At 71.4% G+C, this 57671-nt stretch carries 48 protein-coding genes and 1 pseudogene (1 of these 49 running past the window's edge); 33 read left to right on the top strand and 16 right to left on the bottom strand.

Translation table 11 applies throughout. The annotated features are described in order from the left end of the window. A protein-coding gene (locus AB0K03_RS30625; RefSeq protein ID WP_364691871.1) for an NAD(P)/FAD-dependent oxidoreductase crosses the window boundary here: on the bottom strand, positions 1 to 1047 show its 5' portion. 585 nt of this gene lie to the left of the window's left edge; 1047 of the gene's 1632 nt are visible here — the first part of the coding sequence; it begins with the start codon at positions 1045 to 1047; its stop codon lies off the left edge, out of view. 257 nt (positions 1048 to 1304) lie between these two features. Here AB0K03_RS30625 and AB0K03_RS30620 point away from each other — a divergent pair. Next, positions 1305 to 3332: pseudogene (locus AB0K03_RS30620) on the top strand (MMPL family transporter); the annotation flags it as partial. Here AB0K03_RS30620 and AB0K03_RS30615 read toward each other — a convergent pair. Then, positions 3331 to 4284 (bottom strand): YhjD/YihY/BrkB family envelope integrity protein, encoded by a 954-nt coding sequence (locus tag AB0K03_RS30615; RefSeq protein ID WP_364691868.1) that lies wholly within the window; start codon positions 4282 to 4284, stop codon positions 3331 to 3333. The pseudogene AB0K03_RS30620 and the gene AB0K03_RS30615 sit on opposite strands and share 2 nt — an antisense overlap. A 69-nt stretch (positions 4285 to 4353) precedes the next feature. Here AB0K03_RS30615 and AB0K03_RS30610 point away from each other — a divergent pair, with 69 nt between their 5' ends. From AB0K03_RS30610 to ispG, 5 genes are all read left to right on the top strand, one after another. Beyond that, positions 4354 to 4821 carry a hypothetical protein gene (locus AB0K03_RS30610; RefSeq protein WP_364691865.1) on the top strand — a complete coding sequence of 156 codons (468 nt, stop codon included), beginning with the start codon at positions 4354 to 4356 and terminating at the stop codon, positions 4819 to 4821. Between the two features lie 77 nt (positions 4822 to 4898). Then, entirely contained in the window at positions 4899 to 5489 is a 591-nt protein-coding gene (locus tag AB0K03_RS30605; protein WP_364691862.1) for a Uma2 family endonuclease, read from the top strand. A gap of 29 nt (positions 5490 to 5518) precedes the next feature. After that, the gene (dxr, locus tag AB0K03_RS30600; protein WP_364691859.1) at positions 5519 to 6730 is read left to right on the top strand and encodes a 1-deoxy-D-xylulose-5-phosphate reductoisomerase; all 1212 of its coding nucleotides are present in this window, start codon (positions 5519 to 5521) and stop codon (positions 6728 to 6730) included. Beyond that, positions 6730 to 7980, top strand: coding sequence for a site-2 protease family protein (locus tag AB0K03_RS30595; protein WP_364691856.1), 1251 nt, complete (start codon positions 6730 to 6732; stop codon positions 7978 to 7980). Before dxr ends, AB0K03_RS30595 begins: the two co-directional genes overlap by 1 nt. 7 nt (positions 7981 to 7987) lie before the next feature. Continuing rightward, positions 7988 to 9160: a flavodoxin-dependent (E)-4-hydroxy-3-methylbut-2-enyl-diphosphate synthase gene (gene ispG, locus AB0K03_RS30590; RefSeq protein ID WP_364691853.1), complete on the top strand. Its 1173-nt coding sequence runs from the start codon at positions 7988 to 7990 to the stop codon at positions 9158 to 9160. 349 nt (positions 9161 to 9509) lie between these two features. Here the strand turns inward: ispG and AB0K03_RS30585 are convergent, their stop codons facing one another. Beyond that, positions 9510 to 10625, bottom strand: coding sequence for a glycerophosphodiester phosphodiesterase family protein (locus AB0K03_RS30585; protein WP_364691850.1), 1116 nt, complete (start codon positions 10623 to 10625; stop codon positions 9510 to 9512). A 206-nt stretch (positions 10626 to 10831) separates the two neighbouring features. After that, on the bottom strand, positions 10832 to 11431 hold the full coding sequence (locus AB0K03_RS30580) for a PadR family transcriptional regulator (protein ID WP_364691842.1): 600 nt from the start codon (positions 11429 to 11431) through the stop codon (positions 10832 to 10834). Between the two features lie 125 nt (positions 11432 to 11556). Between AB0K03_RS30580 and AB0K03_RS30575 the strand changes: the two genes are divergently transcribed. Beyond that, the gene (locus tag AB0K03_RS30575) at positions 11557 to 12396 is read left to right on the top strand and encodes a GNAT family N-acetyltransferase (RefSeq protein ID WP_364691839.1); all 840 of its coding nucleotides are present in this window, start codon (positions 11557 to 11559) and stop codon (positions 12394 to 12396) included. A gap of 27 nt (positions 12397 to 12423) precedes the next feature. On the opposite strand, the gene AB0K03_RS30570 is transcribed toward AB0K03_RS30575, so the two are convergent. Then, a complete protein-coding gene (locus AB0K03_RS30570) occupies positions 12424 to 13413 on the bottom strand; it encodes an LLM class F420-dependent oxidoreductase (RefSeq protein ID WP_364691836.1) in 990 nt (329 codons plus the stop codon). A gap of 367 nt (positions 13414 to 13780) precedes the next feature. On the opposite strand from AB0K03_RS30570, the gene AB0K03_RS30565 reads away from it, so the two are divergent. The 3 genes from AB0K03_RS30565 to AB0K03_RS30555 are packed head-to-tail and all read left to right on the top strand — an operon-like array spanning position 13781 to position 17618. After that, entirely contained in the window at positions 13781 to 14887 is a 1107-nt protein-coding gene (locus tag AB0K03_RS30565) for an ATP-binding cassette domain-containing protein (RefSeq protein ID WP_364691833.1), read from the top strand. Beyond that, a complete protein-coding gene (locus AB0K03_RS30560) occupies positions 14884 to 17028 on the top strand; it encodes a YhgE/Pip domain-containing protein (protein WP_364691830.1) in 2145 nt (714 codons plus the stop codon). The genes AB0K03_RS30565 and AB0K03_RS30560 overlap by 4 nt, the downstream gene beginning before the upstream one ends. 5 nt (positions 17029 to 17033) lie before the next feature. Continuing rightward, a complete protein-coding gene (locus tag AB0K03_RS30555; protein ID WP_364691827.1) occupies positions 17034 to 17618 on the top strand; it encodes a TetR family transcriptional regulator in 585 nt (194 codons plus the stop codon). Between the two features lie 465 nt (positions 17619 to 18083). Here AB0K03_RS30555 and AB0K03_RS30550 read toward each other — a convergent pair whose 3' ends face one another. From AB0K03_RS30550 to AB0K03_RS30535, 4 genes are all read right to left on the bottom strand, one after another. After that, positions 18084 to 19151: an ABC transporter permease gene (locus tag AB0K03_RS30550; RefSeq protein WP_364691824.1), complete on the bottom strand. Its 1068-nt coding sequence runs from the start codon at positions 19149 to 19151 to the stop codon at positions 18084 to 18086. Beyond that, entirely contained in the window at positions 19148 to 20032 is an 885-nt protein-coding gene (locus AB0K03_RS30545) for an ATP-binding cassette domain-containing protein (RefSeq protein ID WP_364691821.1), read from the bottom strand. Before AB0K03_RS30545 ends, AB0K03_RS30550 begins: the two co-directional genes overlap by 4 nt. Before the next feature lie 129 nt (positions 20033 to 20161). After that, entirely contained in the window at positions 20162 to 20686 is a 525-nt protein-coding gene (locus tag AB0K03_RS30540; protein ID WP_364691818.1) for an ArsR family transcriptional regulator, read from the bottom strand. A gap of 3 nt (positions 20687 to 20689) precedes the next feature. Beyond that, positions 20690 to 21406 (bottom strand): DUF998 domain-containing protein, encoded by a 717-nt coding sequence (locus tag AB0K03_RS30535; RefSeq protein WP_364691816.1) that lies wholly within the window; start codon positions 21404 to 21406, stop codon positions 20690 to 20692. A 119-nt stretch (positions 21407 to 21525) separates the two neighbouring features. Here AB0K03_RS30535 and AB0K03_RS30530 point away from each other — a divergent pair, with 119 nt between their 5' ends. Then, positions 21526 to 22368: an SDR family NAD(P)-dependent oxidoreductase gene (locus AB0K03_RS30530; protein ID WP_364692051.1), complete on the top strand. Its 843-nt coding sequence runs from the start codon at positions 21526 to 21528 to the stop codon at positions 22366 to 22368. 309 nt (positions 22369 to 22677) lie between these two features. Here the strand turns inward: AB0K03_RS30530 and AB0K03_RS30525 are convergent, their stop codons facing one another. Beyond that, a complete protein-coding gene (locus AB0K03_RS30525) occupies positions 22678 to 23076 on the bottom strand; it encodes a MerR family transcriptional regulator (protein ID WP_364691813.1) in 399 nt (132 codons plus the stop codon). A 1063-nt stretch (positions 23077 to 24139) separates the two neighbouring features. Here AB0K03_RS30525 and AB0K03_RS30520 point away from each other — a divergent pair. The 7 genes from AB0K03_RS30520 (at position 24140) to AB0K03_RS30490 (ending at position 35329) form a co-directional block, all read left to right on the top strand. Further along, on the top strand, positions 24140 to 25669 hold the full coding sequence (locus AB0K03_RS30520) for an amino acid permease (protein WP_364691810.1): 1530 nt from the start codon (positions 24140 to 24142) through the stop codon (positions 25667 to 25669). A 72-nt stretch (positions 25670 to 25741) separates the two neighbouring features. Next, a complete protein-coding gene (locus AB0K03_RS30515; RefSeq protein ID WP_364691807.1) occupies positions 25742 to 27088 on the top strand; it encodes a glutamine synthetase family protein in 1347 nt (448 codons plus the stop codon). A 341-nt stretch (positions 27089 to 27429) separates the two neighbouring features. After that, positions 27430 to 28791: an aldehyde dehydrogenase family protein gene (locus tag AB0K03_RS30510; RefSeq protein WP_364691804.1), complete on the top strand. Its 1362-nt coding sequence runs from the start codon at positions 27430 to 27432 to the stop codon at positions 28789 to 28791. An 11-nt stretch (positions 28792 to 28802) separates the two neighbouring features. Then, a complete protein-coding gene (locus AB0K03_RS30505; RefSeq protein ID WP_364691801.1) occupies positions 28803 to 29567 on the top strand; it encodes a 3-oxoacyl-ACP reductase in 765 nt (254 codons plus the stop codon). Further along, positions 29567 to 30283 carry a gamma-glutamyl-gamma-aminobutyrate hydrolase family protein gene (locus AB0K03_RS30500; protein WP_364691798.1) on the top strand — a complete coding sequence of 239 codons (717 nt, stop codon included), beginning with the start codon at positions 29567 to 29569 and terminating at the stop codon, positions 30281 to 30283. Before AB0K03_RS30505 ends, AB0K03_RS30500 begins: the two co-directional genes overlap by 1 nt. A gap of 451 nt (positions 30284 to 30734) precedes the next feature. After that, a complete protein-coding gene (locus tag AB0K03_RS30495) occupies positions 30735 to 31484 on the top strand; it encodes a gamma-glutamyl-gamma-aminobutyrate hydrolase family protein (protein WP_364691795.1) in 750 nt (249 codons plus the stop codon). Between the two features lie 206 nt (positions 31485 to 31690). Continuing rightward, complete coding sequence (locus tag AB0K03_RS30490; protein ID WP_364691792.1) at positions 31691 to 35329, top strand: SpoIIE family protein phosphatase; 3639 nt, start codon at positions 31691 to 31693, stop codon at positions 35327 to 35329. On the opposite strand, the gene AB0K03_RS30485 is transcribed toward AB0K03_RS30490, so the two are convergent. Next, complete coding sequence (locus AB0K03_RS30485; RefSeq protein ID WP_364691789.1) at positions 35316 to 35633, bottom strand: STAS domain-containing protein; 318 nt, start codon at positions 35631 to 35633, stop codon at positions 35316 to 35318. The two genes, AB0K03_RS30490 and AB0K03_RS30485, sit on opposite strands and share 14 nt — an antisense overlap. Before the next feature lie 177 nt (positions 35634 to 35810). Here AB0K03_RS30485 and map point away from each other — a divergent pair, with 177 nt between their 5' ends. Both map and AB0K03_RS30475 read left to right on the top strand, forming a co-directional pair. Further along, positions 35811 to 36668, top strand: coding sequence for a type I methionyl aminopeptidase (gene map, locus AB0K03_RS30480; protein ID WP_364691786.1), 858 nt, complete (start codon positions 35811 to 35813; stop codon positions 36666 to 36668). Further along, complete coding sequence (locus AB0K03_RS30475) at positions 36665 to 37360, top strand: VIT1/CCC1 transporter family protein (protein ID WP_364691783.1); 696 nt, start codon at positions 36665 to 36667, stop codon at positions 37358 to 37360. The genes map and AB0K03_RS30475 overlap by 4 nt, the downstream gene beginning before the upstream one ends. Here the strand turns inward: AB0K03_RS30475 and AB0K03_RS30470 are convergent. The 3 genes from AB0K03_RS30470 to AB0K03_RS30460 form a co-directional block, all read right to left on the bottom strand. Next, the gene (locus AB0K03_RS30470) at positions 37357 to 38067 is read right to left on the bottom strand and encodes a nucleotidyltransferase domain-containing protein (RefSeq protein ID WP_364691780.1); all 711 of its coding nucleotides are present in this window, start codon (positions 38065 to 38067) and stop codon (positions 37357 to 37359) included. The genes AB0K03_RS30475 and AB0K03_RS30470 overlap by 4 nt on opposite strands. 110 nt (positions 38068 to 38177) lie before the next feature. Continuing rightward, on the bottom strand, positions 38178 to 38600 hold the full coding sequence (locus tag AB0K03_RS30465) for a ferritin-like domain-containing protein (RefSeq protein WP_364691777.1): 423 nt from the start codon (positions 38598 to 38600) through the stop codon (positions 38178 to 38180). Next, positions 38597 to 39064: a hypothetical protein gene (locus tag AB0K03_RS30460; protein WP_364691774.1), complete on the bottom strand. Its 468-nt coding sequence runs from the start codon at positions 39062 to 39064 to the stop codon at positions 38597 to 38599. Before AB0K03_RS30460 ends, AB0K03_RS30465 begins: the two co-directional genes overlap by 4 nt. Positions 39065 to 39284: 220 nt before the next feature. On the opposite strand from AB0K03_RS30460, the gene rimP reads away from it, so the two are divergent. From rimP to truB, 10 genes are all read left to right on the top strand, one after another. After that, positions 39285 to 39965: a ribosome maturation factor RimP gene (rimP, locus tag AB0K03_RS30455; RefSeq protein ID WP_364691771.1), complete on the top strand. Its 681-nt coding sequence runs from the start codon at positions 39285 to 39287 to the stop codon at positions 39963 to 39965. Continuing rightward, entirely contained in the window at positions 39962 to 40978 is a 1017-nt protein-coding gene (nusA, locus tag AB0K03_RS30450) for a transcription termination factor NusA (RefSeq protein ID WP_364691768.1), read from the top strand. The genes rimP and nusA overlap by 4 nt, the downstream gene beginning before the upstream one ends. Before the next feature lie 4 nt (positions 40979 to 40982). Continuing rightward, positions 40983 to 41339 carry a YlxR family protein gene (locus AB0K03_RS30445; RefSeq protein ID WP_364692048.1) on the top strand — a complete coding sequence of 119 codons (357 nt, stop codon included), beginning with the start codon at positions 40983 to 40985 and terminating at the stop codon, positions 41337 to 41339. Positions 41340 to 41446: 107 nt separating this feature from the next. Further along, complete coding sequence (gene infB, locus AB0K03_RS30440) at positions 41447 to 44494, top strand: translation initiation factor IF-2 (RefSeq protein ID WP_364691765.1); 3048 nt, start codon at positions 41447 to 41449, stop codon at positions 44492 to 44494. A 64-nt stretch (positions 44495 to 44558) separates the two neighbouring features. Continuing rightward, positions 44559 to 45584, top strand: a complete 1026-nt coding sequence (locus AB0K03_RS30435) for an SAM-dependent methyltransferase (protein WP_364691762.1) — start codon at positions 44559 to 44561, stop codon at positions 45582 to 45584. 33 nt (positions 45585 to 45617) lie between these two features. After that, positions 45618 to 45911, top strand: coding sequence for a DUF503 domain-containing protein (locus AB0K03_RS30430; protein ID WP_364691759.1), 294 nt, complete (start codon positions 45618 to 45620; stop codon positions 45909 to 45911). Positions 45912 to 46439: 528 nt separating this feature from the next. Further along, positions 46440 to 46904: a 30S ribosome-binding factor RbfA gene (gene rbfA, locus AB0K03_RS30425; RefSeq protein WP_364691757.1), complete on the top strand. Its 465-nt coding sequence runs from the start codon at positions 46440 to 46442 to the stop codon at positions 46902 to 46904. Next, positions 46901 to 47938, top strand: a complete 1038-nt coding sequence (locus AB0K03_RS30420; protein WP_364691754.1) for a bifunctional oligoribonuclease/PAP phosphatase NrnA — start codon at positions 46901 to 46903, stop codon at positions 47936 to 47938. Before rbfA ends, AB0K03_RS30420 begins: the two co-directional genes overlap by 4 nt. Positions 47939 to 48382: 444 nt before the next feature. Next, positions 48383 to 49702, top strand: a complete 1320-nt coding sequence (locus tag AB0K03_RS30415; RefSeq protein ID WP_364691751.1) for an MATE family efflux transporter — start codon at positions 48383 to 48385, stop codon at positions 49700 to 49702. Between the two features lie 24 nt (positions 49703 to 49726). Continuing rightward, positions 49727 to 50608 (top strand): tRNA pseudouridine(55) synthase TruB, encoded by an 882-nt coding sequence (gene truB / locus AB0K03_RS30410; protein ID WP_364691749.1) that lies wholly within the window; start codon positions 49727 to 49729, stop codon positions 50606 to 50608. Here the strand turns inward: truB and AB0K03_RS30405 are convergent. Continuing rightward, positions 50605 to 51012, bottom strand: a complete 408-nt coding sequence (locus AB0K03_RS30405; protein WP_364691746.1) for a response regulator — start codon at positions 51010 to 51012, stop codon at positions 50605 to 50607. The two genes, truB and AB0K03_RS30405, sit on opposite strands and share 4 nt — an antisense overlap. Continuing rightward, the gene (locus AB0K03_RS30400; RefSeq protein ID WP_364691743.1) at positions 51009 to 53627 is read right to left on the bottom strand and encodes a response regulator; all 2619 of its coding nucleotides are present in this window, start codon (positions 53625 to 53627) and stop codon (positions 51009 to 51011) included. Before AB0K03_RS30400 ends, AB0K03_RS30405 begins: the two co-directional genes overlap by 4 nt. A 79-nt stretch (positions 53628 to 53706) precedes the next feature. Here AB0K03_RS30400 and AB0K03_RS30395 point away from each other — a divergent pair, with 79 nt between their 5' ends. The 3 genes from AB0K03_RS30395 to AB0K03_RS30385 all read left to right on the top strand — a co-directional run bounded on the left by AB0K03_RS30395 (position 53707) and on the right by AB0K03_RS30385 (position 57580). Then, positions 53707 to 54639 (top strand): bifunctional riboflavin kinase/FAD synthetase, encoded by a 933-nt coding sequence (locus AB0K03_RS30395; RefSeq protein WP_364691740.1) that lies wholly within the window; start codon positions 53707 to 53709, stop codon positions 54637 to 54639. 159 nt (positions 54640 to 54798) lie between these two features. Next, positions 54799 to 55068 (top strand): 30S ribosomal protein S15, encoded by a 270-nt coding sequence (gene rpsO, locus AB0K03_RS30390; RefSeq protein ID WP_249611526.1) that lies wholly within the window; start codon positions 54799 to 54801, stop codon positions 55066 to 55068. A gap of 193 nt (positions 55069 to 55261) precedes the next feature. Further along, positions 55262 to 57580 carry a polyribonucleotide nucleotidyltransferase gene (locus AB0K03_RS30385; protein WP_364691737.1) on the top strand — a complete coding sequence of 773 codons (2319 nt, stop codon included), beginning with the start codon at positions 55262 to 55264 and terminating at the stop codon, positions 57578 to 57580. Positions 57581 to 57671 lie beyond the last annotated feature (91 nt).

The raw sequence follows: 57671 nt of genomic DNA, 5'->3' as shown, positions 1-57671 counted from the left end.
GAACGGGGACGGGGCGTTCTCGGGGAGGCAGGAGAAGCGCGGGAGGCCGGACAGCGCCAGGTTGAGCTTGAGCGTGGTACCGGGACGCTTCACCGCCGCCATGCGTGCCGTCAGCTCGGCCGGGAGCGCGTCTTGCGGCACGAGGGACAGCAGCTGGTACGGGTCGCAGGCGCCCAGTACCACCCGGGCCTCGACCGTGCGTCCGTCGGCCAGGGCGACGCCGGTGGCCGCCCCCTGGGTGACCGCCACGGCGCTCACCGGCGTACCCGTGAAGATCTGGGCTCCCGCGGCGCGGGCCGCGTCGGCGAAGGTGCGCGAGACGGTGCCCATGCCGCCCGCCGCGATCATCCACGTGCCGTCGGCGCCCGGCAGGCGGCACATGTTGTGCACGAGGAAGTTGTGGCCCGTGCCGGGGTCGTCGGGGCCGGCGTTCAGCCCGGACAGGCCGTCGGTCACCGCGTACATGCTCATCAGCAGTTCGCTCTTGAAACCGAAGCGCTGCAGGTAGTCGGCGACGGAGCCGCGTACGAGATCGACGAAGGTGCTCTGCAGCTGCGGCCGGATGTGCCGGTCGGCGATCTGCTCGACGGAGGCCGGCTCCTGCAGCCAGGCGGGCGCGAGATCGGCGCGCAGCGCGGCGATCTCGACCTGCAGGGCCTCGTCCGCGGCGATGTCGCGGGGCGAGAAGAACCGCTCCATCTGCGCGCGCGTGGCTTCCCGGTCGGTGCCGAACAACAGGTACGGCGAGCCGGGCCCGCCCGGCGTGGGCAGGAAGTAGTGCGGGTCGCGGCGCAGCACGGGGATGTCGACGTCGAGCGTGGCGAGCAGTTCCGGCGGCATGAGGCCGAGCAGGTACGACCCCGTGGACTGGCCGAGCCCCGGCACCTTGGCGAACGGGTGCTCGGTGCGGGTGGCGCCGCCGATCACGTCGGCGGCCTCGAGCACGACGACGTCGAGGCCGGCGCGGGCGAGCAGCACGGCGGAGACCAGGCCGTTGTGGCCCGAGCCGATGATCACGACGTCGGCGCGCGGCGGCAGAGCGTTCATGAGGGCCGACTCTAGCGCGCCGATCGGCGGACAGTTCCGCCCAAATCGGCGCCGGCTCGGCGCTGCCCGGCCCAAGCCGCCGCACCGGACGGCCGACCGGCCCGCCGGGTGCCGCGCGCCGGGCCGGGCGGTCGGCGACGCCGCCGCGTGCCGGGCGCCTCGTGTCGGGTAAGACAGCGGTACGGACCCGGCTACCGTGGCGGACGTCATAGTCGGCGTCATCGAGGACCGCTCACGCCCTACCGTGAGCGGCATCTATGCGTAGCGGCTGGGTACGGGAGGCGGACGGGATGTTCGGCTGGTGGGGCAGGGCGGTCGTCCACGTGCGCTGGTGGGTGGTGGCGGCCGCCCTGGCGCTGGTCGTGGCCGGCGCGACATGGGGCGCCGGCGTCTTCGGCGCGCTCACCGGCGGTGGGTACGACGACCCGGACAGCGAGTCCAACCGCGCCGCCGCGGCGATCGCCCAGCATTTCGGCCAGCGCAACCCCGACCTGGTCGTGCTCTGGTCCAGTGACACCGCAACGGTCACGGACGAGTCCTTCCGTGGTCCCGTCTCCGCCGCGATCGGCCGGATCCGCGCGCAGGCCGACGTCGAGAAGGTCGCCGCCTACACCGACCCCGACGCCTCTCCGGCCCTGGTCAGCAACGACAAGCACGCCACGTACGCGGCCGTCTATCTCAAGGCGGGCGGCGAGGACGGCAAGGCTGCCGCGTACCACCGGTTGGAGCCGGAACTCGCCGCCCCCGGGCTGAAGACCGAGGTCGGCGGTCTGGTCGCGTTCACGGACCAGGCCAACACGCAGACCAAGAAAGACATCACGCGCGCCGAGATCTTCTCGCTGCCGGTGCTGTTCGTGCTGCTCGTCCTGATCTTCCGGGGCCTGATCGCCGCCTTGTCGCCCCTGCTCGTCGGCGGCATCGCGATCCTCGGCGCTTTCGTGGCGATCCGGGCGCTGACCTACCTCACCGACATCTCGGTCTTCGCGATCAACGTCATCACCCTGCTCGGCCTCGGCATGGCGGTGGACTACTCGCTGTTCGTCGTCAGCCGCTTCCGCGAGGAGCTGGCCCGGGGCAACGACGTGCCCACCGCCATCCGCACCACGGTGGCGACGGCCGGCCGTACGGTCATGGTCTCGGGCCTGACGATCGTCCTCGCGCTCTCCAGCCTGCTGATCTTCCCGCAACCCTTCCTGGGCGGCCTGGCCATCGGCGGCATGGCCGCCGTGCTGGTCGCGATGCTCGCCGCCCTGACGGTGCTGCCGGCCGTGCTGTCCCTGCTCGGCCACCGCATCGACAAGCTGCGCATCCCGCTGCCGCAGCGCAAGCGTGCGGTGGAGAGCGCCGGAGCGTGGGAGCGGGTCGCGCGCAGCGTCATGCGGCGACCCGTGCTGTACGTCGTCGGCGTGCTCGTCGTCCTCGCGGCGTTCGCGGCGCCGTTCCTGCGGGTGGAGTTCGGCGGCTTCGACGAGCGCGTGCTGCCCCCGGGCAGCGCCGCCCGGGTGGTGGGGGAGCGGCTCGACGCGGAGTTCCCCGGCGGTGGCCAGGACCCGATCTCCGTCATCGTCCAGGGCTCCGCCGGCGACCTGGCCCAGCGCATCGCGGCGCTGCCGGACGTCGGCGGCGCCACCGTCACCGCCCAGCGCGATGCCGCCTCGCTGATCACGGTCACGTACCCGGCTGATCTTCCGCACGCCGACGCCCGCCGGATCGTCTCCGCGATCCGCGACCTCCCGCCGCCGCCCGGCGCCGAGGTGCTCGTGGGCGGGCGGCCCGCGATCGACCTGGACCTGCTGGAGAGCCTCGCGGCGCGGCTGCCGTACATGGCGCTGATCATGGCGGTCGCCACGATCGTGCTGCTGTTCCTGGCCTTCGGCTCGGTGCTGCTGCCGATCAAGGCCGTGCTGATGAACCTGGTGTCGATCGGCGCGTCGTTCGGGGTGGTCGTCTGGATCTTCCAGGAGGGCCACTTCGAGAACGTGCTGCGCTTCGAGTCGACGGGCTTCATCGAACCCAGCAACATGATTCTCGTGCTGGCCGTGCTCTTCGGCCTGGCCACCGACTACGAGGTGTTCCTGCTCTCCCGCGTACGCGAGGAATGGGACCGCACCGGGGACAACACCGCCTCCGTCGCGACCGGCCTGCAGTACACCGGCGGCATCATCACCGCCGCGGCGCTGCTGCTCATCACCGTGGTGGCGGGCTTCGCCACCGGCGGCGTGACCGTCATCAAGACCATCGGCGTCGGCATGATCGTGGCGATCATCGTGGACGCGTCGCTGGTCAGGGCGCTGCTGGTCCCGGCGACGATGCGGCTGCTGGGTCGCTGGAACTGGTGGGCCCCCGGCTTCCTGAGCCGGTTCTACTCCCGGTACGGGATCCACGAGCCGCCGGAGCCGCCGGCGCCGGCTCCGGAGCGGCGTTCCGTGCCCGTCTGAGCCGCTGGTACGCGCTCGCGCTCTGCGTGGCGGCGAATCCGGCGAGCACGATGACGTGGAACAGGTACAGCCACAGCCCGACCGCCACCGTGCCGCCGATCTCGGTGAACCCGCCGAACGGCGCGCCGAGGTCCAGCGGCAGGGAGCAGAAGAGCACGAAGCCGTGCAGGAAACCGGAGAGGTTGGCGGCGGTGAAGGACCCGACCAGGGTTGTCGCCAGCCACTCCGGCCGTCCGGGCGCGACGCCGCGGTAGACCCAGATCACCACGGGGGTCAGCACCAGCCACGCGGCCAGGAAGGACAGGACCACACCGGCCACCGCGTACCAGCCGCCGCGGACCCACAGGCCGCTCGTCACCGGCAGCGCCAGGAACAGCGACAGCAGCAGGGCCGGCGCCGCGGCCAGCAGCGGGAGCCAGAGCAGCCGGCCGCGCCAGCCCACCAGCGACTCGCCCGGGTCCCGCAGGCTGACGAACGCCCGGCGCAGGCCCTCGCCGTACAGGGTGGCGGGCAGGAGGCTGGCCAGCGCGAGCCACGGCGTGAGGTGCAGGCCCGCGTCGATGAGGCGGTCCAGGGCGTTCGGGGCGCCGATCGCGTCGGGGAGCGCGTCGATCGTCCGGCCGGTGAGGCGGCGTACCCGATCCGCACCGGCGATCAGCCCGGTGATCCAGATGGCCAGCAACGCCACCGGCACCACGGCGATCCCGGCGTAGAAGGTGACCGCGGCGGCGTGCAACGCCAGATCGCGCCCTCGCAGTGGCCGGAACGGGGCGGCCAGCAGCCGGCGCAGTCGTCGCATGCCTCCTGACATACCCATCCGGCCGCTACGATCCCGCACCATCAGCGAGACTGCTCGGAGCGGAGCCTCATGTCCCTGACCTTCAGCGCCGAGCCGGACGCGCGGCAGATCGCCGAGGCGGTCCGGCACATCGCCCGCCGGCGGTTCCTGCCGGCCCGGCTGCTCGCGCTGCCGCTGCTCGTCATCGGCCTGACGGGCTACTTCGGCATGGGCCTGTCGTTCCTCGCGCTGCTGGCCGTCCTGGCGCTGGTCTTCAGCGTGCTGGGGCCGGAGGTGGCGATCCGGCGGATGAGGCGGGAGGGCATGTGGTTGCTGGCTCGTCCCACGACGTACCACTTCGACGACGACCGTTTCGGCTTCGCCACCGACCTCGCCCGTACCGAAGCGGTGTGGAAGCTGCTGAGCGGCTACGACGAGCTCCCCGGCCAGATGGTCGTCCGCATCGGCCGGGAGCAGTACCTCACGATCCCGACCGGCGGGCTTACCGAAGAGGAGTTGATGAGGCTCCGCGACCTGCTGGACAGGGCCGCCTTCTGAGTTGTCCACAGGGCGGCCGCTCGATCCTCCGGCGGTACGCTGGTCTGCGGCACGATGTCCCGGAGGAGGTGAGTCCGATGGCCCTGCCCCATCGTGAACCGTCGTTCGACATTCTCGGTGTCCTGAACGAGCCGTGGACCGCCCAACTGGCCCTCGACCTGCTACCCGAGCACCACGGTCCCAAGGTCGAAGTCGTCCGCGGGAGCATCGTCGTGACGCCGCATGCCAACTACGACCACCAGGACATCGAGCTGGAGTTGACTTACCGGCTCAAACAGGCGGCCCGGGCGGTCGGCCTGTGGGCCTACCCGGAGGTCAACATCGTCTCCGGTGACGATCTCTTCATCCCGGACATCGTGGTGCTGCGGCGATCCGGTGGCGGCAAGAAGACGATGCCCATCACCGAGGCCGTGCTGCTCGGCGAGATCGTGTCGAGCGGCAACAGGCGCAAGGACCTTATCGACCGCCCGCGCGAATACGCCGAGGCCGGCGTGCCTTACTTTCTGCGCATCGACTTCCGGAACCGTGTGCCGGGCCTTCTGCTGCACGAGCTGCGCGACGGCGAATACCACCCGGTCGTCGCGGCGGCGGCGGGCGCGATGTTCGAGATGCGCGTTCCGTTCCCGTTCGCCGTCGATCCGGTCCAGTTGCTGGGGGAGGAAGGCTGAGCGACGGCGGCGTGCGGGCGTCCGGGAAGATGGCAGGCATGCGTGAGCTCGTCCTGCTCGGTTCGACCGGTTCCATCGGCACCCAGGCCATCGACATCGTGCGCCGCAACCCCGACCGGTTCCGGGTCGTGGCGATCGGCGCCGGCGGCGGCAACGTCGCGCTGCTCGCCGCGCAGGCGCTGGAGCTCGGCGTCGACGTCGTGGGGGTGGCGCACGCCAGCGCGGTGCAGGATCTGCAGCTGGCGTTCTACGCCGAGGCGCAGAAGCGGGGATGGGCGTCCGGCGACTTCAAGCTGCCCAAGATCGTGGCAGGTCCGGACGCCATGACGGAGCTGGCGCAGTGGCCCTGCGACGTGGTGCTCAACGGGGTGGTCGGCAGCCTCGGGCTCGCGCCGACGCTCGCCGCGCTGACGGCGGGCCGTACGCTCGCGCTCGCCAACAAGGAGTCCCTCGTGGCCGGCGGCCCGCTGGTCAAGGCCGCGGTGACGCGGCCGGGGCAGATCGTGCCGGTCGACTCCGAGCATTCCGCGCTCGCCCAGTGCCTGCGTGGCGGCGCCGAGCGGGAGGTGCGCCGGCTGGTGCTCACCGCCAGCGGCGGGGCGTTCCGGGACCGCCGGCGTGAGGAGTTGACGAACGTCACCCCCGAGGAAGCGCTCAAGCACCCCACGTGGGACATGGGGCCCGTCGTCACGATCAACTCGGCGACCATGGTCAACAAGGGGCTCGAGGTCATCGAGGCGCACGAGCTGTTCGGCGTCGCGTACGACGACATCGAGGTGATGGTGCACCCGCAGTCGGTGCTGCACTCGCTGGTCGAGTTCACCGACGGCTCGACGCTCGCCCAGGCCAGCCCGCCGGACATGCGCCTGCCGATCGCCCTCGCCCTGGCCTGGCCGGAGCGCGTGCCCGAGGCCGCCGCCGCGGTGGACTGGACGCTCGCGCACACCTGGGAGCTGCGCCCGCTCGACAGTGAGGCGTTCCCGGCGGTGGAGCTGGCCAAGGAGGCCGGCCGGGCCGGTCGCTGCCGCCCGGCGATCTACAACGCCGCGAACGAAGAGTGTGTGGCCGCCTTCGTGTCCGGTCGGCTACCTTTTCTGGGCATCGTCGAGACCCTGTCGGCGGTGCTCGCGGCGGCCCCCGGATTCGACGAACCGAGTACGGTCGAAGAGGTGCTCGCCGCGGAGGCGTGGGCGCGGGCCCAGGCACAGCGGATGATCGCTACTGCGGCTGAAGGAGCCTGATGCTGTACTGGTTGGGGGTAGCGGCGTTCGCGCTCGCCATCTTGATCTCGGTGAGCCTGCACGAGCTGGGCCACATGATCACGGCCAAGCGGTTCGGCATGAAGGTCACCAAGTATTTCGTGGGTTTCGGCCCGACGATCTTCTCCTTCAAGCGCGGCGAGACCGAGTACGGCCTCAAGGCCATCCCGCTCGGCGGCTTCTGCAAGATCGTCGGCATGACCCCGCAGGACGACGACGTCGAGCCGCAGGACCAGCCGCGGGCCATGTGGCGGTTCCCGGTGTGGAAGCGCACGGTCGTCATGTCCGCCGGCTCCATCACGCACTTCGTGCTCGCCATCGTCGCGACCTGGTTCGCCGCCGTCTTCGTCGGCCTGCCCAACCCCGCCCTGCCGCAGACCGCCGCCGAGGAGCGGGCGATCCCGGCCAAGATCTCGGTCGGCGAGTGCGTGCAGGTCGTCATCACCGACCAGCAGGGCTGCGCGCCGACCGACCCGAAGGCCCCGGCGGCCCTCGCCGGCCTCAAGACCGGTGACCTGATCACCCAGGTCGGCGCCACGCCGATCCAGAACTACGGGCAGCTCACCGACGCGATCCGCGCGCTGCCGCCGGGCGACGTCACGTTCGCGTACACCCGCGACGGCGTCCCCGGCACCGCGACGGTCAAGCTCATCGCCGCCCAGCGCACCCCGCTCGACGACCCGAAGGGCGAGGTCAAGGAGGTCGCGGTCGCCGGCGTCGGTCCCCGGCTCGACATGCCGGGCCTGGTCACGTACGGGCCGGTCGACGGGGTCGGCGCCAGCTTCGACTACGGCTGGAGCCTGGTGAAGGCGTCGTTCGCGGCGATGAAGCGGATCCCGGAGAAGGTGCCGGCGCTGTGGAATTCGATCACGGGGGAGCAGCGTGACCCCGACACCCCGATCAGCGTGGTCGGCGCGAGCCGGCTGGGCGGCGAGGCGATCGAGGCCGGCGTGCCCCAGGTCTTCCTGATGATCTTCATCTCGCTGAACGTCTTCATCGGCCTGTTCAACCTGCTGCCGCTGCTGCCGGTGGACGGCGGTCACATCGCCATCGCCTGGTACGAGCGCGCCCGGTCGTGGCTCTACGCTCGACTCAAGAAACCCGACCCCGGTCGCGTCGACTACTACAAGCTCATGCCGTTGACCTACGCCGTCATCCTGATCGGTGGCGCGTTCACGCTGCTGACGATCACCGCCGACGTCGTCAACCCGATCTCGATCTTCTCCAGGTGAGTGTGAAATGACCGCAGTCAGTCTCGGTATGCCGGCCGTACCCCCGCCGCCGCTCGCGCCGCGGCGGCAGAGCCGCCAGATCAACGTCGGCGGGGTGCTGGTCGGCGGCGGCGCCCCGGTCAGCGTCCAGTCGATGACCACCACGCTCACCGCCGACGTCAACTCGACGCTGCAGCAGATCGCCGAGCTGACCGCCTCGGGCTGCCAGATCGTGCGCGTCGCGGTGCCCTCGCAGGACGACGTCGAGGCGCTGCCGGCGATCGCGAAGAAGTCGCAGATCCCGGTGATCGCCGACATCCACTTCCAGCCCAAATACGTCTTCGCCGCCATCGACGCGGGCTGCGCGGCGGTTCGGGTCAACCCCGGCAACATCCGCCAGTTCGACGACAAGGTCAAGGAGATCGCCAAGGCGGCCTCCGACGCCGGCATCCCGATCCGCATCGGCGTCAACGCGGGCTCCCTCGACAAGCGGCTGCTCGAGAAGTACGGCAAGGCCACCGCGGAGGCTCTGGTCGAGTCGGCGCTGTGGGAGTGCTCGCTCTTCGAGGAGCACGGCTTCCGCGACATCAAGATCTCGGTCAAGCACAACGACCCGGTCGTGATGATCCGCGCGTACCGCCAGCTCGCCGAGCAGTGCGACTACCCGCTGCACCTCGGCGTCACCGAGGCCGGCCCCGCCTTCCAGGGCACGATCAAGAGCGCGGTCGCTTTCGGCGCCCTGCTCGCCGAGGGCATCGGCGACACCATCCGCGTGTCGCTGTCCGCCCCGCCGGTCGAGGAGATCAAGGTCGGCCAGGCCATCCTCGAATCCCTCGGCCTGCGCGAACGCGGCCTCGAGATCGTCTCCTGCCCGTCCTGCGGCCGGGCCCAGGTCGACGTCTACACCCTCGCCGAGCAGGTCACGGCCGCCCTCGAGGGCTTCCCGGTCCCGCTGCGCGTCGCCGTCATGGGCTGCGTCGTCAACGGCCCCGGCGAGGCCCGCGAGGCCGACCTCGGCGTCGCCTCCGGCAACGGCAAGGGCCAGATCTTCGTGAAGGGCCAGGTCATCAAGACCGTCCCCGAATCGATCATCGTGGAGACGCTGGTCGAGGAGGCGCTCCGCCTGGCCGACGAGATGGGCGCGGAACTGCCGGAAGAGCTCCGCGACCTGCTGCCCGGCCCGCAGGTCACGGTCCACTGATCCCTCCGGGCCGTCGACGGCCCGGCTTTCTCCGAGTACGGCGCGACGGGCCCGGCAACCGCAGCACCGGGCCGGGCCCGCACACGCCTCCCTGCCCGCGCGCCCGCCACGCCCCCGGCCGGGCGTTTGTGCGCCCCTGCCGCCTCGCCCGCCCACCCACCCTCCCAGCCGGACCGTCTACGGACGCTGTCGGCTCGTGCGTTCGGCGCTTTCCTGGCCGGGGCGTCGTGGACCCTGCCGGCTCGTGCGTTCGGCGCGCTCCTGGCCGGGGCGTCGTGGACCTTGCGCGGCTCGTGCGTTCGGCGTTCTCCTGGTCGGCGCGCCGCTACCTTTGGGCGGGGGCCGGTTGTCAGCCGGTGCAGGCGGTGCCGCCCTGCTGGGTGAGGGCCTCGTCAGGGCGGTCCGTGGTGACCGCGTCCACGCCGTACGAGCGGGCCTTGCTCCAGTTGGCCGGGACGTCCAGGGCCACGTCGTCCGTGGTCCAGGTGGACACCTTCAGCCCGTACGAGTGGTAGTAGTCCACGTACGCCGCCGAGCGCACCTCACCGATCGGCACCGCGTACGCGACCGCGCCCATGGCCTTGAGTGAGTCGCCGGTGCGCATGTAGCCGGACGCCGGCCGTTCGAGCAGGTAGTAGGTGAGGTCGGGGTACCAGCCGCGCATTGTTCGCAGCCCCGCCTCGCTGTTCGCCATCCAGATCACCCGGTCCCGCATCCGGAACTCGGACCGGTCCAGATACCCGACGAACGAGTCCGCCTGCGCCCGCGTCGGCGTCACTTTCACATCGAGCAGCAGCTTGACGCCCGCCTTCTTCGCCGCGTCCAGGATCTCGTACGTGTACGGCGGCCGGACCTTCGGTGTGCCGTCGGGGTTGAAGCCGCCGTACCGTGAGTCGGTCTTCCAGGGCGCGTAGTCGGCAGCGCTGAGCTTCTGCAGATCCGGCATCCACAGGTCCTGTACGCGCCCGGTCCCGTTCGTCGTCCTCGCCACGTCCTCGTCGTGCATGGCGAAGGCGAAGTTGCTCTTGTTGAACCGGATGTCGATCTCGACGGTGCCGGCCCCCAGCGACTTCCCGACGCCCACCCCGGGGGCGGTGTTCTCGGGCGCGTGACTGCCGCCGGTCTTGTGCGCGATGACGGCCGGGCACGACGCGGCGGCCACGGCCTGGCGAGGAGCGGAGTCGGTTGCCGCGGGGTTGCGAGCGGGGCCGGCCGCGGTGCGGCGGCGATCGGAGTTGGTCCCGCTGGGGTGGTGAACGGCGGGGCTTCGAGCGGGGTCGGTCGCGGCGGGGATGCGGGCGATGTCGGTAGCGGTGGTGCGGCCAATGGCATCGCGCGCGGTGGGCTCGGCCGTGGGGGACGGGCGGGCGGCGTGGGCTGCGGCCGCAGGGGCCGGGATGAGGGTTGTGGCGGTGGTCAGCAGGGTGGGGATGACGGCGGCCAGCAGGAGCTTGTGGGTGGACATGACATCAGTGGGACCGATGCTCACGAACTATGGGTTTACGGGATATGAGCGGATTCTGGCAAGAGTTTGACGTGTGTCGATCGTCCAGTTTGCTGCTGTGTGCGGGTGGGGGACGGTGTTGCGGTTGCCGGGCGCGGCGCGCCGTACCTGGAAAAAGGGCGCACCGGAACGGCGCGCCCTTCCCCCGATGGGTTTCGGCCGGCGGGTCACTCGCTGTCGGCGAGAATCGCGTAGAGCTTGCGCTTCGTCTCGTTCAGGACCTCGAGGGCGCGCTGGCGCTGCTCCGGGCTGCCGCTGAAGCCGACCTGGCGCAGCGCGCTCATGATCCCGACCGCCGCGTCGCGGAAGTCCTGGACCTGCGACATCGTGTCGTCGCTGAACTGGGCCCACGGCGGGTTCTCCGCGGCGGTCTGCGCCTCGGCGCGGCCGGCCTCGGTGAGCGTGAACCGCTTGCGGCCGCCGGTCGCCTCGGCCTCGATCAGGCCTTCGTCCTCGAGGAGCTGGAGGGTCGGGTAGACCGAGCCGGGGCTCGGGCGCCAGATGCCGCCGGTGCGGCTCTCCAGCTCCTGGATCATCTCGTAGCCGTGCATCGGACGCTCCAGCAGGAGGGCGAGCAGGGCAGGGCGGACGTTGGGACGGCTGCCGCGGCCGCCGCGGCGATGGCCGTGACCGCCGGGGCCGGGAGGTCCCCAGCCCGGGCCGCTGCCGAAGCCGCCGGGACCGCCCTGGCCGAACGGGAATCCGGGCGGGAACCCGAAGCCGCGCATCCGGCCCTCGTGCAGACGACGCATGTGTTCGTGCCTCATGACTATCTCCGATCTGTTGTCGATAGCTAGACGATATATCGGCAATCTGTCGGCGACAAGGCCATGTCGAAACTTGCCGGGGAGCGCCGGGTGTGTGGGCCGCGCGATCTGGCAATCTGATACCTGTGCTGACGGTGCCGATTCGCCAACTCGGGGAGCCCGAGCGGGCCACGGTCGAGAAGATCCTCGATCTGGACCCGTACGCCGGCGCGCAGATCGCCGAGCGGGTAGCGGCCCACGGGCTCAATTGGTGGCGCTCCGACGGCCGCATCTACGGCTACGGCAACGGGCGGCGGATCGAATCCCTGTGCTGGTCCGGCGCGCACCTGGTTCCGGTCTGCGCCACGCCGCCGGCGATCTCGGCCTTCGCCGACGTGCTCGGCGCCGACCCCCGCATCTGCTCGTCGATCATCGGCCGCTCGGACGCGGTCCTCGACCTGTGGGACCGCCTCGGCGGCCATTGGGGCCCGGCCCGCGACGTACGGCCGCATCAGCCGCTGCTCGTCGCCGACCGGGAGGCCCCCGTCGACCCCGACCCGGCGGTCAGGCTGGTCAAGCCGGACGAGGTCGACCAACTGTTCCCGGCGGCCGTCGCCATGTACACCGAAGAGGTCGGCGTGTCGCCGCTCCTCGACGACGGCGGCCGCGGATACAAACGCCGGATCGCGGAGCTGGTGCGGGGCAAGCGGGCGTACGCCCGGTTCGTCGGCGACCGGGTGATCTTCAAAGCCGAGCTGGCGATCGTGACCCGGCGGACGACGCAGGTTCAGGGCGTCTGGGTCGACCCGGAGTATCGCGGGCAGGGGTTGGCGGCAGGGGCGATGTCGGCCGTGCTGTCCGACGCGCTGCGCAGGGTGGCGCCTACGGTGAGCCTGTACGTGAACGACTACAACTCTGCGGCTCGGCGGGTCTATGCGCGGTGCGGGTTCGTGCAGCGTGGAAGCTTTGCGACGGTGCTTTTCTAGGCTCGCTCCAGCCGCGTTCCGAAATTTTCAGGCGCGCCCCGGGCCCAGCGCGGTGAACAGGTCGGCGAGGGCCGCCGGGCCGCCCTTCTCCAGTTCCGGCGTCGGAATCAGCGCCATGACCGGCACCTTCACCCCCGCTTCCCCGTAGCGAAGCACATGGTCGCGGCACTCCTCCGGTGAGCCGTGCACGATCAGCTCGTCGACCACCGCATCCGGAATGGCTGCGAGAGCGCCCTTGCGGTCACCCCTCGCCCAGGCCGTCCACATCGGAGCCAGCGCCGGCTCCCGGCCCAGCCAGCGGTGGAATTCCAGGTACGCCGGAACCGTCAGGTACGCGGCAATCATGCGACGACCCACCGCACGGGCGTACGCGGCGTCCTCCGTCGGGCACACGAAGATGCGGGCGACCACGTCGAAGTCGGGATCGTCGGTCTTCGCCTCGGACAGGGCCTGCGGCACATCGCTCGCCGCGAGCCAGTTGAGGATCACGCCGTCCGCCTCGGCCGCAGCCAGGCGCAACATCCCGGGGCGCAGGGCCGCCAGCAGGATCCGGGGCGGAACCGCCGGCGGCCGTTCGAGACGGAACCGGCGAATCCGGAACGTCTCGTACGTCTCGTCGACGGTCTGCCCGGCAAGGGCGGCGCGCAGGAAGCGGAGCATGTCGCGGCTGCGGGCGTACGGCTGGGTGAACTCCGCCGCGTTCCAATCCCCGACCACCACCGGAGACGACGAACCGATCCCCAGCTGGAACCGCCCGGGCGCGGCCTCGGCGAGAGCGGCTGCGGTCATCGCCAGCAAGCCCGGCCCGCGGGTGAAGACCGGCGTGATGGCGGTGCCGAGGCGGGCCTCGGGCTGCCAGACGGAGGCGAGGGTCAGCGGCGTGAACGCATCGGTGCCGTTCACCTCGCTGGACCAGAAATCGGTGAACCCGGCGTCGGCCAGCGCGGCGAAAACCGCGGCGTGGTCAGCCAGCGGAACCCCGCCGAGCGGAACGGTCATGCCCCATCGCGTCACCATGGGCTCGATCCTGCCTTGCGACCGGGATCCGGTCCACCGTGCTGCGGTCTCGCGTGCGGCCGTGCTGCTGTTTCGCGTGTGGCCCGGTGGCTGTGGTTGCGTTCTACCGTGCTGCGGTCTCGCGTGCGGCCCCGGTGGCTGTGGTTGCGTTCCACCGTGCTGCCGTCTCGCGGGCGGCGCGGTGGCGGCGGCCTTGTCCAATGCGGAGACGTCGGATCGGCGATAGGTAACCGACATCTTGCATAAGTCGGGCAAAAAGGTTCGACATTGAAGCCTGTGGTGGTGAGGTCTGCCACGCCGGCGTGCATCGGGAGATGAACCGGGTAGGTTTTTGCACTGACCAGTCAGTGCAGAATAGGTGCTCATCATGACGGTTCTGACCGTGACCGCCGCGGGGGTTCGCAACCGCCGCCGTTGGCTCTTCGAAGACCTCTCCGTCACCGCCTCGGCGGGCGACATCGTGGCGATCGTCGGACCGCCGGGCAGTGGCCGCACCACCGTGCTCCTCTCGCTGGCTCAGCGTTTCCGGTTGTCCGCGGGCCGTGTGGAGGTCGCGGGTAAGGCGGCTCTCGGCTATGTGCCCGGCGTGTCCGAACCCGAACCGGTCCTGACGGTCGCGGAGCACGTACGCGAACGAGCCCTCCTCGCCGGACGGCGCCGACCAGGAGGTGTCGCTCTGCACGGGCTCGACCCGGAGGTGCGGGGGTTGGCGCTCAGCCCGTACCAGAAACAGGTTCTGGGCATCGTTCTGGCGCAGATGTCGCAGCCGCAGATCATCGGGCTCGATGCCGTCGACGAGGGATTGGACGCGGGGGAGCGGGAAGCACTCTGGACGCGGATCGGCGAGATGGCCGCAGCGGGGGCAACCGTGCTGGTGACGGCCCGGGAGGTCGATGAGGCGCGGGTGAGCACGGTGATCCGGTTGGGCGAAACTGGCCGTGAGGCGCACCCGTCGACATCCGATGTGGACAGCGGTGACGCGGCGGGCGTGCCGGATCGTGAGTCGGCGGCTGTGCCCGGGGGTGATTCAGCCGCCGCCGTGCGTGAAGACGGAGCGGCAGCCTTACCGGCGGCCCCGCCGGCAGCCTTCACGGCAGCCGGGCCGGCGGTCTCGCTGGCAGCCGGGCCGGCGGTCTCGCTGGCAGCCGGGCCGGTGGCCGAGCCGGCGGTCGGGCCGGCGGCCTTGCTGGCAGCCGGGCCGGCGGTCGGGCCGGCGGCCGAAGTGGCGGCCGCGCCGGTGGCCTCGGCGGCAGCTGATTCGGCCGCCTCGCCGGTGGCCGAGCCGGCCGCTGAATCGGCCGCCTCGCCGGTGGTCGAGCCGGTGGCCTCGCCGGCAGCCGAACCGGCGGTCTCGGCGGCAGCTGATTCGGCCGCCTCGCCGGCGGCCGAGCCGGCGGTCGAAGTGGCGGCCGAGCCGCTGGTGGCGGCGGTCAAGGGATCAGGTTCGACCGAGAGCGGTGGAGAGAACAAGTGAACGGTTTGTCGAGCATGCGGCTCGCGGGCTTCGAGCTGCGGCGTTTCCTGCGCGGCCGGCTCACCGCCGCCGCCCTGGTCGTCATCTGCGTGATTCCGCTGCTGTACGGCGCCCTCTACCTCTATGCGTTCTGGGATCCCTACGGCCGCCTCAATCACATTCCCGCCGCACTCGTCGTCGAGGACACCGCCGCGACGGCCAGTGACGGCACGAAGGTGCACGCGGGGAAGGACCTCGCCGATGAGCTGGTGCGGCGTGAGGTCTTCGACTGGCACGTGACCGATGAGAAGAGCGCCGAGAAGGGACTCGCCGAGGGCCGGTATCAGCTGTCGCTGCGCATTCCGCGTACGTTCTCGACGAATCTCACCACCGGGCCGGACGCCGACGCCAAACCGCGCCCAGCCGAGCTCGTCGTCGTCAACGACGACGCGACCAACTACCTTTCGGGCATCTTCTCGCGGACCGCTTTCGAGGAGGTCCGGGCCGCTGCGGCGCAGAGCGCCCAGGCCGGATATTTCGACAAGATGCTGATCGGTTTCACGGATCTCAAACAGCAGACCGGCAAGGCGGCCGACGGCGCGCAGCAGCTTGACGACGGAGCCACGGATGCGCGAAACGGCGCCGGTCAGCTTGAGAACGGGTTGACCGATGCGGAGAAGGGCGCGGGCCGGCTCGCCGGAGGGCTCGGGTCGGCCGCGCAGGGCGCGGACGACCTCGCCGATGGTTTGGCCGCGCTGCAAACCGGAGCGGCCCAGCTCGCCACGGGTACGCAGCAAGCCGCGGCAGGTGGGCGGCAACTCGCATCCACCGTGGACGCCGCCGCCGACCGCGTGGAGCCGGTGCTGCGGGACAACGCCCGGCTGATCGAGGACGCGGCGAATCAGGTCGCCCGCGGCGCCGACGTGTTGGCGCGAAACGTCAACCAGCTCGACGACGCCGCCGACGAGGCCGTACGCAATGCGACGCGACTGCAGCAGTACCTGGACGAGCTTCCGGACGACACGCCGGGCATCGACCAGGCGCGCGCGTACGCAAAGGAGCTTGTCGCGGCCGCGAAGCGGGTGCAGTCCACGATCGACCACGCGGACCTGGACGGGCTGAGCAAGCGGCTGCACACCGTGGCGGCCACCGCGCGCAAGGTCGCGGCGGCCGCGCCGCACCTCGCCGACGATGTCGCCGCGGCCCGGGCGAAGGTCGACGACCTGGCGGCCGGCCTCGGTGACCTGGCGACGGGCGCGCAGCAGGTGAGCAACGGCGCCTCGGATGCGGCGACCGGTGCGACGCAGCTGCGCGGCGGCATCTTCCAGCTCGCATCGGGCGCGCGGCAGCTCGACAACGGGCTGGGAACGTTGTCGAACGGCGGCCGCCGGCTCGCCGCAGGTCTCGGTGACCTGCAGAGCGGCACCGCCCAGCTCGCGTCGGGGCTGAGGGACGGCGCCGAGCAGATTCCCTCGTACGGCGACGATCCGTCCGGGCGCGCCGACCTCCTCAGCAACCCGGTGCAGGTGGACCGGACGGTGCGTCACCCCGCGGGCACCTACGGGGTGGGCTTCGCGCCGTACTTCCTGTCGCTCGCGCTGTGGGTCGGCGCCATGATCACCTTCATGGTGCTGCGCCCGCTGAACCGGCGCTACGTGGTGTCCGGCGCACCCGCGCACCGGGTAGCACTGGCCGGTCTGCTGCCCGCGGTGGCGATCGGGCTCGCGCAGGCGACGTTGCTGTTCCTGGTGGTGGTGTTCGGGCTCGGTCTGAACCCGCACAGCCCGCTGCTCACCCTGGGCCTGCTGATGCTGACCGCGACGGCGTTCGCCGCGATCATGCAACTGCTGGGCGCTGCCCTCGGCCCGGCCGGCCGCATCATCGCCTTGGCGCTGCTGATGCTGCAGCTGACATCGTCGGGCGGCACCTATCCGGTGCAGACCACGCCATGGTTCTTCCAGGCGATCCACCCGCTGCTCCCCATGACGTACGTCGTGGAGGCGTTGCGCCACACGATCGACGGAGGCCCGACGGGTACGGTGGTGACCGGCGTTCTGGCGCTGCTCACGTACGGCCTCGCCGCCCTGGCGCTGACGATCGCCGTGGCCCGCCGCAAACGCCGGCTGACCCGAACAGACCTGCACCCGGAGCTGGTGATCTGACAACCGTGGACGGACGGACCCGCAGGCGCGAGGACACCCGCCAACGCCTGTACGAGGCAGCGGTGGAACTGATCGCCGAGCAGGGTTTCTCCGCCACGACGGTGGACGACATCGCCCTGCGGGCGAAGGTCGCCAAGGGCACGGTGTACTACAACTTCGCCTCGAAGACGGCCCTGTTCGAGGAACTGCTCCGCCACGGCGTCGGTCTCCTGACGGACGATTTTCGAGCCGCCGTCGCGGGTCTCCCACCCCGCGACGCGGTAGCCGCGCTCGTACGAGCGCAGCTGGAGTACATCCGGCGTTACCGAGCCTTCGCACAACTCCTCCTCTCCGAGATGTGGCGGACGAACCGCGAGTGGCAGCAGACGCTGGTCCTCCTACGCGAACAGGCGATCGGCGTGATCGCGGAGACGGTGCAGGCGGGCGTGGACTCCGGCGATCTACCGGCCGAGCTCGACGTGCGGGTGGCGTCGTCGGCCCTCTTCGGTGTCGGGCTGGTGGTGGCGGTGGACTGGCTGGTCTTCCAGCCGGACCGCGCCATCGAGGACGTGGAACAGTCGCTGCTGGCGATCGTCCGCCGTATCGCCTGAGGGTGCAGGGGGCGTGTCGGTTCTCCTTCCTTATGCCCGGCCCTTGACGGGGATGGCGGTTGTCAATCGCTTCGGCCAGGTCTGATTCCCCGGGCCGCTTGTGGTCGGTTCGTTTGTCCTCGCTTGCCGCGCGGAGCTTGCGACCGCGCGGAGCGGGGCTGGGCGGACGCAGATTTTCGAGTTGCAGGCTGGGCGGACCCGCGTACCCGGGTCGACCGCGTGGCCGTGCTGACCGCGCACCTCGATCAATCGCGTGGCCGTGCTGACCGCGCACCCCGGTCAACCGCGTGGCCGTGCTGCCGTGCTGCCGTGCTGGCCGGGTGGACGTGCCGGCCGCGTAATCGGGCCGGCGCGGCTCGGTTGCGGGCGGTGCGGAGGTCGGCCTCGACCGGGCAGCGGTGACCGCAGCTTGCTTCCCGAGCAGTGGCTCGGGCCGGCTGCCAATGTCTGCTCACCGCGTCGATGTCAGCCCACCGTGGACCCGCTTCGCCATGCTGTCCTGAAGGCGGTCTTTCCGTTTGTCCGGAGCAACGATCCTTCGTAGATCCGGGCGCCGACGCTCAGGAACAGCACGGCCGCCAACGCCAGCGGAACCAGCGACACGACGGGCTCCCACGAAGCCGCCTCGCCGTTGAACAGCCGGATCGGCATGGCGATCGGTGAGGACAGCGGCACGTACGACAGGATCCGCATGGCCGCCGCATTGTCTGTCAGGAACAGCACCGCGAAGAACGGCAGCATGACGGCCATCTGGAGCGGCATCGAAGCGCCGGCGATGTCCTCCTGCCGGGCTGCGAGCGCTCCGACGCCGGCCCACAGGGTCGCCAGCATGATGAAGCCGAGCGCGAAGTACGGCAGGAACCAGCCGATCGCCGGTCCGATCAGGCCCACCACATGTGCGTCGACGTCGCCGATCTGCATGCCGACGAAGGCCACCAGCGTGATCAGGGCGATCTGCGCGAAGGCAAGCAGTGTCAGCGCCGCGACCTTACCGGCCAGCAAGGCGCGCACGGGGACGCTCGATACCAGGATCTCGACGATCCGCGTCTGTTTCTCCTCGGTGACGCTCTGGGCGATCTGCATGCCGAAGGTGAAGGACGTGATGAAGAACAAGAACGCGAGGGCGAACGGCACGGCGAAGGCGAGGAACGGGTCGACCGCGTCCGGATCGAGCAGTTGGACCGGCGGCGCGGTGCTGAGGGACCTGACCACATCGGACGGTTCCTCGTCCATGGCGAGGACCTTGGGGCCGGCGACCACGGCAGCGTCGACCTCGCCGTCGCGCACCAGCTTCTCCGCAGCGGCGTCGTCGGATGCCGTGCGTACCTCGAGGCCGGCCTGTTGCAGGGTGGTCGCCGCGGCCCGGTCCGCGACCGCCACCGAGGTGGGACCACCGCCCAGCAGTGCTGGAAGCACAGTGCTGGCAACCGCGATGAGGAGGAAGAACACCGTGCTGAAGATGAACGTCTTGTCGCGGAGCTTGACCCGCATCTCGCGGGCGGCGACGAGCTTTGCGGCCGCGAACGTCGTCACTGGGTGACCTCCCGGAAGATCTCGGCGAGCGAGGGTGCGACAGGGCCGAAGGACCGAACCGGCCCGCGGGCGAGCGCCGTGCGCAGCACTTGCTGATCGTCTGCCCCGGCGGTGAGGTCGAACACGGCTCGGCGACCGTCGGCTTCGATCACCGTGATGCCGGGCTGGTCCCGTAGCCAGCCCGTGTCGCCGTCCGCCTCGATCTGGAACCGGGGGAGTGCGTAGCCGGCCCGCAGGTCCTCGCGTGGCCCAGCTGCGCGGATCGAACCGTCGGCGATGATGACGAGGTCGTCGCAGAGGCGCTCGACCACGTCCAGCTGGTGACTGGAGAACAGGACCGGCCTGCCCGCGGCGGCGTGCTCACGCAGAACTCCCACGACGACGTCGACCGCCAGCGGATCGAGTCCGGAGAAGGGTTCGTCGAGCACGAGCACATCTGGATCGTGGACGAGCGCCGCCGCGATCTGAACGCGCTGCTGGTTGCCCAGCGACAACTTCTCGACCTGCTCATCCGCGCGGTCGCCGAGGTTGAGCCGCTCGAGCAGCGCCGTCGTGCTGCGTCGCGCGTCGGCGGCGGACATCCCGTGCAGCCGGCCGAGGTAGACGATCTGCTCGGCTATGGTCATCTTCGGGTAGAGCCCGCGCTCCTCCGGCATGTATCCGAACCGTTGCCGCATCTCACGCGTCAGTCGCTGTTCTCGCCACGTCACCTGACCGGAGTCGGCGGCCAGAACTCCCAGCATGATTCGCATGGTGGTGGTCTTGCCGGCACCGTTGGCGCCGACGAACCCGGTCATGCGCCCTGGCGCTACGCCGAACGAGACGTCGTGCAGAACTCGGCGGTCACCGAAGCTCCGGCTTACGGCATCGATGGTGAGCATCGTGCGGATACCTCCTCGTCCGGGGACAGTTGAGATGCAGACGGGTCGGCGGATGTCACGCCGGAACACCTGCACCGGTTGTGGCTGGACCGAGCGCTGAGGCGCAGGCCGGTGGTGCCGCCGAGACCCTCATCTGTTCGCTCCGGCCAAGACGACGAGCAGCGGTACGACCCGCTCACCCGGGACCGTGTAATGACCGCGCGCCGAGGAATGCAGCCATCCACCGCTGACGAGCTGCCGCAGATGGTGATACACCTGGCCGGTCGTGCCGAGAGCTTCGTCGGCGGCGAGCTCCGCGACCGTACGCGTGCCGCTGAGCACACGGCGCAGCAGCAGGAGCCGGACCGGATGGCCGAGCGCGCCGAGGGTGCCCGCCCACTCCGACCAGTCGGCCTCGAAGAGGTCGTCGACGGCCGTGCCGAACTGCCAGTCGTAGTGCTCACCCGTCGGCAGGTCAACGGTGCCGGTGTAGAGCACCGCGCCCGAGTTGTCCTCGCCGACCCGCTCCCGCAAGCCTTCCAGAGCCCAGAAGACGTCGGCGTGCTGACCCCGGGGAGGGGTCTTCTCATCCGTGATCTTGCTGATGAGATCCGCGAAGCGTCGCTCGAGCTCGGAGACGCGGCGCTCGAGGGGATCTGGATCGGTCGGCGGCATGCCCTACACTTTTACGGAAGAACGTAATAACGTCAAGAGCGAGGTTGCGGCCAGCCAGCTGACGGCGACGATCAACAAGATCCGCTCGAGAAGGGCGCCGGCCAGGCCTCGGCCGACGAACAGCATTGTCAGGCCCAGGGCGGCGCCCAGCGGCACGATGAGGACGGTTGCGACGAGGGCAAAGCGACGCATGACATACGTGAACGCGGAGGTGAGAGCGACGGTGAGCATGGCGCCGGCGAGCACGGCCATTCCGACGATGCTCGCTGCGGTGTGCACGACATCGCTGACGGTGGTGCGCTCGAAGGGAGGCAGGGGGCATTGGTGTGTGCAGGGCACAGCGGCGGACGTCGCGGCGAGGAAGCCAGCGCCGCCGAGCAGCGCCAACAGCAGGCGGGAGGCGGGGCGCAGCGCGAGTCCGAGCAGTGCTACGCCCGCCGCAAGAAGGAGTAGGCCCCATCGGTACGCGGTAGCCAGCGGCGAAACGGCCGTGCCCGCCTCGCTCACGTACCCCCGCAACCACGAACCGGGCGCGTTCACCAGGGCGACGAGCATGATCAGCGCGCCCACGACGACCGCGAAGACGGCGGCAGCGCTCAAGGCTCGGCCGGCGCTGGTGCCGATCGGGTCTCGGGCGATCCTGGAGGCGCGGTCGCGGCTCTCCGGTCGATTCGAGGCGGGCGCCGTCGTCAGTTCTTCGGCGCGGGCGCGTTCACCCATGGGCTTGCGAGTGGGTGTGCGAGAGTCGGCGCCGTTGCGGGGTGGCGGGCCTCATGATCACGAGCATGCATCCCACGCTAGCGCCGGCATGGTGATCGAATGTCGGCGTGGAGCGGACCGTGGTGATCAGCGGCGGCAGTTCAGGTATCGGCTTGGCGGCTGCTGCCGCGCTGGCCCGTCGCGGCGACGAGATCGTGCTGCTCGGACGCAACCCGGACCGGCTCGCACGTGCGGTGGACGTGGTCCGCACTGCCGGCGGCCGGACGCCGGCGGCGTACCGCGCGGACTTCGCCGTGCTCGACGAGGTGCGTGACGTCGGCGCCCGGGTGGCCGAGGAGCACGGACGGATTCACGTACTCGTCAACAACGCCGGACAGCTCGCGTCGGTGCGTCGGCCCACCGTTGACGGCTTCGACCCGACCATGCAGACGAACCACCTCGCCGGATTCCTGCTCACGCATCTGCTTCTCGAGCCGTTGCGCGCGGCGGCGACCGAGAGCGCACCCGCTCGCATCGTGACGACCGGTTCCGCGGCCGAGGCGTGGGGTGCGCTCGATGTCGCGCGTCCCGGTCGGCGACAGATCAGCAGGTGGCTCGCGTACGGGGCCAGCAAGCAGGCGAACCTGCTCTTCACCATCGAGGCGGCGCGACGGTGGGCGTCGTACGGCATCGTGCCGACCTGCTTCTTCCCGGGGCTGATCCGCAGCGGCTTCGGGCGGCGAAGTCCCCTGTTCTCGCTGGCCGGCACGTTGCCGCTGGTCTTCCGTAGCGCGCAGGAGGGCGCAGAGACCCTGGTGTGGCTCGCGACGGATCCGGCTGGTCTGGTGCCCGGCGGGTACTTCGCGTGGCAGCGACCGTTCGGAGCCACCGGGCGGTCGACGGACACGCGGCGTGCCCGGACGCTGTGGGACTCGAGCTTGGTAGCAGTAGGAATAACGCCCGGCGAGCAGCCGGGGAGCTGACACCCGGGTATGTCCCTGACCCGGGTGCGGCTGCGGGCGGCTGGGAGCTCGGGCATATCGCCTGGCGAGTCTGCGGGTCGGGGCCAATGAGTATGACTGGCTTCGTGTGGACAGCGGTCGAGTGTCGAAGAGCGCGGCGACGTCAGATCGGCTTCGTGTGGACAGCGGTCGAGTGTCGAAGAGCGCGGCGACGTCAGATCGGCTTCGTGCGGACAGTGGTCGCGGGTGGGTGAGAGCGAGGCGACGCCGGACGGCCCGTGCGGGCAGCGGCCGGCGTCGGTGAGAGCGAGCGGTGCCTGGAAGGGGCAGTCAGGGCTTCGAGGGGAAGCGCTCCGTGCTTGGTGAGGGGTAGTAGTTCGTTGTCGCGATGTCGGGGCGGGTCTGGGTCGGGATGTCCGCGTCGTCGTCGGGCGTGAGGGTGCCGCCCAGGTCGACGATGTGGCGGTGTGCGGCCTCGAGGCGGTCCTCGAGCTTCACGATCCGGCAGGCAGCTGCCAGCGGCATGCCGTCGTTCAGCAGCTGTCTCACACGTTCCGCGAGTTGCAGCTGATGGCGCGAGTAGCGGCGGTGGCCGCCCCCGGAACGTTCCGGCTCGATCAGGCCGGCCGTGCCGAGGCTTCGCAGGAAGGCAGGGGTCACGCCGATCATGGCGGCGGCCCTGCCCATCGAGTACGCCGGGTAGTCAGCGTCGTCGAAGGGGGTGTTCATGCTGCCTTTCCGGGGAGTTCTGCAGACAATCCAAGGCCCCGGCGGGTTACCGGGGCCTTGGCTGTTCAATTCTGGGCCGACCGTCGTCGGCAAGGCCTTACCGCCTGCGTGCCGCTAGCGGACGGCCTGAGTGTTGGGCATCGGCTGCGATCACCTCTCGTCGGGTCGGGGACGTGGCGATTTCGCGTTGCTGCGGTATCTCGTCCTCCTTAGCCAACTCAGCGTCTGTGCCAGTTGCGTTGTCGGCTGTGCGTGCCGACACCCCGATCCTAGGCCCGCCCGTTGTCAATTTCTAGACTCGCCGCTGTAGATTTTCTGGCGTGTTGAGTAGGGAACCCTCGGTGACGGAGTAGTCGCTGCGACCTAACAAGGTGACGCCGCGTGACGGCGGACGGTCGCAGCTGAGCGTCATCCAGCGACATGCTGAGGCGCGTGACGGCGGAGGGTCGCAGCTGAGCGTCACCCGGCGAAGTCCTGAGGCGGGCGCAAGCCGGGAAGCGGACACGCCGTGGACCGGTGTGACCGGGATGCCGGCGGCCGAAGAGCGGGGCGTGCCGGGTGGAGGGAGTGGGTGACGATGAGGGCGGCCCGTCAGTCGGCCGGCGGGGGCGGGCGGAGGGAGAAGCGGCCAGGACGATGTCGTCTGCTGGAGCCGCGGGCGCGGGTAGGTGCGGCGGCGCAGGGCGGGCGCATTGCACAGCTGACTGCCGTGTCGAGAGAGAGGTGACCGCGCCCCGCGCCGCCGCGGGATGGGAGCCGGTGTGGTGCTCCCCGGTGTTCGCGATGCCTGCCGAGGGCTCGCGCGCTAGCTTCGTGCGCTGTTCCGGGTGGTTCGCCCGGTTGCGCCGGTAGCGTCAGAACACCGGCAGGGCCTTGCCTGATCGGCGGCGGGCTGTGCCGCGCCGCGCTTTCCGGTGCCCTGTCATGGGTTCGAGTGTGCGGGCGGCGTGCGGGCGCGGCAACGCAATTAACACGGCTCATTGACGCGCGTAACACCAGGAGGAGATCATCACCGAACGGCGGTGGCCCAGGTCACAGTCGCCCCTCGGTCTAGGGAGCCTTCATGAGTGCCGACCCTGTACCCAGCACCGACGAAGAACGACTCGCTCAGCTCGGCTATCAGCAGGAACTGCACCGCCGGCTGTCCGGTTTCTCCAACTTCGCGGTCTCCTTCTCCATCATCTCGATCCTCGCCGGCGCGATCACGTCGTACGGCATCGCCATGACCGCCGGTGGACCGCTCGCCATCACGGTCGGGTGGGTCTTCGTCGGCATCATGGTCACGTTCGTGGCCCTGGCGATGGCCGAGGTCTGCTCGGCGTACCCGACCGCCGGGGCCCTCTACTGGTGGGCCGCCGCGCTGGCGAAACGGAACAAGGCCGCGTGGGCCTGGTTCGTGGGCTGGTTCAACTTCCTCGGCGAGGTCGCCGTCACCGCCGCCATCGATTTCGGCGCGGCGATCACCACCTCCGCCTTCCTCGGCCTCACGTTCGACATGGAAGTCACGGCCGGGCGTACGTTTCTCATCTTCCTCGTCATCATCGTGGTGCACGGCCTGCTGAACACTTTCGGTGTCAGCCTGGTGCGCCTTCTCTCCGACGTCAGCGCGTGGTGGCACCTCGTCGGCGTGGCCGTCATCGTCGTGCTGCTCGCGGTCATCCCCGACAATCACAAGCCGATTTCCGAGGTCTTCTTCGAGGTACGCAACGAGACGGGCTTCACGTTCGCCGGGGCGGGTGCTTACGCCGTACTCATCGGGTTGTTGATGGCGCAGTACACGTACACCGGATATGACGCCTCGGCGCACGTCGCGGAAGAGACGCACGACGCGGCGCGCGCAGCGCCGCGAGGAATTGTGATGTCGGTCGTGGTCTCGCTGATCGCCGGGTTCGTGTTGCTGTTCGCCATCACATGGGCCATTCAGGACTACGAGGCGGAACGGACGACGGAGCTCGGGCTGCCGCCGGCGCAGATCTTCATCGACGCGGTCGGGCACAACCTCGGTACGTTCCTGCTGTTCATCTGCATGGTGGCGCAGTGGTTCTGCGGCATGGCGTCGGTCACCGCGAATTCCCGGATGGCGTATGCCTTCGCCCGTGACGGCGCGTTGCCCGGGTCGCGGCTGTGGAAACAGGTCAATCCCCGGACGGGTACGCCGACGAACTCCATCTGGCTGTGCGTGACGATCAGCACGATTCTCGTGCTGCCGTCGCTGTGGAACACCACCGCCTATCTGGCGGCCACCTCCATCGCCGTCATCGGCCTCTACATCGCCTATGTCGGTCCGGTGCTGCTGCGCCGGCTGAGTTCGGATTTCCAGCCGGGCCCGTGGAACCTCGGCCGGTGGAGCGCCCCGATCGGGTGGATCGCGATCGTGTGGGTCGTGATCATCTGCGTGATGTTCATTCTGCCCACCGCCAGTCCTATCACCGCCTCGACCTTCAACTACACGATTGTCGCCGTGGTCGTGGTGGTCGGCGCTGCCGCCGTCTGGTGGTTCGCCAGCGCCCGGAAATGGTTCACCGGACCCCGCCAGAACCTCCTGGAGAAGGCGGCGCACGGAGAACAGACCATGCCCGCGCCGCCAGAGTGATCGTGCTCACAGGGGCCGGGCGTCGCGCCCGGCCCCCGGTTTCTGTCGGTCCCCTGCGATAGGACATCACCCATGGAACTCGAGGACCTCGACGTCGCGGTCGACAACGGCACCATCGACACCGTCCTGCTCGCGCTCACCGACATGCAGGGCCGCCTGCAGGGCAAACGCCTGCACGGCCGCTACTTCATGGACGAGGTCGTCCGCGGCGGCAGCGAGGGCTGCAACTACCTGCTCGCGGTGGACGTCGACATGAACACCGTCGACGGATACGCGATGAGCTCGTGGAACAGCGGCTACGGCGACTTCGTCATGCGACCCGACTTCACCACGCTGCGGCACGTGCCGTGGTTGCCCGGCACCGCGATGGTCCTCGCCGATCTCGAGACCACCGGTGGCGAGGCCGTCTACGCCTCGCCCCGGCAGATCCTGCGCCGCCAGCTCGACCGCCTGGCCGCTCACGGGCTCACTGCGTTCGCCGGCACGGAACTCGAATTCGTGCTCTACAAAGACACCTACGAGCAGGCGTACGCGAAGAACTACCGGGACCTGACGCCGGCTAATCAGTACAACGTGGACTACTCGCTGCTCGGCACCGCGCGTGTGGAGCCTTTGTTGCGCCGCATCCGTAACGAGATGGCCGGCGCCGGCCTCGTTCCGGAGAGTGCCAAGGGTGAGTGCAACTTCGGCCAGCACGAGATCGCTTTCCGGTACGCCGACGCGCTGACCGCCGCCGACCACCACGTCATCTACAAGAACGGCGCCAAGGAGATCGCCGCGCAGGAGGGCATGGCGCTGACGTTCATGGCCAAGCCCAACGAGCGTGAGGGCAACTCCTGTCACATCCACTTCTCGCTGCGCGGCGAGGACGGCCGGTCCGCGATGCTCGGCGACGGGCCCGCGCATCTCTCGGTCATCGGTCAGCGGGTGCTGGCCGGCCTGCTGGCCACCATGCGCGAGTTCAGCCTGCTGTTCGCGCCGAACATCAACTCGTACAAGCGCTACCAGCCCGGCTCGTTCGCCCCGACGGCGCTGCGCTGGGGAGTCGACAACCGGACGTGTGCACTGCGGATCGCCGGCCATGGGCAGGGCATGCGCGTGGAGAACAGGATCCCCGGCGGCGACGTCAACCCGTACCTGGCCATTGCGGCGCTCGTCGCGGGGGCGGTGCACGGCATCGAGCACGAGCTGAGCCTGGAGGAGGAGTTCAAGGGCAACGCGTACGACGACACGACCGCGCCCCGGGTGCCCACGACGCTGCGGGATGCGATGGAGCTGTGGGAGCTGGGGCCGGTGGCGGCGGCCGCGTTCGGGGACGACGTGGTGGAGCACTACACGAACATGGCCCGGGTCGAGCTGGCGGCCTTCGATGCGGCAGTGACGGATTGGGAGCTGGGGCGCGGCTTCGAGCGGCTGTGAATCGAGAGTTGCCGGCGGCGGCCCGGTTGGTGGGGCGGTGAGCGACCGCTGGGCCGCGGGGTCCGGCATCGGCCGGGTGCGGGCCCGGCAGGTGGTCGGATGTGGGCCCTGGCGGGTGGCCCGGCGTGTGGACCCGATCGGCGGGCTTGGCGGGTGTGCCCGGTGGGCGGCCTGGTGGGTGCGGCGTGTGGGCTTGGTGGTTGGGCCCGGTGGTTGGGCCGGCGGCTGGTGCCTCTCGGGTCGGCTCGGGCTCGCATCGGGGCCGCGAGCTGCGGTGATGTTTGTCGGGGGAGCGACGGTGGGTCGGTGATGGCGTGTGATGATGCGCGAGGAGGTGGGTCGTGGACAGCACTGATGTGATCAATCCCGCGACCGGGGCGGTGCTCACGGCCGTACCGTCGAACGGGCTTGCCGAGACCGATGCCGCGATCGAGCGTGCCGGGCGGGCCTTCCGGTCGTGGCGTCAGGTGGCGCCCGGGGACCGGGCGCGATTGTTGCGGCGTTTTGCTGCCGTCGTCGATGCTCACATCGAGGAGCTGGCCGGGCTCGAGGTGCGCAATTCGGGGCACACCATCGGGAATGCCCGCTGGGAGGCCGGGAACGTCCGCGACGTGCTCGACTACTACGCGGGGGCGCCGGAGAGGCTGTCCGGGCGGCAGATTCCCGTCGGCGGCGGCCTCGACGTGACCTTTCACGAGCCGCTCGGGGTCGTCGGCATCATCGTGCCGTGGAACTTCCCGATGCCGATCGCCGGGTGGGGGTTCGCGCCTGCGCTGGCGGCCGGCAACACCGTCGTGCTCAAGCCGGCCGAGTTGACGCCGCTCACCGCGATCCGGCTGGGGGAGCTCGCCCTGGAGGCGGGGTTCCCGGAGGACGTGTTCACCGTCATCCCCGGCAAAGGCAGCGTGGTGGGGCAGCGGTTCGTCACGCATCCCGCCGTCCGCAAGGTCTGCTTCACCGGGTCGACGCCCGTCGGGAAATCCATCATGGCGGGCTGCGCCGACCAGGTGAAACGGGTGACGCTCGAGCTGGGCGGCAAGAGCGCCAACATCGTGTTCGCCGACGCGGACCTGGAGCGGGCCGCGGCGACCGCACCCGGAGGCGTCTTCGACAACGCCGGGCAGGACTGTTGCGCGCGGTCGCGGCTGCTGGTGCAGGAGTCCGTGTACGAGCGGTTCCTGTCCTTGCTGGAGCCCGCCGTGAAGGCGTTCCGGGTGCAGGACCCGGCGCTCGACACCGCCGAGATGGGGCCGCTGATCTCGGCCGCGCACCGGGACAAGGTCGCGTCCTACACCGGCGATGCCGAGGTCGCCTTCACCGGGGAGGCGCCCGGCGGCGACGGCTGGTGGTTCCCGCCGACCGTGCTGCTGGCGCGCTCGTCGAGCGATCGGCACTGGCGCGAGGAGGTGTTCGGGCCGGTGCTGTCGGTCATGCCGTTCCACGACGAGGCCGAGGCGATCGAACTGGCCAATGACACCGAGTACGGCCTGTCCGGCTCCATCTGGACACGCGATCTCGGGCGCGCGCTGCGGGTGTCCCGCGGGGTGGAGAGCGGCAACCTGAGCGTCAACTCGCACTCCTCGGTGCGCTACTGGACGCCGTTCGGGGGGATGAAGCAGTCCGGGTTCGGCCGCGAGCTGGGACCCGACGCGCTGCTCAGCTTCACCGACGTCAAGAACGTGTTCATCTCGACGGACAGCTGAGAGGGTCGGCAGTGGAGCGTTTGCAGGATCGGGTCGCCGTCATCACCGGAGCGGGCAGCGGGATCGGGCTGGCCACCGCGCGGCGGTTCGCCGCCGAGGGCGCCAAGGTGATCTGCGTCGACATCTCGGCCGAGGCCGGCAAGGCCGTCGCCGACGAAGTGGGCGGGGAGTTCGTGGCGTGCGACGTCAGCGACGAGGAATCGGTGCGTGCGCTGTTCGACGGGGTGGTGCAACGGCACGGGCGGGTGGACATCGCCTTCAACAATGCCGGTATCTCGCCGCCCGACGACGACTCCATCCTCGTCACCGGCATCGAAGCCTGGGAACGGGTGCTCAAGGTCAACACCACGAGCGTCTTCTTCTGCTGCAAGTACGCGATCCCGCACATGCAGCGCCAGGGCAAGGGCTCGATCATCAACACCGCTTCGTTCGTCGCGCTGCTCGGGGCGGCCACGTCGCAGATCGCGTACACGGCGAGCAAGGGCGGGGTGCTGGCCATGACCCGTGAGCTCGGCGTGCAGTTCGCGCGCGAGGGCATCCGCATCAACGCGCTGTGCCCCGGACCGGTCGCGACGCCGCTGCTCATGGACCTGTTCGCCAAGGACCCCGAGCGTGCCGCACGCCGGCTCGTGCACGTGCCGATGGGCCGGTTCGCCGAGCCGGAGGAGATCGCGGCGGCCGTCGCGTTCCTCGCCAGCGACGACGCCTCCTTCATGACCGCCGCCCAGTTCGTGGTGGACGGCGGCATCACCGGCGCGTACGTCACCCCGCTGTGATGCGTCCCGTCATCGGCATCACCACCTATGTGGAACCGGCCACCTGGGGCGTGTGGCACGACCTGCCCACCGCGCTGATCCCGCACGACTACGTCGCCGCGGTGACCGCCGCCGGGGGACGCGCCGTGCTGCTGCCCCCCGACGACCTCGACGCCGACGTGCTCGCCGTGCTCGACGGCCTGGTGCTCAGCGGCGGCGCGGACCTCGACCCGGAGCTGTACGGCGAAAGCCCCGCGCCGCTGACCGTCACCCGTCCCGAGCGCGATGCCGCGGAACTGTTGCTGGCCCGGGCCGCCCTCGACCGCGACATGCCGGTGCTCGGCGTCTGCCGGGGCATGCAGCTCCTCACGGTGGCCGCGGGCGGCAGACTGCACCAGCACATCCCCGACGTGGTCGGCCACGAGGGACACCGGCCGGCGCCCGCCGTGTACGGGCATCAGGAGGTCACGTTCGCCCCGGGCAGCCGGGTCGCCGCGCTCATGGGCGAGGACCGCCGGGTCCAGTGCTACCACCACCAGGGCGTGGCCGATGCCGGGTCGCTGACGGTGACCGGGCGTACGGAGGACGGGCTGGTCGAGGCGGTGGAGGAGCCGTCGAAGGCGTTCGTGCTGGGGGTGCAGTGGCACCCGGAGGTGGTACGGGACAAGCGGCTGTTCGGGGCGCTCGTGGCGGCGGCCCGGGAGTATGAGAGCCGGCGGGCGACCTCGCGAGGGTGAGCGGGGATAGGCGCGCGTGCGGCGGTCCGACCGGTTGCCCGCCGCGCTGAGCCGGTCGTTTTCCACGACAGGCGGTTACGGTTGGAGGAACCACCCCGGCCCCTCGATGGAGTGACGGGCTTGATCGCCGGCATCGAGACGCGGCGATAATGGTGGAAATGGATGGAAACCCCACGACGGGCGGCTCGCCGACGACGGCGTCGGATGCCGCAGCGCCGCGCGGGACGGCTCCTCGGGCGCTCTCAGCATGATTAGTCGCCCGGAGTCCGGTCATAGACATCACCAGGCCGGCGAAGGCGCCGGCTCTCGTACCCGTCGATGATCGCCGCCCACCGGAGCGCCGGAACGGGCCCGGCGTCGGAGTTCCCGCTTGCCGTTTCAGCGGCAATCCGCTCAGGCGCCGTACCCGCCGGCCGATAGCGAAGATCTGGAGACCGAGGAGGATCGCCGCATGCGCAGGCCCTTGATCGGACTGACCTCGTACGCCGAGCACGTCACGTACAACGGCAACGACGTCATGGCCGGGATGCTGCCCATGTCCTACGTCAAGGCGGTGCACGCCACCGGGGGCCGCGCAGTCCTGATCACTCCCGATGATCCGGGGATCGACGTGCTGGAGTCGCTGGACGGCATCGTGTTCGCCGGTGGCGGGGACATCGATCCCGCGCACTGGGGCGCCGAGCCGCATCCGGCCACCGAGGCCGATCCGGGCCGGGACGCCGCCGAGCTGATGCTGATGCGGGCGGCGCTGGAGGCCGACGTACCCGTGCTCGGCGTGTGCCGGGGCATGCAGGTCATGGCCGTGGCCACCGGGGGTTCGCTGCACCAGCACGTGCCCGACGTGATCGGCCACGAACGGCACCGGGCCGCCGCCGGAACCGACCCGCTCGCGGCGGACGCCTCCTCGTTCGGGCGTCACGACGTCGAACTGCAGCGCGGGTCGCGCGCGATGGCGCTGCTCGGCGGGCGGATCACCGTGAACTCGTTCCACCACCAGGCGGTGGAGGACCCGGGGACGTTCACGATCAGCGGCTGGTGCCCGGACGACCAGGTCGTCGAGATCCTCGAGGACCGGGACCGGGAGTTCGCGCTGGGCGTGCAGTGGCATCCGGAACGCACCGGTGACCTGCGCGTCTTCGCGGCGCTGGCGGAGGCTGCGGCACGCCGCGCCGGCCTCGGCACGTCCGCCCTGGCCGCCTGACCGCACGCCGGGGACGACCCGGACGCCCGGGCGGCGCCGGACCGGGATCGGTACCGGCGGTCAGCCGGAAAGCCGAGGTCACACCACCAAGCTTGGGGCAAGCCGGCACACCGGCGGTCAGCCCGAGACCCGGGGTTGCCGCGCGCGCAAGGGTAGCTACGGTTACCGTGCAGGTCTCGTTGGAACGGACACGTCCGGGAGGATGCATGGGCGGCGCCCTGCCGGAACAGCTGCGGACGGCGTTCGAGCGCGGCGGCGAGATGGGCGGGCGGATGCTCGCCCTGGACTGGGCGGAGACCCCGCTCGGCGAGCCCGCGCAGTGGCCGGCGGAGCTGGTTTACGCCGTGGCGACGATGCTGGCTTCGAAGGCACAGATCGTGATCTTCTGGGGTCCGGACTACTGCGCGCTCTACAACGACGCCTACATCACCACGATGGGCAGCAAGCACCCGAGCCATCTGGGCCGGCCCGGCCGGGAGATGTGGGCCGAGATCTGGTCGTTGCTGCAGGAGCTGTTCGACGGGGTGGCCGCCGCCGACGAGTCGTACTACGCCGGCGATCACCCGTTCATGCTCGAGCGGTACGGGTTCCTCGAGGAGACGTACTTCGACATCTCGTACGACCCGATCCGCAGCCAGGACGGCACGGTGACCGGCGTGTTCTGCATCGTCGGCGACACGACGCGGCGGGTGCTGGCCGACCGCCGGGTACGGACGCTGAGCCGGCTCGGCTCGCGGCTGGCGGACTCGCCGGATCAGGCGTCGCTGGGCCGCCAGGCCGCCCGGGTGCTCGGCGAGAACCCCGGTGACGTGCCGTTCGCGGCGCTGTACCTGGACGATCCGGAGGACGGCGGCGAGCTGGGCCTGGCCGGTGTCTGCGGCGTCGCGGCCGCGGCGCTCCGGCCGCTGGGAGGCGCGGCGTTGCGGACGGCGGAGGAGGTGATGCATGCCGGGCGGGCGGGGACCCTGCCGCTCGCGGCGCTCACCGATGAGCCGCCCGAGCCGGCGGCGGAGCAGGCGCTGGTGCTTCCGGTGGGCGCCGGCACCAGCCAGGTCGGCGTGCTGATCATCGGGGTCAGCCGGTATCTGGCCCTGGACGACGTCTACCGGGACTTCCTGGATCTCGCCACGTCGCAGATCTCGCGGGCGGTCGCGGGCATGCGGGCGTACGAGCAGGAACGCCGGCGGGCCGCCCAGCTGGCGGCGCTGGACGCCGCGAAGACGAACTTCTTCTCGAACGTCAGCCACGAGTTCCGTACGCCGCTGACGTTGATCCTCGGCCCGCTGGAGGATCTGCTCACCGACCAGGGCCTCACCGGCGACCAGCGCGAACGGCTGCTGCCGATGCAGCGCAACGGGCTGCGCCTGCTGCGGCTGGTCAACACGGTGCTGGACTTCTCGCGGCTGGAGTCGGGGCGGCTGCGCGCGGCGTACCGGCCGACCGATCTCGCGGATTACACCGCGCGGCTGGTGAGCACCTTCCGGTCGGCCGCGGAGCGGGCCGGCCTCGCCCTCGTGGTCGACTGCCCGCCGCTGACCCAGCCGGTGCACGTCGACCAGGAGATGTGGGAGAAGATCGTCTTCAACCTGCTCTCCAATGCGGTCAAGTTCACCGCGTCCGGCGGCATCACCGTGCGCCTGGCCGAACGGGACGGCTCCGCGGTGCTGGAGGTCGAGGACACCGGCGTCGGCGTCAGCGCCGACGAGCAGAAGCTGCTCTTCGACCGTTTCCACCGGGTCACCGGTGCCTGGTCGCGCAGCCACGAGGGTACGGGCATCGGCCTGGCCCTGGTCCGCGAGCTGGCCGAGCTGCACGGCGGTACGGCCACCGCGCGCAGCGAGCTGGGCGTCGGCAGCACGTTCACGGTCACCGTCCCGCTGGGCACCGCGCACCTGCCCGCCGACCGGATCATCGACGAGCGCAGCGCGTCGGCCCCGGACGATCAGGCACGGCTGTACGTCGAGGAGGCGCACTGGTGGATCGGCGAGCTCGAGCAGCCGGCGGCCGCGCCGGTGAGCCCCGGTGAGGTCAAGGACGCCAGGCGTGGCCGGGTGCTGCTCGCCGACGACAACGCCGATCTGCGGGACCACGTCGCGCGGCTGCTGCGGCCGTACTTCGATGTCACGACGGCCGTCGACGGCCGCGACGCGCTCGACCGGGCCCGGCAGGAGCCGTTCGACCTGGTCCTGACCGACGTGATGATGCCGCGGCTGGACGGTTTCGGGCTGATCAAGGCGCTGCGCGCCGACGAGCGTACCCGCGACGTGCCCATCGTCGTGCTGTCCGCCCGTGCCGGCGAGGAGTCCTCCGTGGAGGGGCTGTCGGCGGGCGCCGACGACTACCTGGTCAAGCCCTTCTCGGCGCGCGACCTGACCGCCCGCGTCCGTGCCAACCTCGAGCTGGGCCAGCTCCGGCGGCAGATCATCAGCCGGCTGCGGGGCCTGGTCGACGCGGCGGCGGCGGTCAACACCGTACGCACGACAGCCGAGGTGCTCCACGTGGCCGCCCGGCACGTACGCGGCATGACCTCGGCCGGCCGGGTCGTGGTGACCGCGCCGGGCGCCCGCGCCGAGGTGGACGGCGGCGCGCCCTCCTCGGCCGAGCCCGACGCGGTGCTGGTCCTGCCGGACACCTCCGGGGCGCCGCTGGGTGAGCTCAAGGTCTGGTCGGGTGCCGACGGGCCGGCCGAGCCGGTGGTGCTGACCCAGCTGGCGCGTCTGATCGGCCTGCGCCTGGAGAACGCGCGGCTCTACGAGGCGGAGCACCGCATCGCCAGCACGCTGCAGCACAGCCTGCTGCCGCAGTCGCTGCCGCGGGTGCCGGGGGCCATCGTCGCGAGCCGCTACCTGCCGGGCAGCAGCGAGGCGGAGGTGGGTGGCGACTGGTACGACGTCATCACCGCCCCCGACGACCAGCTCGTCCTCGTGATCGGGGACGTGGTCGGCAAGGGGGTGCAGGCCGCCGCGGGCATGGGGCAGCTGCGCAACGCGCTGCGGGCGTACATCCTCGAGGGCTTCGATTGCGGGGAGGCGCTGACCCGGCTGAACCGGCTGGTGGACAACCTCGGACGGCGGCAGTTCGCCACGGTGGTGTGCGTACGCTTCGATCCCCGTACGCGTGACCTGCGCTTCTCCGCGGCGGGCCACCCGTCGCCGGTGCTGGCCGCCCCCGGCAAGGAGGGGCAGTTCCTCTACACCACCGCGCTGGGCCCGCCGGTGGGAGCGCTCAGCGACTCGGACTACCCGACGTTGCACACGAAGCTCGAGCCGGGGGACCGGCTGCTGCTCTACACCGACGGCCTGGTGGAGGACCGGCGGGTCGGCATCGACGCGGGCCTCGCCGAGGTCCGCGCGGACCTGGCCGAGCCGGCCGACCACGTCGAGGACCTGCTCGACAACCTGCTCGGCAAGGCGGCCCGGCACACCCGCCGCGACGACATCGCCCTGCTGGCGCTGCAGGCGACGGACCCGCGCGAGTTCGTCCTGCGGCTGCCGGCCGACCCCACCCGGCTGAGCGTGCTGCGCCGGCGGCTGGAGGACTTCCTCACCGCCAACGACGTGCCGGAGAACGACGTCTTCGACCTGCTCGTGGCGGTGTCGGAGGCGGCGGCGAACGCCATCGAGCATCCCATCGCCCCGGCCGAGCCGGTGGTCACGGTCGAGGTGTCGCTGGACGACGACGTGGTGACCGCCACCGTCCGCGACACCGGCAGCTGGCGACCCTCGGGGGGCACCGGCTTCCGTGGCCGCGGCCTGGCGCTGATCGGCGCCCTGTCGGAGCTGTCGGTGGCGCGGTCGGAGGCGGGAACCGCCGTGACCCTGCGCCGGAGCCTCAGCCGCTCGTGACCAGCCAGGGCTGGTTGCCCAGCCCGGAGATGTCGAGCACCCGGCGCACCTGGGGGGACGGGATGACCGTCAGTGCCGCGGGGAAGCGCTCGGCGAGCCGGATGAGCGCGTGGATCGCGGCCGAGTCGAAGAAGGTGACGCCGAGCAGGTCGAGCGTCACCGCGGCGCCGCCGCCACCGGTGGCCGCCCGGAACATCCGGTCCGCCGTCGACATGTCCACCTCGCCGGCCACCACCACGGTGACGCGGTCGCCGGCCACCGACGTGGTGGCCGAGAAGATGCTCTCCGGCCCGTCTTGATCCACGCAGACACGATTACACAGGGGCCCGGGGGCGGCAACAACCGGTGCACGCTCCGCCGGGCGCCGGTCGGCCCGGCGATAGGCTGGGGCGATGACCCACTGCACCGAGCCGCGCCTCCTGTCAGCGGCCGCCGGCCGCGCCGGTGAGGCCCAGGACGGCCTGCCCAGAAAGGGACGAGCATGACCGTCCGCGCCCCGCTCACCCCCGGGAAGCTGTCGCCCGTGCGGGCGGTGCCCCCGCAGATCGTCCGTCCCGAGTACGTCGGCAAGAAGCGCCCGAAAGAGTGGCGCGGGTCGCACGTGCAGACGCCGGAGACGATCGAGAAGATGCGGGTCGCCGGGCGGCTCGCGGCGCAGGCCACCCAGCTCGCCGGTGAGCACTGCAAGCCGGGGGTCAGCACCGACGAGATCGACCGGGTGGTGCACGAGTTCCTGATCGACCACGGGGCGTACCCGTCGACGCTCGGGTACAAGGGCTTCCCCAAGTCCTGCTGCACGTCGCTCAACGAGGTCATCTGCCACGGCATCCCGGACACGACCGTGCTCGAGGACGGCGACATCGTCAACGTGGACGTGACCGCCTACCTCGACGGCGTGCACGGTGACACGGACGCGACGTTCTGCGTGGGCGAGGTCAGCGAGGAGGCCCGGCTGCTCGTGGAGCGCACCCACGAGGCGATGATGCGCGGCATCCGGGTCGTGGCGCCGGGCCGGCCGATCAACGCGATCGGCCGGGTGATCGAGGCGTACGCCCGCCGCTTCGGCTACGGCGTGGTGCGTGACTTCACCGGCCACGGCATCGGCGAGACGTTCCACAGCGGGCTCTACATCCCGCACTACGACAACCCGCGGCTCGACACCGTCATGGAACCCGGCATGACCTTCACCATCGAGCCGATGATCACGCTGGGCACCCACGAGTACGAGATGTGGCGCGACGGCTGGACGGTCGTCACGAAGGACCGCAAGTGGACGGCCCAGTTCGAGCACACGCTGGTGGTGACGGAGGACGGGTACGAGATCCTCACCCTGCCGTGACCGCGGTCGAACACCACCACGCCGACGTCTCGGGTGGCTGGCTGCGCGCGGCGACGTTCGGCGCGATGGACGGCCTGGTGACGAACATCGCCCTGATCGCCGGCGTCGGCGGCGGTGGCGTGGACCGGCACACGCTGATCCTCACCGGCGTGGCGGGCCTGGTGGCCGGGGCGATCTCGATGGGCCTGGGCGAGTACACCAGCGTCCGTACGCAGAACGACCAGGTCGCCGCGGAGCTCGACAAGGAGCTGCGGGAGCTGCGCGAGAACCCGGAGGGCGAGGCCGACGAGCTGGTCGAGATGTGGACCGCGCGCGGCCTCCCGGAGTACCTGGCGCGTCAGGTCGCCGACGTGCTCAAGGCTGACCCGGAGAAGGCGCTGCGGGTGCACGCCCAGGAGGAGCTGGGTGTGGTCCCGGACGAGCTGCCCAGCCCGTGGACCGCCGCGGTGTCCTCGTTCGTGTGCTTCTCCATCGGCGCGGTCGTGCCGCTGCTGACGTACCTGCTGGGCTTCGACAGCCTCGCGTTCGCCCTGGCCGTCGGGGGCGCCGGGCTCTTCGCGGCCGGGGTGATCGTCGCGCGCTTCACCGGTCAGCCGTGGTGGCGCAGTGGGGTGCGGCAGCTGCTGCTGGGTGCGGCGGCGGCCGGCGCCACGTACGTCATCGGCTCGCTGATCGGCGTCGGCGTCTCCTAGTCGAACAGCGCGTTCAAGGGGCCGTCCACCGGGCGGCCCCGCGCGGTCAGCTCCTCGGCCTGGCTCTTGAGCACCGCGCCCAGCTCGGTCATGTCCGCACCCGCCAGACCGGTGCGTTTGACCGCGTCGGCGCGGTTGCGGAAGTACGTCCGGCTGAGCAGCCCGGTCACCATGGCGGCGTGCAGGCGGGCCTCGGCCATCAGCACGAGCGCGGCGTCGGTCTCGTACCACTCGGCGAGGCGTACCGCGCGGGCGTGCGCCGCGGAGGCGATGCACCAGTTGCGCCGCGCCAGCCCGCTGAACTCCCCGGGACGGGTCTCGGCGAGCTTCGCCAGGTGGCAGTCGCGCTGCTGGGCGAACCAGCCGCGCGGGTCGTACAGGTCACGCACGGTCAGATAGCGGTCCGCTTCCAGCGGCCACCGCGGGGTCAGCTCGCGGGCTCGCCGCAGGCCGTCGTCGCCGGTCACGATGCTGAGGTCGACGAGGATACCGTCGACGCGGCGCAGCGCCGGCCGGGGACCGGCACCCTGACGGTACGTGACCACGACCATGTTGATGTCGCTCTGGTCGCTGTCATCGCCGTGCGCCATCGACCCGTGTACGCCGATCGCTCGCACCTCGGCCGACCATCGATGCTGGACCACGTCACGCAGCCGCGTGGCCAGATACCACCGCGGATTGCCCAAGTCGATCTCGTCCGTCGACACCGCTTGATTCTCGGGTACGCCGACCGCACTGTGAAGAGCTGTCCGTGACGGGATGCTCACGGGGTCGCCCGGCGGCCGGCCGGGTCCGGTGCCGGCCGGTCCGGCGTCCGTCAGGGGCGTCCCGGCCAGGGAATGGTCGCCGGCGTCACCGAGCCGAGGCGCCGCCACCGGGTGGCCCGCACGGCCGAGTCGATCAGCGCGCTGAGCGCCGTGGCGCGGTCGCCCTCCTCGGTGACCGGAAGCACGGCCCGCCACGCCTGGGCCACCCCGTCCTCCACCTGGATCGCCAGCTTCAGCGCGCTCTCCCGGTCAGTGATCTCGAACGGCAGCTCGTAACCGGCCGGGGCGGGCGCCGGAGTGGCCCGCAACTCCGCCAGGCGGGCGACGAGCACGTCGCGGCGGTCCCGGTGGACGTCCTCCGCGGCGCGGGCTTGCGTGCGGTCACCCGTACCGGTGAGCTTCACGCCCAGGACCCCGTACGCGTAGATCGCCGCCTCCTCGGCCGCCAGGGCGGCCGCCATCTGGGCGTTCACCGCAACGCCTCCGCGTGCGCGGCCCGCGCGGCCGCGATCGAACCGACCAGCGCGGCGCGCTGCGCCGGAGCAGTGCGGCAGGCCGCGACCGCCGTCTTCTGGGCCGCCTGCTCGGCCTTGCGCAGCGCCGCCACCGTCTGGGCCGCGTCCCCGCCGGCCGGGGCCGACGCGACCGCCGACGGCAGGGTGACCCCGATCAGCTCCGCCAGCGCGGCCGCATGCGCCCGGTGGTCCTCGGCGAGCGGGCTCAGCCGTTTCTGCAGGCCCGGCTGGGCGGCGGTGGCGCGGTCGTACGCCGCGGCCAGCCGCAACGCCTCGTCGAGCACCGGCTGCAGCGCGTCGGGCCGCGGCGCAGGCTCGGGGTCGTCGTCGAAGAGCCCGCAGCCCGCGAGCGTGGAGGCGGCCACGGCCGTTCCCGCGGCGCCCAGGAGCTGACGTCTGTCCACCCGGTCAGTCAACACCATCCGTGCCGCCCGCCGAACGCTCGGTGCGACGCCCGCGCCCGCACGTCGCTGACCTGCGCATGGCGCGGATTCGGTGCGGCGGCGGCCGGGCCCGGGCCGCGGCGCGTTACGCTCTGCGTCAGCCGCCGGGGAAATCGCCCCGGTGGCATGCCGGTGTTCCCGGCGATCCACCGGTGAGCGGCCCGCCGCCCGCCGGATTCGAGCAGAAGGGTTGGCGCCGATGACGCAGCGTGGTCGCACCGGTGCCCGGCCGGCGAACCGCCGCTCCGGCAGCCGGGGCCGCGACGCCTCCGCCCAGCCGCCCGTGCCGGCCGCCCCGCGCATCGACCTCGTGGCCGCCCGGGCCCGGGTCCGCGCGGTGATCGAGCCGGTCGTCGCGGCCGCGGGGTACGACCTCGAAGAGGTGAACCTCTCCCGCGCCGGCCGTCGCCACCTCGTGCGGGTGCTCGTAGACGCCGACGGGGGCATCAGCCTGGACGACGTGGCCGTCGTGTCCCGGGAGATCTCCGCCGCGCTCGACGCCGCCGAGGAGGCCGAGGGCGAGGTGCTCGCCGGCGAGTATCAGCTCGAGGTGGGCTCGCCCGGCGTGGACCGGCCGCTGACGCTTCCGCGGCACTGGCGGCGCAACGCCGGCCGGCTCGTCACGGTGACCATCGCGGGCCGGTCGGTCACCGGGCGCGTCACCCAGGCGGGCGACTCCGGCGTGACGCTGGACGTCGACGGCGAGGCCCGCGAGGTCGCGTACGCCGACCTGGGGCCCGGCAAGGTGCAGATCGAGTTCAAGCGGCTCGACGAGGCCGTCTTCCCGGACGAGGACGACGACGCCGGCGAGGACGACGACGCCGGCGAGGACGACGACGATGAAGACGACGACGAGGATGGGGAGGGCGAGGAGAGGTGAACATCGACCTCGCGGCGCTGCGCGCCCTGGAGCGCGAGCGGGAGATCCCGTTCGAGACGATCCTCGCGGCGATCGAGACCGCGCTGCTGACCGCGTACCGGCACACCGACGGCGCGGAGAGCCACGCCCGGGTGGAGATCGACCGCAAGACCGGTACGGCCTCCGTGTACGCCCAGGAGCTCGACTCCGACGGCACGGTCGTCCGGGAGTGGGACGACACCCCGCACGACTTCGGGCGCATCGCGGCCATGACCGCCAAGCAGGTCATCCTGCAGCGGCTGCGTGAGGCGACCGACGAGGCGCACTTCGGTGAGTACGCCGGCCGCGACGGTGACCTGGTCACCGGCATCGTGCAGGCGGACGCCGCGCGGGCCGAGAAGGGCATCGTGATCGTCGACCTGGGCAAGCTCGAGGCGGTGCTCCCGCAGGCCGAGCAGGTCCCCGGCGAGACGTACGAGCACGGCTCCCGGATCCGGGCCATCGTCGTGCACGTGGCCAAGGGTTTCCGCGGACCGCAGATCACTCTGTCGCGCTCGCACCCGGCCCTCGTCAAGAAGCTGTTCGCGCTCGAGGTTCCCGAGATCGCCGACGGCACGGTGGAGATCGCGGCCATCGCACGTGAGTCAGGTCACCGTACGAAGATCGCGGTCCGTTCGACCGTGCCCGGGGTCAACGCCAAGGGCGCCTGCATCGGTCCGATGGGCCAGCGGGTCCGCGCGGTGATGAGCGAGCTGCACGGCGAGAAGATCGACATCATCGACTGGTCGGACGATCCGGCGCAGTTCGTCGGCAACGCGCTCTCGCCGGCGAAAGCCCTGCGTGTGGAGGTGGTGGACGCCGCGTCCCGCACCGCCCGCGTCACCGTGCCCGACTTCCAGCTCTCCCTGGCGATCGGGCGGGAGGGGCAGAACGCCCGGCTCGCGGCCCGGCTGACCGGGTGGCGCATCGACATCCGGCCCGACAACGAGCCGGCCACGGCCGGGGAGCGGGATGCCGCCGAGACGGGAAGCTGACCGGATACGCGGACCGCGCGTACGAGGGGTAGACTTTTCGGAGGTCGGCCCGGTGCGAACGTGCATCGGTTGTCGCTCACGCGTGCCGACCTCCCAGTTAGTGCGGTTCGTCGCGGTCGGAGCGGGAGACCATCTCCGGCTTCAGCCCGATCCGGGCCGCCGACTGCCGGGTCGGGGAGCGCACCTGCATCCAGATCCGGCTTGCTTCGCGCAGGCGGAGCGGCGACGTGCTTTCGGGCGCGCGCTGCGTCTCACCGGTGTTGCTGACACCGGCTTGCTTGCCGAGCACATCCGCGCGGTCATGCCGCCCGGAAAGACCGATGACGAGGCGTCGGAGCTTCGTCACGACCCAGCAAGGTAGGACGACCGACATGAGCACACGATGAAGTCCCTGAAATGACCAGGCTTCAAGTGCAGGAGTGAGGTCGCTGCGGGTTCGGCTCGCACGACCTCGAAGTGAGGAGTGCAGTGCCAGGTAAGGCCCGCGTACACGAGCTCGCGAAGGAGCTCGGGGTCGACAGCAAGACCGTTCTCGCCAAGCTCAAGGAGATGGGCGAGTTCGTCAAGTCCGCATCCAGCACGGTCGAGGCCCCCGTGGCCCGACGGCTGAGGGGTGCCCTCGACGCCCAGAACGGTGCCGCTCCGGCGGCGCCCGCTGCGGCGGCGCCGAGCGCCCCCGCGCCCAGCGCGCCCCGTCCCAACCCCACGACCGCCCGGCCGCAGCCGCCGCGCCGGCCCACGGCCCCGGCCGCGGAAGCGCCCAGCGCGCCCGCGTCCCCGGCGCCGAGCCCCGGCTCGCTGGCCCGGCCCAAGCCGCCGGTCCCTGGCCGTCCGGGCCCCACGCCCGGCCCGGTCGCCAAGCCGGCGAGCGCGCACGACATCGAGGTGGCGGCCGCCGAGGCCCGCGCCTCGGCGCTCAAGGCCGAACAGGAAGCCGCGGTGAAGGCTGCTCAGGCCGCCCGTACCCGCGACGCCGAACGCCGGGCGCAGCAGCCCCCGGCCGACGGCACCTCCCGCCCGCGGCCCCCGGGCCCGGGTTCGGTCCCGCCGCGTCCCGGTTCTCCCGCGGCCGCGCGTCCCGGCACGCCGGGCGCTCCGGCGCCGGGTCGTCCCGGCCCGGCCGGTGGCGCCCCGCGTCCGCCGGCCCGCGGTCCCGGTAACAACCCGTTCGGCGTCTCGGGTGGCGCGAGCGCCCGCCCGACCCCGTCGGCGATGCCGCGTCCCAACCCCGCGGGTATGCCGCCGCGGCCGAGCCCTGCCTCGATGCCGCCCCGGCCCAGCCCCGCGTCCATGCCCGCGCAGCGTCCCGGCCGTCCCGCCGGGCCCGGCACCGGCCGCCCCGGCGGTCCCGGTGGCGGCGGTCGTGGCGGTCCCGGTGGCGGCGGTTTCCGTCCCGGTGGCGGCGGCGGTGCCGGTGGCGGCGGTTACCGCGGCGGTCCCGGTGGCGGCGGTGGCGGTGGCTACCGCGGCGGTCCCGGTGGCGGCGGCGGTGCCGGTGGCGGTTTCCGTCCCGGTGGCGGTGGCGGCGGCCCGGTCGGCGGCGCCCCCGGTCGTCCGGGTGGTGGCGGTCGCGGTCGTGGCGGCGGTGCCGCGGGTGCCTTCGGGCGTCCCGGTGGCCGGCCGACCCGTGGCCGCAAGTCGAAGAAGCAGAGGCGTCAGGAGTTCGACAACCTGTCGGCTCCGCAGATGAGCTCGGGCGCCCCGCGCGGTCAGGGTCAGGAGATCCGGCTGTCGCGCGGCGCGTCGCTCTCCGACTTCGCCGACAAGATCAACGCGAACCCCGGCTCGCTGGTCCAGGAGATGTTCAACCTGGGCGAGATGGTGACGGCGACGCAGTCGTGCTCCGACGACACGCTGCTGCTGCTCGGCGAGCACCTGGGCTTCAACGTCCAGATCGTCAGCCCCGAGGACGAGGACCGTGAGCTGCTCGCGCAGTTCAACATCGACCTCGACGCCGACGTCGACGAGGACCGCCTCGTCACCCGGCCGCCGGTCGTGACCGTCATGGGTCACGTCGACCACGGTAAGACGAAGCTGCTCGACGCGATCCGCAAGACCAACGTGGTGGCCGGCGAGGCGGGTGGCATCACCCAGCACATCGGCGCCTACCAGGTGGGCTACCAGCACAACGGCACCGACCGTGCCATCACCTTCCTGGACACCCCGGGTCACGAGGCGTTCACCGCCATGCGTGCCCGTGGTGCCCAGGCGACGGACATCGTCATCCTGGTCGTGGCCGCCGACGACGGCGTCATGCCGCAGACGGTGGAGGCGTTGAACCACGCCAAGGCGGCCGAGGTGCCGATCGTGGTCGCGGTCAACAAGGTCGACAAGCCGGACGCCAACCCGGAGAAGGTCCGCCAGCAGCTGGCCGACTACGGGCTCCTCGCCGAGGAGTACGGCGGCGACACGATGTTCGTCAACGTCGCGGCGAAGCCCGGCATCGGCATCGACGACCTGCTCGAGGCCGTCCTGCTGACCGCTGACGCGTCGCTGGAGCTCACCGCCCCGATCGACGGCCCCGCGCAGGGTGTCGTGGTCGAGTCGCACCTGGACAAGGGCCGCGGTGCGGTCGCCACCGTCCTGGTGCAGAAGGGCACGCTGCGGGCCGGCGACTCGATCGTGGCGGGTGGCGCGCACGGCCGCGTCCGCGCCATGCTCGACGAGAACGGCCAGACCGTGGCCGAGGCGGAGCCGGCTCGTCCGGTCCTGGTGCTGGGTCTGACCTCGGTGCCCGGCGCGGGCGACACGTTCCTCGCCGCCGAGGACGACCGCACGGTGCGGCAGATCGCCGAGCAGCGGCAGGCACGCCGCCGCGCGGCGAGCTTCGCCAACTCGCGCGGCCGGGCCACCCTCGAGACGCTCATGGAGCAGCTCAAGGAGGGCGAGAAGACCTCGCTCACGCTGCTCATCAAGGGTGACTCCTCCGGTTCGGTGGAGGCTCTCGAGGACGCGCTGTTCAAGATCGAGATTCCGGACGAGATCCAGCTCAAGGTCATCCACCGCGGCGTCGGTGCGATCACCGAGAGCGACGTCAACCTGGCGTCGGCCTCGTCGGAGCAGATCGCGACGATCATCGGCTTCAACGTCCGGGCCTCGAACAAGGTCAAGGAGATGGCCGACCGCGCCGGCGTGGAGATCCGCTACTACAGCGTGATCTACCAGGCCATCGAGGAGATCGAGGCGGCGCTCAAGGGCCTGCTCAAGCCCGAGTACGAAGAGGTCGAGCTGGGCACGGCGGAGATCCGCGAGGTCTTCCGCTCGTCCAAGATCGGTCTCATCGCGGGTTGTATGGTCCGGTCGGGCCTCATCCGCCGCAACGCCAAGGCGCGCGTCCTGCGCGAGGGCGTCGTGGTGGCGGAGAACGTCACGATCAGCTCGCTCAAGCGGTTCAAGGACGACGCCACCGAGGTCCGCGAGGGCTTCGAGTGTGGTCTGACGCTGCAGGGCTTCGGCACGCCGCAGACGGGCGACGTGATCGAGACCTTCGAGATGCGCGAGAAGCCGCGGGCCTGATGACCCCGGCATGACGTCGGCCCCCGGTGCTCCGGCACCGGGGGCCGTTGTCTTTACTACTCAGATGTCCCGCTACGCCCTGTTGCTCGCTCCCTCCGCCAACCGCGTCTACGCCGACCAGGCCGGCCGCCTCTCCCGGGCCGAGCTCGCCGCTTTCTCGCCCGTGCTCACCGGGCCGCTGAGCGAGATCGACGAGACCCCGATCGGCGGCGTGGGCTACCTGACCTTCACGGGCGAGCTCACCGACCGGGACGTCGCGTACCTGTCGAACCTGTCCGCCGGCTACGCGCTCTTCGAACGGGTCGGCGACGACCTGCTGCGGCCCGTACCGCTGAGCCCGCTCGCCCGCTTCGACAGCGACCTCATCACGATCCCCAAGTACGCCGGCAAGACCAACGAGCAGTTCACCAAGCTGCTGCTCAATCTCACCCTGCTCGCCTCCGCCTCCGCGGGACGCATGCTCGACAAGCAGCTCACCGTCTGCGACCCGCTGGCGGGCCGCGGGACCACGCTCAACCAGGCCCTCATGTACGGGTACGACGCGCTGGGCGTGGAGATCGACGGGAAGGACGTCGAGGCGTACAAGCTGTTCCTGCAGACATGGCTGAAGCGCAAACGCCTCAAGCACACCGCGGAGCTCGTGCCCGTACGCCGCCAGGGCCGCCGGGCCGCCCGCCGCCTCGAGGTGACGCTGGCGGCCAGCAAGGAGGACCACAAGGCGGGCGTCGTGCAGAAGGTCACCGTGCTGCACGCCGACACCACCCAGCTCGACGGTTTGCTGCGCGCCAACTGCGCCGACGTCGTGGTCGCGGATCTGCCGTACGGCATCGCGCACGGCAGCCACGACGACGAGGGCGGCATCTCCCGGCGGCCGCTGGACCTGCTCGAACGCGCCGTACCGCAGTGGGTCGAGCTGCTGCGCCCCGGCGGGGCGATGGGCCTGTCCTGGAACATCAAGGTGGCCAAGCGTGACCTCGCCGAGGACATCCTGCTCGCCAACGGCCTCCAGCTCGTCGCCCACGAAGACCTCAGCCACCGCGTCGACCAGGGCATCGAACGCGACGTCGTGGTGGCGCGCAAACCCGGGTGATCTTGTCGGTGGGCGGGCGTACGCTGCTCCCTGATGTATACGGAGACTGCGGTTTTTGACCTGCTCCTGCCCGGTGACTCCCGCTCGCTCAAGCAGAAACGGGCCTACGTACGGCCGATCATCGCGATGCTGCGCAAGTTCGAGGTCAGCGCGGCCGAGGTGGGGATGCACGACCTGCACGGGCGGGCGTTGATCGGGGTGGCTGTCGTGGCGGCTGAGCCGTCGCATGCGCGTGAGGTCGTCGACAGCTGTGAGAATCAGGTCGCTGGGCGGCCTGAGATCGAGTTGCTGTCCGTTCGACGGCGTCTCTACGGGGACGACGACTGAGCTGGTTGCTCCGGTTGCCCCCGAAGCCGTTGTGGTTCCGCTGGGCGGGTCCGGTCGCGCTCCGGCACGGTGCGTTCAGCCCGGCCTCGTCCGCAGCGCGGGTCGTGGCGTCGGCGCTTGGGTTGATCGTCGGTTCGTGCGGGCGTGATCGATCGGCTGGCCGATCGCGTCGGTGGTAGCCGTTGTCGGGTTCGCGTTCGATGCCGATCCGCAGGTGCCGCGTGTGGTGGCGATCGGAGCAGCTTGCGGAGCGGTCGCCAGCGCGTCCCGCCGATCCGCAGGTGCCGCGTGTGGGGGCGATCGGAGCCGTTTGCGGTGCGGCCGCCGCCGGTGCGCGGATTGTGGCAGGTGCCGGGGCGCCGTGGCGGCAGGGTGCAGTGACCCTCCGCTGGGTGGCGGGCGCGCTGGTGGGGCGGCCTGGCGGGACGGACCGGCGGGACGTTCGGGGTGGGGCGGTCGTGGGTAGGCTCTCAGGCGTTGGCCGGGGTTGGTCCCGGCCTTGAGGCACGGTTGTCGGAGGTGGGCGATATGTCGGACCCGGCCAAGACGCGCCGGCACGCGGAGCGTGTCCGGGAGCTGGTGGCTTCGCTGGTGCGCGAGATCAAGGATCCCCGGCTCGGCATGGTGACGGTCACGGACGCCCGGATCACGGGCGACCTGCGCGACGCCCACGTGTACTACACCGTGCTGGGAGACCAGACCGAGCAGGCCTCGACCGCCGCCGCGCTGGAGAGCGCCAAGGGCATGCTGCGCAGCCGCGTGGGGCACGCGCTCGGGCTGCGGCACTCGCCGAGCCTCACGTTCGTCCTGGACAACGTGCTGGACCACGCCAAGGAGATCGACGACCTGCTGGCCGCGGCGCGGCATCGGGATGCCGAGGTGCAGCGGCTGGCCGCCGGGAAGCAGTACGCCGGGGATCCGGATCCGTACAAGGCCGAGCCCGAGGACGAGGACGAGGCCGACGAACGGGTGGTCGCCGAGGAGAAACGGTGACGGAGGCGGTCGCGGAGACCGTACCGGCGAACATCTCGGACGCGGACTGGGCCGCCGCGGCGCGGACGATCCGCGAGCTGGCCGCCGAGGGCCGGGTGCTGCTGATCTGCCACGTGAATCCCGACGGGGACGCGCTGGGCAGCATGCTCGGGTTCGCGCTGGGGCTGCGCCGGCTGGGCGTGCGCCGGATGCAGGCGACCTTCCCCGGGCCGTTCGAGATCCCGGAGCCGTTCACCGCGCTGCCCGGCCTCGACCTGCTGGTGCCCGAGGAGGAGGCGTACGCCGACCCGGATCTGGTCCTGGTCTTCGACGTGGCGTCGGAGTCGCGGCTGGGCGCCCTGGTGGACCGGGTGGGCACCGCCGGCGCGACGGTGGTGCTCGATCATCACGCCTCGAACACCGGCTTCGGTGGCGTCAACCTGGTCGACGCCACCGCGGCCGCCACCTCGGTGGTCGCCGAGGAGCTGCTCCGGCGGCTGGACGTGCCGCTCGACGTGGAGATCGCCGAGTGCCTGTACGTGGCGCTGGCGACCGACACCGGCTCGTTCCGCTTCGACATGACCACGCCGCGGGTGCACGAGATGGCGGCCCGGCTGATCGCGACCGGGCTGCGGCCGGGGGAGATCTCGCGCCGGATCTTCGACAGCCGGCCGTTCGGGGCGATGAAGCTGTTCGCCGATGTGCTCGGGCGCGCGCAGCTGGATCCGACCGCCGCAGCGGGGCACGGCATGGTGTGGACGTACGCGACGCTCGAGGATCTGGATCGGCACGGGCAGCGGCCGTACGTGCTGGACGCGCTCATCGACCCGGTGCGGGCGGTGGCGGAGGTGGACGTGGCCGTGGTCGTGAAGCAGACCGGCGACGCCGAGTGGGCGGTGTCCATGCGCAGCAAGGGTGCGGTGGACGTGAGCGCCGTGGCGGTGGCGCTGGGCGGCGGCGGGCACCGGCTGGCGGCGGGGTTCACCGGTTACGGGACTCCGGGCGACGTCGTGTTCTCCGTACGGCAGCAGTTGGCGGCGCATCTCATCGCATAGGCGGATCGAACAGCGGGACAGGCCGGCCTTCGGGCCGGCCTGTCGTGTTTCGGCGTCCCGTTCTGCGGGATGTACGGGGCACACAGCGGGACTGAACGATAGTTTGAGTTAACGGTGATTTGGTTTTTGCACGGTCACGACCTTGGGCCGCCGCGAAGACCTCGAGCCACCCGGATGCACCCGTCCGGGCCGCGTTGCCCCGCTCCGCCTCCGGCGATCCCGGACCGGCCCCCGCGACGCCCCGCTCGACCGATCCTGCGTGGAAGGACCCACCGACATGGCCGCCAAGCCGAAGCCCCAGCAGTCCGAAGACGCCCGCGAGCAGGCCCGCCGCGCCCTGCAGACGTCCCTGGACACGCGCCAGTAAGACCCGGCCGGCCGGCTGGAACGTAACTGGCCGAGCCCTTTGCGATCCTTACGGCAGGGCGGGCATCATGGGGTTCCATGAGCCCGTCCGCCGTGATCGCCGACCGCACCCTCACGCGGCGCATCGCCGCGCTCGCCCTGCCGGCCCTCGTGGTGCTGGCCGCCGAGCCGCTCTACGTCCTGGTCGACACGGCCGTGGTGGGCCATCTCGGCCGTGTCCAACTGGCCGCGGTGGCGGTAGGCGGCACGGTGATGTCGCTCGCCGTCTGGTTCGGCACGCTGATGGCGTACGGCACGACCGGTCGCGCGGCCCGCAGGTTCGGCGCCGGTGACCGTACGGCGGCCGTAGCCGAAGGGGTTCAGGCGTCCTGGCTGGCGCTGCTCACCGGCGTGCTGCTGGTGGTCCTCGCGCAGCTGTTCGCCGGCCCGCTGGCCCATGCCCTCGCGAGCGATCCGGAGGCCGCGGAGGCCGCCGCCGGATGGCTCCGCATAGCCGTGCTCGGCGCGCCCGGCCTGCTCCTCGCCGCGGCCGGCAACGGCTGGATGCGCGGCGTCCAGGACACCCGCCGCCCCCTGTACTTCGTGCTCGGCGCGAACGTCCTCTCCGCCGTCCTCTGCCCGCTGCTGGTCTACCCGGCCGGGTGGGGTCTCACCGGTTCCGCCGTCGCCAACGTCGTCGCGCAAAGCCTCTCCGGCGGGCTCTTCCTGTGGGCGCTGGTCCGCGAGCGCGCACCCCTGCGCCCGGTCCCGGCGGTGATCGGCAACCAGCTGATCCTGGGCCGGGACCTGCTCATCCGCGGCGCGGCCTTCCAGGCGTGCTGGCTGTCCGCGACCGCCGTGGCCGCCCGGTTCGGCGTCGCGGCCGTCGGCGCCCACCAGATCGCGCTCCAGCTGTGGTTCTTCGCCGCGCTGGCGCTGGACGCGGTGGCCATCGCCGCCCAGTCGCTGGTCGGGGCCGCGCTCGGCGCCGGCGACGACCGGGCGGCCCGCGAGGTGGCCCGCCGGGTGACCGTCGTGGGCGGGATCGCCGGCCTGGCGTTCGCGGTGCTCGCCGCGGCGGGCGCCGACGTGATCCCCGGGCTGTTCACCGGCGACCGGGCCGTTCACGACCAGGCCGCGGTGGTGTGGCCCTGGTTCGTCGGCATGCTGCCGTTCGCCGGAGTCGTCTACGCCCTCGACGGGGTGATGATCGGCGCGGGCGACGTCGGCTACCTGCGCACGATGACGCTGGTGGGCGCGCTCGGCGGCTTCCTGCCGCTCATCTGGCTCGCGTACGCGTTCGGCTGGGGCCTGCCCGGTGTCTGGGCCGGCCTCGCGGTGTTCACCCTGGTCCGCCTCGTCGCCCTGCTCGTGCGGTGGCGGGGTTCGCGCTGGGCGGTCCTGGGCGTCACCCGCTGACCGCCGTCTGGTTGGGTGGACGCCGTGAACACCGACGGTCTCATCGTTGTGGACAAGCCGGCCGGGATGACCTCCCATGACGTGGTGGCGCGGATCCGGCGGCTGGCCAAGACCCGCCGGGTGGGGCACGGCGGCACGCTGGACCCGATGGCCACCGGCGTTCTCGTCATCGGCGTCAACCGGGCCACGCGGCTGCTGACGTACGTGATCGGCTCGCGGAAGAGCTATCTCGCGACGATCCGGCTGGGCCAGTCGACCGTCACCGACGACGCGGAGGGCGACGTCACCGCCACGGTGTCCGCGGCCGACGTCACCGAGGAGGCGGTACGGGCCGGGCTGGCGGTTCAGGTCGGCGAGATCGATCAGGTGCCCAGCGCGGTCAGCGCGATCAAGGTGAACGGGCAGCGGGCGTACAAGCGGGTCCGCGACGGCGAGGAGGTCGAGCTCGCCGCGCGCCGGGTCACGATCCACAGCCTGGACGTGCTGGACGTTCGCCACTCGGGTGACGTGGTCGACGTGGACGTGGACGTCACCTGTTCCAGCGGCACGTACATCCGGGCCATCGCGCGGGACCTGGGCCGGGGGCTCGGCGTCGGCGGGCACCTCACCGCGCTGCGGCGTACGGCGGTGGGTGCCATGACCCTGGCCGAGGCGGCGACGCTGGAGCAGCTCGAGGAGCGGGCGCCGGACGTCGTGTCGCTGTCCCTGGCCGAGGCCGCCGGCCGGGCGTTCCCCCGCCGCGACGCCACGGTGGACGAGGCGCGGGTGCTCAGCCACGGCGGGCCCCTGGAACCGGTCGGCATCGAGGGCCCGTACGCCGTCTTCGACCCGCAGGGCGAGGTGCTGGCCGTGGTCTCCGAGCGCGGCGGCAAGGCGCGCGCCGAGATCGTGCTGGCGCCGGCCTAACGCTTCGAGAGGTGCTCGGCGACGACGGCGACCAGGTCGGCGGCCGCGTACGGCTTGTCGAGGAACCCGTCGCAGCCCGCCTGCAGCGCCGCCGCCCGGTCCTGGGGGAGCACGCTGGCCGTCACCGCCACCACCGCCGGGCGCCTGCGGCCGGCCGTCGCCGTGCCCGCCGCGAGCTCGCCGGCGAGCGAGAGCCCGTTGCCGTCGGGCAGGTTCATGTCGAGCAGGACGAGGTCGACGTCCTCGGCGTCCAGCCGGTTCCGCGCGGCGGCCAGGGTGGGCGCGTCCAGCACCTCGGCCGCCCGGACGGCGGCGATCTCGGCCCGGGAGAGCACCGCCTTGACCAGCGTGCGGTTCAGCTCCTCGTCCTCGACCAGCAGAATGCGCGGATTCTCGGCCGTCACGGTTGCTCCTTGTCGACGTCGGCGCGCACGCCCAGCAGCGGCGCGAGTTTGTGCGAGCCGGCCCCGCCGGCCATGGCGGTGGCGACCACGCCGCCCGCCAGCGCCACCAGCGAGGCGTCCCCGGCGGCCGGCGCGAGGCCCACCACCGGGACGTCGCGGGTCGCGGGATCCTGCTCGAGCGCGGCGATCATGTCGAACCCGTCGTCCTCGTGCGCCTGCATCTCGCAGACGATGAGGTCGAAGTGGCCCTCCCTGCTTCGCGCGATCCCGTCGCGGCCGTCCGCGACGGCGACCACGTCGGCGCCACCGGCGCGCAGGCCGTCCTCGATCGCCCGGCGTACGCCCTCGTCGTGGTCGACCACGAGCACCCGCGGGGTGGGCCGGGCGGCGATCGACCGGGCGAGCGCGCCGAGCAGGGCGGCCTGGTCGATCGGCTTCACGAAGTAGTCGTCGGCGCCGAGCGCGATGCCGGCCTGCGGCTCGTCGATGATGGTGGCGAAGAACACCGGGATGGTGGCCAGCCGCGGGTCGGCCTTGAGCCGCCGGAGCACCTCGAAACCGTCGATGCCGGGCAGCGCCACGTCGAGCACGATGGCGTTCGGCGGCCGTTCGCAGGCTGCGGACAGCGCGGTCTCGCCCGTTCCGGCCACGTCGACGTGGTAGCCGGCGTTGCGCAGCTGGGTGCTCAGCAGCTCGGCCGCCTGGGGGTCGTCCTCCACCAGCAGCACCCGCGCGCCTTCGTCGTGGCGGTTCTCCGTCGCGGGCTGGACCTCGGGCGCCGTGGGTAGCCGTACCGTGAAGGAACTGCCCTCACCCGGCGCCGAGACCAGCGAGATCTCCCCGTCGTGGGCCTCGACGAGGCGCTTGGTCAGCGCGAGCCCGAGGCCGGTGCCCGCACGCTGCCGGTCCGGGTCGCCGACCTGCTGGAATTCCTCGAACACCCGGTCGTGATCGGCCGGCGCGATCCCCACGCCGGTGTCCGAGACGGTGACCGTCACCCGGCCGGCCTCCACCGAGGTGGTGACGGTGATCCGGCCGCCCTCGGGGGTGAACTTGATCGCGTTGGACAGCAGGTTCTCGACGATCTGCCGGAAGCGCACCCGGTCGGCGGTCGCGGTGGCCGGCCGCAGCGCCGTGACGACCGACAGCTCCTTCGTCGTGATGAGCGGTGACAGCCCGGTGAGCAGCTCCTCCACCGCGGTGTCGACGCGCAGCGGAGCCAGGCGCAGGTCCAGCCGCCCGGCCTCGACCTTGGCCAGGTCCAGGATGTCGTTGATCAGCCCGAGCAGGTGCCGTCCGCTGGTGTGGATGTGCTCGACCCAGTCGGCCGGGACCCGCCTGCGGTCGCCGTCGGGTTCCTCCAGGCGCATGAGGTCGCTGAAGCCGATGATCGCGTTCAGCGGGGTCCGCAGCTCGTGGCTCATGTTGGCCAGGAACGCGCTCTTGGCCTGGCTCGCCCGGGTCAGGGCCTCCACCGACGCGCTCAGCTCCGCGGCCATCCGGTGCTGCGCGGCCAGGACGCCCTGCCGCTCGGCGAGGATGCCGGCCTGGCCGCCGAGCAGCGCCAGCAGCCGCAGATCGTCGTCGCTGAACAGGCTGCGGTGCCGGTTGAACAGCAGCACCGCGCCCTCGGCGTCGGGCGGCACGGGCATGCTCATGAGCGTCACGAAGTCGTCGCCCAGGTCGTCGCCGAAGTGCCGGACCAGGGCGTCGCCGCCTTCCCGCAGGCGGGCCGGCCGGCCGCTGCCGATGAGCGCGGTGAGGTCGGTCGCGCCCAGGTCCTCCGGCATGCTCAGGGGCGGCCCCGCATAGCCGATCGGGGCGAGCATGCCGTCCGGGCGCGGCATCAGCACGGCGACGGCGTCCGCGCCGGTCTGCACGCGCATGATCTCCGCGTACGTCTGCCAGACCTGTTCCGGGGTCGCGACGTCGGCGTGCAGCAGGCGCTCGGTCACCGACTGGGCCGCGGAGGCGGAGAAGGCCCGGCGCAGCCAGCGGGGCGGCACGAACGCGATGAGGTAGCCGACGCCGGAGAGCAGCGCCAGCATCCGGTTCGCGGCACCGAAGGCGGGGTCCGCGCCGGGGAGCGCGGCGGCGCCGATGAGCACGATCATCACGGCGAAGGCCACGGTGGCGCCGGAGGCGATCGTGAGCCGCGCCCGGTTGGCCCCGGACCTCGTCCGGGCCTTGCCGTACAGCAGGGCGGCCGCCATGAGCTCGCTGGCGAAGAAGCCGGCGACCGCGAAGAGCAGCCAGCCGACCGGCAACGGCCGGGGCACGAACAGCATGGGTACGGCCACAGCCAGGAACACGATGAACGTGGCGACGTGCAGCCAGCGGGGCACCGCCCGCAGCCGGCTCGCGAGCCGCACGGTCAGGTACGGCTGCGCGAGCAGCACGGTGATGGTGACCAGGCCCACCCAGCCGGGCAGCTCACCCTGGATGCGACGGGCCACGTCGGCGCAGAACAGCAGCGTGCACGGCAGGAAGACGAGGGTCGCGTCCCGCTGCAAGGGGTCGCGGCGGCGCAGGTAGCCGAGGAGCGCCCGCACGAAAAGGACGACGAAGGTGAATTCCGCCGTCAACAGGATGAACGCACTCCAGTCAATGTGCATATCGGGATCAACTGTAGCGTTTCAGGCAGTCGTGCAGACCGATACTCTTACGCCCGGGACGTACAGGGGAGGCGCGGGAATGCAGCGGTGGCGCGGCTACGAGGCGGTGCCGGGCGGGTTCGGCCGGTCCGTCGTGACGATCGGCGTCTTCGACGGCGTGCACCGCGGCCACCAGGCGATCATCGGCTACACCGTGAAGCGCGCCCGGGACATGGGCCTGCAGTCCGTCGTCGTGACCTTCGACCCGCACCCCGCCGAGGTCGTACGGCCCGGCTCCCACCCGGCGGTCCTGACCGAACCGGTGCGCAAGGCGGAGCTGCTCGAGCAGATGGGCGTCGACGCGCTCTGCGTGGTGCCGTTCACCCCGGCCTTCTCGCACCTGGGCCCGGAGGAGTTCGTGCACGACGTGCTCGTCGACGCGCTGCACGCCGCGGTGGTCGTCGAGGGCGACAACTTCCGCTTCGGCCACAAGGCGGCCGGCGACCTCGCCCTGCTCGCCCGGCTGGGCCGCACGTTCGGGTTCACCGTCGAGGAGGCGCCGCTGGTGGCCGAGGACGGGCTCGTCTTCTCGTCCACGTACATCCGCAGCTGTGTCGACGCCGGGGACGTCGCGGCCGCGGCGGCCGCGCTCGGGCGCCCGCACCGCCTGGGCGGCGTCGTGGTCCGCGGCGATCAGCGCGGCCGGGAGCTGGGCTTCCCGACCGCCAACCTGATGTGCCACCGGTACGCGGCCATCCCGGCCGACGGCGTCTACGCGGCCTGGCTGGTACGCGGCGGCGAGCGCGGCGGCCCGCTGCCGGCGTCCGTCTCGGTCGGCACCAACCCGACGTTCTCCGGCCGGGAGCGCCGGGTCGAGGCCTACGTCCTCGACTTCGACGGCGACCTGTACGGCGAACGGGTGAGCCTCGACTTCGTCGCGCACCTGCGGGAGCAGCGCACATACACCAGCATCGAGCCGTTGATCGCGCAGATCCGCCTGGACGTGGAGGAGACCCGCGCGCTGCTGCGCTGACGGCCTTGAGTCCGTTTTTGGGCGGCGGGTGGGGCGGTCGGATGGCCTGGTAAGGTTGGCCCCGGATGGGCTTATTCCGTCCACGGTCCCGCCTGCCTGCCCGACGCCGCGGGCCGCGGGGATACCGCACTTCACCGGCAACACAGAATCACGGAGAACATGGCGCTCGACCAAGAGACCAAGACCAAGATCATGGGCGAGTACGCGACCCAGGAGGGCGACACCGGCTCTCCCGAGGTTCAGGTCGCGATGCTCACCAAGCGGATCGCCGACCTCACCGAGCACCTCAAGGTGCACAAGCACGACCACCACAGCCGTCGTGGTCTGCTGCTGCTGGTGGGTCGTCGCCGCCGCCTGCTCAACTACGTGCAGAAGAAGGACATCGCGCGCTACCGGACGCTCATCGAGCGTCTCGGCCTGCGCCGATGACCTGACGGGGGAGTGGCCGAGGTGGCCGCTCCCCCGAGCTTTACCACCGGACCCGCGCGGCCGCAGTAAGAGACGGCACCGGTCCTCGGTAGTGGTTCCCGGGCTGAATCCCGGGCACTTCGATCGAAGACCGGCCACGCTGTAACCGCGCTGTAGAGACCGCCGGGTCCTCGACGAAGGAGTACCGCACCACATGACAGAGCAGAAAGCTCTCGGCACCGAATCTCGCACCGCCGTCATCGACAACGGCTCGTTCGGCACCCGCGAGGTCGTCTTCTCCACCGGCCGGCTGGCCAAGCAGGCCGCCGGCTCGGTGATCGTCCAGCTGGGCGAGACCACGGTCCTGTCGGCCACCACGGCCGGCAAGACCCCCAAGGAGCACTTCGACTTCTTCCCGCTCACGGTGGACGTCGAGGAGCGGATGTACGCGGTCGGGCGCATCCCCGGCTCGTTCTTCCGCCGCGAGGGCCGCCCCAGCGAGGACGCCATCCTCACCTGCCGCCTGATCGACCGGCCGCTGCGCCCGTCGTTCACCAAGGGCCTGCGCAACGAGGTCCAGGTCGTCGAGACCATCCTCGCGCTCGACCCGCAGCACCCGTACGACGTCGTCGCCATGAACGGCGCCTCGATGTCGACCAAGCTCTCCGGCCTGCCGTTCAGCGGCCCGGTGGGCTCGACCCGGATCGCGCACGTCGAGGGCCAGTGGGTCGCGTTCCCGACCCTCGAGGAGCTCGAGCGCGCCACCTTCGACATGGTGGTCGCGGGCCGGGTCACCGCCGACGGCGACGTCGCGATCATGATGGTCGAGGCCGAGGCCACCCCGCAGGCGGTCAAGCTGATCCAGGCCGGCGCCACCGCGCCGACCGAGGAGGTCGTCGCCAGCGGGCTCGAGGCCGCCAAGCCGGCCATCCGCGAGCTGTGCCGCGCGCAGAGCGAGCTGGCCGAGGTCGCCGCGAAGCCGGTCCAGGAGTTCCCGGTCTTCCTCGACTACCAGGACGACGTCTACGCCGCGGTCGTCGAGGCCGTCCGCGAGGAGGTCGCCGAGGCGCTGAAGATCGCCGCCAAGCAGGAGCGCGAGGAGTCCCTCGACCGCGTCAAGGCCAAGGCGCACGAGCTGCTCGACGCCCGGTTCGAGGGGCGCGAGAAGGAGATCAGCGCGGCGTTCCGCTCGGTCACCAAGACCGAGGTGCGCCAGCGCGTACTGCGCGAGCAGGTCCGCATCGACGGCCGCGGCCCGCGTGACATCCGCCCGCTGACCGCCGAGGTCGGCATCCTCCCGCGGGTGCACGGCTCGGCGCTGTTCGAGCGCGGCGAGACCCAGATCATGGGTGTCACCACGCTGAACATGCTGCGCATGGAGCAGGCCCTGGACACGCTCGCGCCCGAGAAGTCCAAGCGCTACATGCACAACTACAACTTCCCGCCGTACTCGACCGGTGAGACCGGCCGGGTGGGCTCGCCGAAGCGCCGCGAGATCGGCCACGGCGCGCTGGCCGAGCGGGCCCTCGTGCCCGTGCTGCCCTCGCGCGAGGAGTTCCCGTACGCGATCCGCCAGGTCTCCGAGGCGCTCGGCTCCAACGGCTCGACCTCGATGGGCTCGGTCTGCGCCTCCACGCTGTCGCTGCTCAGCGCCGGCGTGCCGCTGAAGGCGCCGGTCGCCGGCATCGCGATGGGCCTGATCTCCGACGAGGTCGACGGCAAGACGCAGTACGTCGCGCTGACCGACATCCTCGGCGCCGAGGACGCGTTCGGCGACATGGACTTCAAGGTCGCCGGCACCAGCGAGTTCGTCACCGCGCTGCAGCTCGACACCAAGCTCGACGGCATCCCGTCCGACGTGCTGGCCGGCGCGCTCCAGCAGGCGCACGACGCCCGCGCGACGATCCTCGAGGTCATGGACCAGGCGATCAACAGCCCGGCCGAGATGAGCGAGTACGCGCCGCGCGTCACCAGCGTGAAGATCCCGGTCGACAAGATCGGCATGGTCATCGGCCCCAAGGGCCAGACGATCAACGCGATCCAGGACGAGACCGGCGCCGACATCTCCATCGAGGACGACGGCACGATCTACGTCGGCGCGACCAACGGCCCGTCGGCCGAGGCCGCGGTCGAGCGGATCAACGCCATCGCCAACCCGACCCTGCCGAAGGTGGGGGACAAGTTCCTCGGCACGGTGGTGAAGACGGCCGCGTTCGGCGCGTTCATCTCGCTGCTGCCCGGCCGCGACGGCCTGCTGCACATCTCCAAGGTGGGCGACGGCAAGCGCGTCGAGAAGGTCGAGGACTTCCTCAACGTCGGCGACAAGGTCGAGGTCTCGATCGCGGACATCGACAACCGCGGCAAGATCTACCTCGACAAGGTCCGCCCCGAGGGCGAGGCGGCTCCCGAGGGTGCCGCGGCTCCCGCGGCGTCGGACAAGCCCCGCGAGGAGCGTGCTCCCCGCGGCGACCGCGAGGGTGGCGGCGACGCGCCTCGCCGGCGCCGGTCCCGCCCGAGCGGTGACCGCGGCTAATCGCTCCACATGACAACGAGCACGAATCGCGGGGCGGGCCCGAGGGCCGGCCCCGGGTGAAACCAAAAACAGCCGGCCGGCGGCCGGGAAC

This window comes from Actinoplanes sp. NPDC049316, from assembly GCF_040677315.1.
GTDB lineage: Bacteria > Actinomycetota > Actinomycetes > Mycobacteriales > Micromonosporaceae > Actinoplanes.
The sequence above is the reverse complement of the archived record's forward strand: the minus strand, read 5'-3'. Positions and strand labels throughout refer to the sequence as shown.

What these genes read in the sequence shown, in the direction of transcription:
- rpsO (WP_249611526.1), top strand. Translation starts at nt 54,799, where the DNA reads ATGGCGCTCGACCAAGAGACCAAGACCAAGATCATGGGCGAGTACGCG.
- AB0K03_RS30395 (WP_364691740.1), top strand. Translation starts at nt 53,707, where the DNA reads ATGCAGCGGTGGCGCGGCTACGAGGCGGTGCCGGGCGGGTTCGGCCGG.
- AB0K03_RS30565 (WP_364691833.1), top strand. Translation starts at nt 13,781, where the DNA reads ATGACGGTTCTGACCGTGACCGCCGCGGGGGTTCGCAACCGCCGCCGT.
- AB0K03_RS30595 (WP_364691856.1), top strand. Translation starts at nt 6,730, where the DNA reads ATGCTGTACTGGTTGGGGGTAGCGGCGTTCGCGCTCGCCATCTTGATC.
- rbfA (WP_364691757.1), top strand. Translation starts at nt 46,440, where the DNA reads ATGTCGGACCCGGCCAAGACGCGCCGGCACGCGGAGCGTGTCCGGGAG.
- AB0K03_RS30605 (WP_364691862.1), top strand. Translation starts at nt 4,899, where the DNA reads ATGGCCCTGCCCCATCGTGAACCGTCGTTCGACATTCTCGGTGTCCTG.
- AB0K03_RS30520 (WP_364691810.1), top strand. Translation starts at nt 24,140, where the DNA reads ATGAGTGCCGACCCTGTACCCAGCACCGACGAAGAACGACTCGCTCAG.
- AB0K03_RS30535 (WP_364691816.1), bottom strand. Translation starts at nt 21,406, where the DNA reads ATGGGTGAACGCGCCCGCGCCGAAGAACTGACGACGGCGCCCGCCTCG.
- AB0K03_RS30495 (WP_364691795.1), top strand. Translation starts at nt 30,735, where the DNA reads ATGCGCAGGCCCTTGATCGGACTGACCTCGTACGCCGAGCACGTCACG.
- AB0K03_RS30385 (WP_364691737.1), top strand. Translation starts at nt 55,262, where the DNA reads ATGACAGAGCAGAAAGCTCTCGGCACCGAATCTCGCACCGCCGTCATC.
- AB0K03_RS30580 (WP_364691842.1), bottom strand. Translation starts at nt 11,431, where the DNA reads ATGAGGCACGAACACATGCGTCGTCTGCACGAGGGCCGGATGCGCGGC.
- dxr (WP_364691859.1), top strand. Translation starts at nt 5,519, where the DNA reads ATGGCAGGCATGCGTGAGCTCGTCCTGCTCGGTTCGACCGGTTCCATC.
- AB0K03_RS30525 (WP_364691813.1), bottom strand. Translation starts at nt 23,076, where the DNA reads ATGAACACCCCCTTCGACGACGCTGACTACCCGGCGTACTCGATGGGC.
- AB0K03_RS30435 (WP_364691762.1), top strand. Translation starts at nt 44,559, where the DNA reads ATGTCCCGCTACGCCCTGTTGCTCGCTCCCTCCGCCAACCGCGTCTAC.
- AB0K03_RS30515 (WP_364691807.1), top strand. Translation starts at nt 25,742, where the DNA reads ATGGAACTCGAGGACCTCGACGTCGCGGTCGACAACGGCACCATCGAC.
- AB0K03_RS30545 (WP_364691821.1), bottom strand. Translation starts at nt 20,032, where the DNA reads ATGCTCACCATCGATGCCGTAAGCCGGAGCTTCGGTGACCGCCGAGTT.
- AB0K03_RS30615 (WP_364691868.1), bottom strand. Translation starts at nt 4,284, where the DNA reads ATGCGACGACTGCGCCGGCTGCTGGCCGCCCCGTTCCGGCCACTGCGA.
- map (WP_364691786.1), top strand. Translation starts at nt 35,811, where the DNA reads ATGACCGTCCGCGCCCCGCTCACCCCCGGGAAGCTGTCGCCCGTGCGG.
- AB0K03_RS30585 (WP_364691850.1), bottom strand. Translation starts at nt 10,625, where the DNA reads ATGTCCACCCACAAGCTCCTGCTGGCCGCCGTCATCCCCACCCTGCTG.
- AB0K03_RS30540 (WP_364691818.1), bottom strand. Translation starts at nt 20,686, where the DNA reads ATGCCGCCGACCGATCCAGATCCCCTCGAGCGCCGCGTCTCCGAGCTC.
- AB0K03_RS30500 (WP_364691798.1), top strand. Translation starts at nt 29,567, where the DNA reads ATGCGTCCCGTCATCGGCATCACCACCTATGTGGAACCGGCCACCTGG.
- AB0K03_RS30610 (WP_364691865.1), top strand. Translation starts at nt 4,354, where the DNA reads ATGTCCCTGACCTTCAGCGCCGAGCCGGACGCGCGGCAGATCGCCGAG.
- AB0K03_RS30460 (WP_364691774.1), bottom strand. Translation starts at nt 39,064, where the DNA reads ATGGTGTTGACTGACCGGGTGGACAGACGTCAGCTCCTGGGCGCCGCG.
- rimP (WP_364691771.1), top strand. Translation starts at nt 39,285, where the DNA reads ATGACGCAGCGTGGTCGCACCGGTGCCCGGCCGGCGAACCGCCGCTCC.
- ispG (WP_364691853.1), top strand. Translation starts at nt 7,988, where the DNA reads ATGACCGCAGTCAGTCTCGGTATGCCGGCCGTACCCCCGCCGCCGCTC.
- AB0K03_RS30570 (WP_364691836.1), bottom strand. Translation starts at nt 13,413, where the DNA reads ATGGTGACGCGATGGGGCATGACCGTTCCGCTCGGCGGGGTTCCGCTG.
- AB0K03_RS30400 (WP_364691743.1), bottom strand. Translation starts at nt 53,627, where the DNA reads ATGCACATTGACTGGAGTGCGTTCATCCTGTTGACGGCGGAATTCACC.
- AB0K03_RS30430 (WP_364691759.1), top strand. Translation starts at nt 45,618, where the DNA reads ATGTATACGGAGACTGCGGTTTTTGACCTGCTCCTGCCCGGTGACTCC.
- AB0K03_RS30490 (WP_364691792.1), top strand. Translation starts at nt 31,691, where the DNA reads ATGGGCGGCGCCCTGCCGGAACAGCTGCGGACGGCGTTCGAGCGCGGC.
- AB0K03_RS30415 (WP_364691751.1), top strand. Translation starts at nt 48,383, where the DNA reads ATGAGCCCGTCCGCCGTGATCGCCGACCGCACCCTCACGCGGCGCATC.